The following is a 54,727-nucleotide window of genomic DNA, read 5'->3' as shown; positions in this document are numbered from 1 at the left end:
ACACCCGAACACGGGAACACCCAACACGAGGAGGGTCCGTCATGACACCGAAGCTCTTCGGCCTGGCCGAGAAAACCGAGACCGGCGACCCCGACCCGACCCGCGTCCACATCTGGGGCATGCAACTCCCAGACCGCGCGATCATGTACTGGCGAGAAGACCACCGAAACCAGTTCGCAGTCTTCGACACCGCAGCCAACGCAGAATCCCGCTTCGGCACCCTCTTCAACCTCACCCTCCTCTGGGTGTGAGAACCGAGGTGAAGGGCACCTTTGACCGGCTTACTCGGTCGAAGGTGCCCTTCACCCACCATCCGAACGGGGTAAGAGTGAGGGGCACCCGTGCCCCAGTTACTTGGTCACGGGTGCCCCTCACCGCGACGAACCACCTGCGCGAAGAAGTCCCGGACGTCGGTTGTGAAGAGGTCGGGTTCCTCCATCGCCGCGAAGGTGCCGCCTCGGTCGTGTTCGGTCCAGTGCACGATGTTGTTGATGCGTTCGGCGAATGGGCGCACCGGGGCGAGGATGTCCTTGGGGAACACCGCGACGCCGTGCGGCGCGGTGCCGTTGACCAAGGCGTCGATCACCCCTTCCGCCACGGCTTTCTCGGAGTTGTCCGGAGTCTCCACAAAGGACCGTGCGGCCGAGCCTGCCGTGTTTGTAAGCCAGTACAGCATCACCGTGGTGAGGATCCGGTCGCGGTCGATCGCGTCCTCCGGCGTGTCGCCGCAGTCGGTCCACTCCTTGAGCGCACCGACGATCCACCCCAACAACCCGACCGGCGAGTCCGCCAGCGAATACGCCAACGCCTGCGGCTTGGTGGACTGGATCAACTTGTAGCCGTACAGCTCGTCGGTGTAGCGCTGCCAGGCGCCCATCCGCGCGTAGTCGGCCTCGGTGAGCCCGGCCGTCTCGTCGGCATCGCCGGAGGGGAAGGTGATCATCCCGTTGGTGTGCAGGCCGATCACGTTGTCCGGCGCGAGGATCGCCAACTCGCGGGAGATCCAGGTGCCCCAGTCGCCGCCCTGCGCGCCGTAGCGCTCGTACCCGAGCCGACTCATCAGCTCCGCCCAGGCCCGCGCGATGCGGGCAGCACTCCAACCGACGGTGCGCGTCGGCCCCGACAGGCCGTAACCCGGCAACGACGGGATCACCAGGTGGAACGCTTGGTCCGCACCGTCCGGTTCGGTCAACGGCCCGATGACGTCCAGGTATTCGACGACCGAGCTGGGCCAACCGTGCGTGAGGATCAGCGGCAGCGCGTCCGGCCGCGACGAGCGGACGTGCAGGAAGTGGACGTTCGCCCCGTCGATTTCGGTGGTGCACTGCGGGAATTCGTTCAGCCGAGACTCCTGCGCCCGCCAGTCGTAGTCGTTGCGCCAGTACTCCGCCAACTCCCGCAGGTAGCCCAGCGGCGGACCGTAGCGCCAGCCGAGCCCCGGCACCTCGTCGGCCCAGCGGGTCCGGGCCAGCCGCTGCTTGAGGTCGTCGAGATCCTGCGACGGGATGTCGAGGTGGAACGGAGTGATGTCGCGAGAGGCCATGCACGCTCCTTGGTACGTTGTACGGTACTTAATACGCGCAAGTCCGGCGATGTTCCCGATCCGCGGAAAAAATTCGAGGGATACCCCCGAAAAGAGGTACCCCTCGAACAAATGATCAGGTCAGCGGCCCATTTCCTCCAGAGAACGCCCCTTGGTCTCCTTCAGGTACCGCAACACGAAAACCAACGAGAGCAACGCGAACGCGGCATACATGAAGTAGGTCACCGGCAGGTTCCAGTCCCGCAGACTCGGGAAGCTCACCGTCACCAGCCAGTTCGCGATCCAGTTCGTCGCGGTCCCGACCGCCAGCGCGGCGGCCCGGATGCGCGCCGGGAACATCTCACCCAGCAACACCCACATCACCACGCCCCACGAGAGCGCGAAGAACAACACGAACGCGCTCGCCGACACCAGCGCCACCGCACCCCACTGGAACGGCAGATGCGCCTCCTCGCCGACGACCTCCGCGAAGCTGAACGCCCAGCCGGTGACGGCCAGCGAAACGGCCATCCCGATCGAACCGATCACCAGCAGCGGCTTGCGACCGAGCTTGTCGACCAACGCGATCGCCACGAAGGTGCCAACGATGTTCACGATCGAGGTGAACAGGCTCAACAGCAGCGAACTGCTCTCGTCGATGCCCACCGACTGCCACAGCGACGATGAGTAGTAGAAGATCACGTTGATCCCGACGAACTGCTGCAACGCCGCGATGGCCATCCCGACCCACACGATCGGCAACATCCCGAACCGGCCCCGCAGATCGCTCAACCGCGGCTTGCGCTCACCACCGAGCGCCTGCTGGATCTCGGCGATCTTCGCATCCGGATCACCGGGCTCTACCTGCGCCAAGATCGCGCGCGCCCGATCGAGCTTGCCCACCGCAACCAGATAACGCGGCGACTCCGGAATCGCCGAGGCCACCACCAGGTAGATCACCGCCGGAATGGCGGCCACCCCGAGCATCCACTGCCAGGCTTGCAACGGCCCGAGCATCCCCGAAGCACTACCACCGGCGACCTCCGCCAGGGCGTAGTTGACCAACTGCGACACCGCGATCCCGAGCACGATCGCCAACTGCTGCAACGATCCCAGCCGCCCGCGATACGCCGCCGGTGCGACCTCCGCGATGTAGGCGGGCGCGATCACCGACGCGATCCCGATGGCAACACCGCCGACCACCCGCCAGATCGCGAGGTCCCAGATCGCGAACGGCACGGCCGAGGCGACGGCGCTGATGATGAACAGCACGGCGGCCAGCTGCATCACCCGGATCCGACCGATCCGGTCGGCCAGCCCACCGGCGATCCCGGCACCCACCGCGGACCCCAGCAGGGCCGAGGAGACCGTCAGCCCGGTCAGCGCGGGGCCCACGTGGAAGTGCCGCTGGATGGCGTCCACGCCACCGTTGATCACCGACGTGTCGTAGCCGAAGAGGAATCCGCCGAGTGCCGCAGCCCCGGCGATCATCACCACGTGCCCGAGGTGCTCAGTGGCAGCTCCCGAGGCACGCGACTGCATTGCGGACATCGAGTAGTACTCCTGCTGCCCGCTCGCCGATCCGCCCCGCTGCGGGATCGTTCCAGAACGCCGGGCCTGGGGATCGTAAGTTCTTAACCCCCAACTTGCTTACTCGATTCAGGGTGAAGTAGCTCACCGTGACGAATTGCCCCAGTAAAATCAAAAGTCCGGCGCCCTGCCTGCGATTTTGAGCACCCGATCAGCCACTCAGCGTTATCTACGGGTTTCAGTGCGCTTGAAGTTCAGGTAGGCGCGCGACGGCGTCGGCCCGCGCTGCCCCTGGTACCGCGACCCCGCTTCCTTCGAGCCGTACGGGAAGTCGGCCGGACTGGACAACCGGAACAGGCACAGCTGCCCGATCTTCATCCCCGGCCACAACGTGATCGGCAAATTGGCCACATTGGACAGTTCCAGGGTGATGTGACCGCAGAACCCGGGATCGATGAACCCGGCCGTGGAATGCGTCAACAACCCGAGCCGCCCCAGCGACGACTTCCCCTCCAACCGACCGGCCAGGTCATCCGGCAACCGCACCGACTCGAAGGTCGACCCGAGCACGAACTCACCGGGATGCAGCACGAACGGATCGTCGTCGGGCGTCTCCACCAGCGAAGTCAGCTCGTCCTGCTGCTTGGACGGATCGATGTGCGTGTACCGCGTGTTGTCGAAAACCCGGAAGAACCGGTCCAACCGAACATCGATGCTCGACGGCTGGATCATGGCAGCATCGAACGGATCCAGTTCGAAACGGCCATCATCGAGCTCTTTGCGCAGGTCCCGGTCACTCAGCAGCACACGACCAGCCTATCGGCAACCCGCCGCCGATCTTCGAGCCCCACCGTGCTAGTCTGACCCCGCCTGAACAGGCAGCGCGGATGTAGTTCAATGGTAGAACATCAGCTTCCCAAGCTGAATACGCGGGTTCGATTCCCGTCATCCGCTCTCAACACGAAGGCCCAGGTCAGGAGCGTGATCCGCGCCGCCTGGGTCTTCGTCATTCCTAGATCATCTTGGACGCTCAACAACATGCCGCGATCAACCCGCCCGTCCCGCCGGGCCGTCGTCATCGTCGGCCGCTGACCGCGGGCCGTTGCGGTGCTCGTCGACGAGTGCGGACAGCCGTTCCGCGATCCGCTCGTCCGCGTCGCTCGTCGCCCGCTGGTAGATGAGGGCGGCACGCATGTCGTCGTGCCCCATCCGCGCCATGAGGTCCTTGGTCGACATGCCTGCCTTCGAAGCCAAGATGTTCCCGGCGTGCCGAAGATCGTGGAAGTGCAGGCTCTTCAGGCCCATCTTGGTCACGGTCTTGGCCCAGTTGCTCCGCTGGTTGAAGTTCGGCCGACGCAACGCATTGCCCGGCGTGGTCAGCTCGCGCGCGGTGGGCGAGCCTCCGACCGGTCTAAAGAACACGTTCACCCGCAGGCTGGCCTCGTCTCGCCCTGTACGCCAGTGGCGGTTTGCGAAGGCCCAAAAGTTCTGGCCTCATCTCCGCCACCACGGCTCAGGCTCTCGACCTGAATCCCAGCTGGCGACGAGTTCTTGCGGCTCGGCAGCTACCCAGATGCTGGCCCTCATGGGCTCTCCACTCCGGTTGCCGACGAATCTCACTTGCTCGCGGTAAGACCCACCAGGAGCGATGACCATACTGCGCCAGCGATCGTATTCAGACCCAACGGGTTCAGAGGGCTGGTTACCGCGACCGGCGCTGGAGATCTCCAGCTCGGACACGGCCATGGGTCGATCGGTGGTGTTAACTACGGTGATCTCAGCCGCCCATGTGCATCCGGGAACAACCGGGACCCCGGTTTTGGGGCCGAATTCGAGGCCAGGTACGTCCGGAGCCGAATGCGGGGCGGCCATCGTGATCTCGTATCCGCCTTCCAGCGTGATGGTCTCTCCGAATGCCACGGCCTTCCCCCGGTCGTCCTTAAACACTCCCAAGGGGCCAGCAACGAAGAACCCGACCACGACTAACGCGAGGGCAAGCCGGGAAAGCCAGCGTATGCGAGAAGACGACGAGCGAGTCATAGTTCGAAGGCTATGACAGTTGATCGCGTTCGATGGCGAGCTCAACAAAACCTGCCATGCAACTTTCCTGGTAGATCCGCGAGCCCTCCCGCGAACCGCAGGCACAAGATTCGTACGCCTCGACAGCGAAACCGCAGCGCACCTCTCCGTCACAGAGCACTCAACGTCGCGCTCTCGCCAAACGTCCTTCTATGCGACGGTCTACCCCATGGGAATGCGAAACCGACCGCTGAACCGGCAACGTGTCGGCGGCAGGGGAGCGCGCCAACAACATCCCAACAACATGGGGCGGTCAACAGGGGTCAAAACCGGGCACCACGGGCACCCCCGCGCCGCAGGTCAGGGCCGGTTTCCCGGCCGCTTCCCAAGCTGAGAACGCGGGTTCGATTCCCGTCATCCGCTCCGACTGAGTTTTAGCAGGTCAGAAGGGCTCCTCTCCGATCTTGGAGGGGAGCTTTTCTGATCTTCAGCGCTGTCTGCGCACCATCTCGGTGATCCAGATGGGTGCGAACGGAGACGTGCAGCCCGGGGAAGTCGGGTAGTCCTTGAGCACCTCCAGGCGCTCACCGATGTCGATCGCACGGGTGCGGTGCTCGGCGTGCTCGATCCCGATCTGAGCCAGGCAGTGGTTCATCGCCCACTGCAGGCGATCCGGGGCGTCTTTCATCTCCGCCTCGATGACGTCGAGCAGTCCTGCGAGGTCGAGGCCCTCGGGCTTCTTCGCCACGCGTTCGGTGGTCAGCGCCCAGCCTGCACTCGCGACCACTGGATCCGGATCGGCGGACCAGGCCAGGCGCAGCTCTTCGGAGTGCGGGTTCTTCTTCACCACGTAGTTCACGAGCCAGTCGTGCACCTTGGGGGTGCGCGCCTCGCGCAACATGACGTCCAACTCGGCACGCTCGAATGCCTTCGGGCGGCAGATCAGGATCGCCAGCAGTCTCGCCGCGGTGTCATCCGTCTCCCAGAGCTGGCGCGCGAGTTCCTGCTGCGTCTTCAGCCGCTTCGCGAGCGCGCGCAGCTTGCTGAGGTTCACACCGTGATCGTCACCGTGTTTCTCGTTCACCTCGCGTGTCTTCGGGTCTTCGAGCTCGGCCAGCTCGGCCATCACCTCGGACACCGTCGTCTCGGTCAGCGTCGTCTCGGCCACCTCAGCCTCCTGTCCATCACGCGCGAGATTCAGCCTACGACGGAAGTCGGCCTCCTGTCGTACACGCCGGTTCGGTGGCAGCCACCGACACGAAATCCCGCGTCTTTCCCAAATTTGCCGCGGTTCTCGGCACTGACCCTCGCCTTGAGCCCTACGGGATCAAGGCACCGCCTGCGACGGCGCGGCGTGCGCGCGGATCTGCGAAAGCGGGACATCAGCGGGATCTTCGTGGGTAGGGTCGCTGGCGTGATGCGGCGATGAGTGCTGAGGAATCGCCCGTGGGGTGCGTCGGTGTCCTGGTGATCGGTACTCGCGGCGGCGGTGGCCCCGGCGAGGTGCTGGTCAAGATTCGTGGTGGCTCGGAGGCCTTTCTCGCGTTCTCCGATGAACCGCTTCCCAAAGGCGCAACGGTGCTCGTCGTCGAATCCCGAGGGGAGCGTGCGGTTGACGTCACGCCCTGGACGAATCTGTTGGGAGACTCGTGATGTTCTTCTACCGCGTGCCACAGCCCGATGAGGCGATGCTCATTTCCGGCGGACGCGTCAAAGGAAACGCGCCGTTTCGGGTGGTCACCGGGCGCGGCGCGTTCGTGATGCCGTTCTTCCGCAAGGTCCGGTTCCTGTCGTTGCGCATGGCGGAGGCCGGGGTCACCGAAACGTGCGTGACCAAGCAGGCGATCACGTTGCGGGTGCGCGCGGTCATCGCGTTCAAGGTCGGCAACGACACGGAGAGCATCGTCAACGCCGGGCAGCGTTTCCTGTCCGATCAGAAGCAGATGGGGGAGCTGACCGGACGCATTTTCTCCGGGCATCTGCGGTCGATCGTTGGCTCCATGACCGTCGAGGAGATCATCACCGAGCGGCAGAAGCTGGCGGAGCAGGTGCTCGACGGGTCAGCGGTCGAGATGGCGCGGATCGGGCTCACGATCGATTCGCTGCAGATTCAGTCCATCGATGACATGGACCTGGGCTACATCTCCGCGCTGTCCGCCCCGCACAACGCCGCCGTGCATCGCGAGGCGAAGATCGCGCAGGCCAGGGCCGACCAGGCCGCCGCGGAGGTCGCGCAGGAATCGGCGCGCAGGCAGGCCGAATACGCCCGCCAGACCTCGATCGTGCAGGCCCAGTACAAGGCCGAGGTGGACAGGGCACAGGCCGAGGCCGCCCAGGCCGGTCCGCTGACGCAGGCGACCGCGAGCCAGCAAGTGATCAACGCGCAGACCGAGCTGGCCCAGCGCGAGGCCAAGCTGCGTGAGCAGCAGTTGGTGGCCGAGGTCGTGAAACCCGCTGAGGCCGAGGCGGAACGGGTCCGCATCCTCGCCAAGGCGGAGGCCGAGTCGACCGAGATCCAGGCCGCGGCCGCATCGTCGTATGACCGGGTCGCGCTGGACAGATTGATCATCGAGCAGTTGCCGCAGATCGTGAAGGAGGCGGCCAGCGGCCTGCGCGGTGCGAACGTCAACGTCCTCAGCGGCGCGGACGGCCTCGGCGAGATGGCGGCCGGTCTGGTGGGGCAAGGCCTGTCGATTCTGGATTCGGTGAAAAACGGCCTCACCGGGCAACACTCCCCCAAGCAGGCGGACCTGCCCGCGGTCGGCTCCGTCGGAACAGACGACTGAGAGGCCGCGCGAATTGGTCGGGGGTCGGTTTGAGCTGAAACCGACCCCCGCGTTCCCGGACTCAGCGTGCAGTTTCAGTTGAAACTGACGGTCCCTTGGGGATATCTGGGGGCAGTTTCAATTGAAACTGGCCGCCAGGAGTCAGGTTTCCCGCCTGCGGTGACTCCAAAACACACCCTAAGCCAGGGCGCGGCCGGACTCTGCCGGAGCCCTGTCCCCATCAACTTGCGATCACGTCACGAAGTATGGCCAGCCACCCCGACACCGGCGGCGGTCGCTCGTGGTCCTCCCTGCTCGGGAGTCAGAGGTTGAAGACCACGCCCGTCTTGGCGGTTAGGACGCAGCGGTTGGGGAATTCCTGCTCGAAGCGGACTTCCAGGCCGTGCCAGCGACCCACTGCGGTTGCCTTGATCGGGTTGTACTCCATGGTGCAGGCCCTCGTCGGGTCCGCATCCACCAGGTTGAGGTTTCCGTTGGCCTCATCGAGCAGCGTGCACGCCTGCGCCGCGTGCTTGTGCGTCCCGCCAACCGGGTGGCACTGCAACACGGTAGTGCTCGGCGCCGCCGTCCTCGTGGTGATGGACAGCCGGAGCACGCTCGGGCCGCCCTCCGCCGACGCAACCGCCGCGGTGGAGGGCACGAGGGCGGTCCCGACGATCAGGGCGGAGGCGAGCAGAACGCGGCGAGCCAGTTTGGTTAACACTGTTTCCTCCAGACAGCAAGGATTTCGGGGGCTCACAACACCGGCATCGTGTTGTGAAAGCGCCGCAAATCCGTTTCTCATCGTGCGGTTCACGACTCGCGGCAGCGAGAATCCCCATCGCGGGCCGGAAAAGCCTTTCGCATAGGACCGCACTCGGTGAACGGGTCTTGCGGCGCTCGAAGATTGCGGCGGTCGGCAACATTCGTATGCCGTCCCGCCGTAACGGGCAAGAAGGACGCTACTGCACTACTTTGAGTAGCAGCTATTAGCCCATTAGAGTGATCAATAGGCGCTGAACGGCCGGTATAGCTCACTAGTCGCTGCCCTAAGCGGTCGCCACGAGCGCGTATCACGTTTCAGAAAAAGAACCTCACGATCCCGTCGCCGAATTTCCGAAAATTGTTCTGATTTCATCAGGACCGCCATCCCTAACTGTCCTCAGTGGACGACGCAACCCACGGCATGGACCGATCGCACAACGCCGCCAGCCTCGTCGGCCGGAGCCGCGAAGGCTGGTGGGAATCGGGCCTCGCCGCAGCGCACAGGCGGACGTGGTGGGGGCTCGTGAGCGGTTGTTCCGATGAGAACCGGGATTTTCACTCACTGAAACCGCAGCGCCCGGCCCCCGCGCGTGGCGGCCGACAGCTGACTTGTGGCGATCTCGTAAATGATCTCCAGGCCGTCTTCGTCGTCCCACTGCTCGCCTACCTCGACGAAGCCGTACTGCGCTGCCAGCCGGTAGGAGGCCGTGTTGTCGGGAGCGATGGTCACCCGAACCGTGCGGACCTGCGGTTCGTGGGCGGCACGCCGCAGCAGGGCTTCCAGGGCTGCGCGGGCATAGCCGCGTCGCCGGTACGCCGGGTCGACGGCGTAGCCGATCTCCACCATCCCCGCTGCGTCGGGAGGCCCGTGGTAGCCCGCGCGGCCCACCGCCATGTGCTGCTGTTCGTCCCAGATGACGCCGGTGACCCAGGCGGCGCTGGCCGGATAGTCCTCGACCTGCCTGCTCCGCATCTGCCAGACGCCTCGCCAGTCCGGGCCGACGAAGTAGGCGGACACGGGCACCGGGCTGACCGCGTTCGCCGCTGCCAGGTCTCCGTCGACCAGAGCCTGGAACGTCGGGCCGTTCAGGTGCACGATGCGCACGTCCGGTTGCCCGGACGTGGCGGTCTGATGGTGATCGGTCACCGGCCAAGGCTCCCACTTCGCCGCCTTGGGCCGCTGCCGCTCCCCGGTTCTGAACTGCTGGGAGAGATCTCGGGAAAACCCGACGAGCACGCGATCACCCCAGATCACGCGCCGACCCATGGGCCGCCGACCTGGGCTGGCCGCTCGCTCGCCCAGCCCAGCGAACGTCGCACCGTGCCGCTACCGAGCTTCACCGGCTTCGCGTCTCGTCTTCGCATCGAGCTTTCGCCTCGCCCACGCCCCGGTAGGGCAGGGTCTGGCTGTAGACGATGTTGGTCGTGGTGGTGCCGAACGCCGTCAGCTCGTTGACCACCTGCTCCAGGTGCCGCATCGACGTGGCGGCGATCTTGAGCGTGTAGCAGTCCTCGCCGGTGGTGCGCAGGCACTCCAGGATCTCGGCGCGTTCCGCCAGCAGCCGGTGCAGCGGCTGGTGCTGGTTGCCCGGGTACTTCAGGCGTACCACGGCCAGCACGCCGTAGCCCACCTTGTCCAGGTCGACGGTGGCGCGGTAGCCGGTGATGATCCCGTCGTTCTCCAGGCGCTTGACTCGTTCGGTGGTGGCCGAGGCGCTGAGTTTGACCCGGCGGCCCAGCTCGGTGAGCGGGACGCGACCGTCCTGTTGCAGCTCGGCGAGGATCGCCCAGTCGATCGGGTCCAGGATCTCGGTCATTCCGAGAATCTACCGTGAAATCCACGGCGCGGACCGCCTAACGCCGTGGACAATCCCTTCCGAGTCGGGATTCGCCGACATAGCCTTTATCACGTGCTGATCGGTGTGAACGTCCCGAACTTCGGGCCCGGCACCAGCCCCGCTGTGCTGCGCGACTGGGCGCGGACGGTGGAAGGGCTGGGTTTCGACCTGCTCATGGTGTCCGATCACGTGGCGGTGATGCCCGACGTGGCCGAGCAGTACCCGGCGCCGTTCTACGAGCCGTTCACCACGCTGTCGTGGCTCGCCGGGGTCACCGAGCGGATCGCGTTGGGCACGACCGTGCTGATCGCGCCGTACCGGCACCCGTTGCTGGTCGCGCGGATGGCGGCGAACCTGAGCGAGCTCAGCGGCGACCGCCTCGTGCTCGGCGTGGGGGTCGGCTGGGCGCGCCAGGAGTTCGCCGCGCTCGGGGTCCCGTTCCACCGCCGCGGGAAGCTGACCGACGAACTGATCGCGGTGCTGCGCGAGGCGTGGCGGGACGCGGGTTACCGCGCGGGGCACATCCCGATCTGGGTGGGCGGGCACAGCGACGGCGCGCTGCGGCGCGCGGTCCGGCTCGGCGACGCCTGGCACCCCCTGCGGCAGAAGCCCGAGGAGTGGCGGGAGTCCTTGGTACGGCTGGGAAAGGTCGCCGCCGAGGAGAAGCGCCCGGTGCCCGCGTTGACACCGCGCATCCTGCTGCGGCTGACCGACGAGCCGCTCGCCGACCGGCGGTTGGGCGAGGGCACGGTCGAGCAGGTCGTCGGCGACCTGGAACGGCTGCGCGCGGACGGGGCGCGTGCCGTCGTGCTGGACCCGTTCGTCGGCGATCCGGAGGAGACGCGGCACCCGGAGATCGCCTGGCACGCGTTGGCCGCGGTGCGGAAGGAGTTCCGGTGAACGAAGACCACCTGCGGCGGGCGATCGCACTGGCCGCCGAGGCGCGGGCGGGTGGGAACCCGCCGTTCGGGTCGCTGCTGGTCGGGCCGGACGGGTCCGTGCTGGCGGAGGAGCGCAACTCCAGCCTCAGCGACGACGACATCACCGCGCACCCGGAGCTGAAGCTGGCCCGCTGGGCGGCCCGGTCGCTGGACGCGGCCACAGCATCGGGGACCACGATGTACACCAGTTGCGAGCCGTGCGGGATGTGCGCGGGCGCGTTGGCGCGGTCGGGGATCGGGCGCGTGGTGTTCGCGCTGTCGACCGACCAGCTGGGCGGGTTGAAGACATCCGGCGGGTTCCCCGAGGTACCGACCGATGGACCGCACCTGTACGACGAGGCGAAGGGCCCGGTCGAGGGCTACTACCCCTAGGACCACGCCCGCGCCGCGACGATTGCCCCTCGCCAGGACGCCGCGATCGTGCACGGGCTGACTTCTGGCGGTAGGTGCGGAGCGTCGCGGGAGTTCCACCACCGAACCGGGTTTCGCGCCTACGACCACAGTGGACGGTCCTCGGCGATCCGGTCTCCGGCGGCGACGCGCTCGCGGTCCTCGTTCCGTCCGCGACGACCAGCACCGTCGCTGCGCCGCCAGCTCCACGCAGCGGCGCAGCTGCCACACCTGGGCGAGGGCAGGCGAGCGTCCCGAACGGTTCACCGCATCCTCGTCGGCTCCGCCAGGACCGACGACAGGCGAGTCTCGGCGGGCGCGGTGGCGAGCTTGCGGTCCACGTACCGCAGCCCGGCCGCCATCAACCCGAACGCACCAAGATCCATGAGCGACCACAGGGACCACAACGAGTGGGGGTGGTCGTGCGACCACATGAGGGTCGTCGCTACCAGACCGCCCAGCACCGACAACAAGGAAAGCGCGCCCAGGACACTCACAACACCCTCCAAGGACACCACGGTTCCAACGCCACCCACCACGTTCAGTGACGATCATGAACTCATCGTGATGATTCGATGAAAGGATCTTCATCAACCGACGGCGCACTGTTTCGTGATCCGCACACCGTTCGGGCCGGATACGACGCCGTCGAGTACACCGTGCAGCGACATCACCTGGTGATTCCGCGCCACAACGGGATTCTCGTGTCGGTGTTGATCTCGCAGTCCGGCGAATCGGAGCGCTCGGCGAGCACCGGCGCGATCACCTGCACCACTGCGCCCGGAGGTCCACCAGAACCAGGCGAGTTCATGGAGCCGTGCGTCAAGGCAAATCCGCTCATCGCAGGCGCTTCGCGCGCAGCACGGTGTCGCGGGTGTGGCCGCCGGGGGAAGGCGCGGTGCGCGGGCGGGTTTCGTCGACCAGAACCGTCCAGCCGTCGTCGAGGAGCCCGGCGATCTCGTGCGGCTCGTAGTAGTCGGCCGGGTCGAAGCCGTGCTCGTTCGGCTGCAGGTCGGCGAGGTCGTGTCCGACTACGAGCAGCGTGCCGCCCGGGGCGACCGAAGCGAGCAGGCCGCGCACCGCGGTGTGGTCGGGCTGGTGCCGGAGCGGGAAGTAATGGGCCGACACCAGATCGAACGCGCCGACCGGTGGCGCTGTGGCGGCCAGATCGGCCCGCGTCCAGGACACGCCGTGGCCGCCCGCAGTCCGGGCAGCGCGCTCCAGCGCGACGTGGGAGACGTCGACCGCCGTGACCTGCCATCCGCGCTCGGCCAACCAGCGGGCGTCGGCGCCCTCACCGCATCCCACGTCGAGGGCCTGCCCCGGCGGCAGATCGGCCACCTCGGCGACGAGCACCCCGTTCGGCGCGCCGCTGAAGAGCTGCTCGCGGCTGAGGTACATCTCGTCCCAGGTCTGTTCCGTCCCCGGCCGAAGGCCGTGCCGCCGGTCGCCCGCAACGCGTTCGCAGACGCGGGCCTCCGACTCGTTGGAAAAGGGATCGAGCCCCGCTGCGCTCTCGTCGCGGGAATCACTGCCGGGCAACTGCTGGGTCATCGCGACCACCTCCGACGACAACCTGCACCCGAGGCTGGAAGGCTGGCAAAGCCATTTGCGGAAACAGCAAAACAGAGCCGGTTCCGCACGGGGTCGTGAGCCTTTCGGCAACCGTAGCAACCCAGGAAGACTGGTGACCACGATCGCGTTCCGGGCCCTGGCTTGCGGCCGTCGTCCAGGGTCACTCCGCAGCAGCCGCTCAGCGGACGTGGAGGTCCAGCCCGGACGCCCCCGGCGCCTCCGCTCCCGGCAGCAGCCGCATGTCGTGGTCGTAGTCGCCGATGAGCGACCGGAACGCGACCGGCTCATCCGTGAAGAGCCCGTCCAGCCGTCGCCCGTACGCCCGCTTCGCCACCGCGAACCGCTGCTCCGGCAGGCCGACCGCGCCGTACAACGCGAACGGCTCCAGCGGCGCCATGCCGGTGAACCAGAACAGGCCGTGCTGCACCGGGTGCAGGACGTCCGCCAGCCGCCCGTGGACACCCCGCTCGGAGAACGCCGACTCCCGTGCGCCGATCGTCACCGATACCAACGCCCGCCGACCCCCCAACGCGCCTTCGCTGTAGGGCGGCGGAACCGCCGGGCCGTACGCGAACCCGTTGCTGAACACCCGGTCGATCCAGCCCTTGAGGATCGCGGGCATGGCGAACCACCACATCGGGAACTGCAGGATCACCGCATCCGACCAACGCACCTTCTCCTGCTCGGCCGCGACGTCGGACGACAGCCGACCCGCCAGCGTGGCCCGCTCTTGGGTGGCCAGCACATCCAGCCGCTCGTCCGCGACGTGGTCGGGGAAGTCGTCGGCGTCCACCGCCGCCTTCCACTTCATCGCGTAGAGATCGGACACCCGCACCTCGTGCCCTGCCGCGCGCAGGCGCTCGACCGCGAAGGTGGTCAGTGCGGCGTTGAGCGAACGAGGTTCCGGGTGGGCGCTGACGAGGAGGATCTTCTTCCGCTGCCGCGGCATGGCTTCGGTCATGCCGCAACGTTCTCCCGGACCGACCCGGGTAACCAGCACCCTGTTCGACCGGCGGAACGCCGATCCTGGTACTCGGAGGGCCACGCATACTTGAGCGCATGGACCACATCGAGAGCGGCGATACCAGGCGGGCGCTCGGCAGCTTCCTGCGCGCCCGCCGAGGGCGGGTCGCGCCGGAGCACGTCGGGATCGCCGGTGGCCGTCGCCGCCGGGTGCGCGGGCTGCGCCGCGAGGAGTTGGCCCAGCTCGCCGGGATCAGCGTGGACTACTACGTGCGCCTCGAACAGGGCCGCGCAACCCAGCCGTCCCCTGAAGTGCTCGACGCGCTCGCCGGTGCGCTCCGCCTCGACGTGGCAGAGCGCAGGCACCTCGCCACCCTTGCCGCCGCCAGGCGCGACCCCGCGCCCCGGGCCCGAGTCAGCCCCCTGCTGCAACGGATGCTGCACTCCATGGCCGACTTCCCGGCCTTCGTGACGAACCACCGCCTCGACGCGGTGGCCTGGAACAGCCTGGGCGCCGAGCTGATCGGCGGCCTCGCCGACCAGGGCGGCCGCGACCGCAACAACGCCAGGTACATCTTCCTCGACCTCGCCTCCCGGGTCGTCTACCCCGAATGGGAGGACCGGGCGGCGGAGGCAGTGGGCCAACTGCGGGTATCCGCGGGGCGCTTCCCCGACGACGCGGAACTGGCCGCGCTCATCGCCGAACTGTCGGAGCGCAGCGCCGAGTTCCGGCGGATCTGGGACAGCGGCGAGGTCGTGATGTGCGCGGCGGGGCGCAAGCGGCTGCGGCATCCGGTGGCCGGACTGCTGACCCTGGACTACGAGACGCTGCAAGTACCGGCCGCACCCGGCGAGACGGGCCTTTCACTGCACGTGTTCAGCGCCGGGGAGGGCAGCCGGGAAGCCACCGCCCTCGCCCGCTTGGCCGAGACGGCGACGCAGGTGCCGGACCTCGTCGAAACAGGCTCCTGAGACAGGATCGAGCGAACCTGCGGCCGTGCGGGGACCCACCACCGACGACGTGTCGATCTGGTTGTCCCAGCCGAGATCAATCTCGCGGCATTTCACCGGTCGGTGCCGATGCTCCCGTCGACCTGTCCTGCGGATTCGGCGGCAGCGATGAGCGGGGACCGGTCCCGGACGATCGGGTATACCGTGCGACGAACTGGCGGCAGGACGCGCCGCAAGGGGCCGATCTCGTCCGAATGAGCCCCGGTGGAACGGTTTTCGACGAGACAAAGGGGCCGCAGCGTGGACCCGACCAGCCAGGGCGCCCGGCACGGGGTCCACCGGCACGGGGTCCGTCCGTTCTGCGGGTCGTGCACGGACGAGACCATCGCGTGGGCCGCCCCGGACACGACGACCTTCAACGGGTTCGGTACCCGCTTCTACGGCGCGGCTGACCCCTGCCCGCGGTGCGGCTCCGTCGTCAAGGGGCTGTACCTGTGTCTACTGTGGATACCGGTCTGGCCGATGGGCCGTTTCCGCATCATCACCCTCAGCCGGTCGCTGACCGGCTCACGCGCCCGCTACGTCGGCCGCAGGTTCCCCGTCCGCACCGACAACCCGTACGGCTTCGACAAGAAGAGCGCCGCACTCCTGGCGCAGGCGGAGGCCGAAATCGAGGAGGCTGAGAAGTCCCGGCCCGAACCGCCGCCGTCGCAGCTGGCCGACCACCCCGAGCTGCGCGGCCACCGCTACCAAGAGGCCGAGGCCTACTGGGAGTCCGGCTGCACCGACGAAGCTCTCCCGATCTACGAGGAGGTGCTCGCCGCGCACGAGGCGGTACTGCCCGCTGACGACACCGCGACGCTCCAGCTGCGCCAGCGCGTGGCGGAGGCGTACCTGGCGGTCGGGCTGCCGGTCAAGGCGCTGGCACTGCTCAAGCAGACCACCGCCCATCTCGTCCGAGTGCTGGGTCCGTACCACCCGGACACCCGCCGGGCGCTCGACGACCTGACCAACGCGAGCAGCCAGTTGGGCTTGTCCGACGAGCAATCCGAGGCGCTCGCGAAAGAGCTGACCGCGTTGGACCGCACCGTGGGACCGGACCACCCGACTGCCCTGCGCACGGCGTGCGCCCTGGGCGAGACCCAGACGAGCGCGATATGGGCGCTCGACTTGCTGCAGGAAGCACTGGACCGGTCCGAACGGGTGCTCGGTACCGATCACCCGGACACCCGTCACGTACGGCGGCGGCTGATCGAGGCCTGCGAAACCGCGGAGTTCCGCGGCGAGCCGGACGAGGTGCGGGCGGCGGTGCTGACGCGCGAACACGTGCACGGTCCGGACGCTCCGGAAACGCTGAAGGCGATGCGCCGTCTGGCCCAGCTCTACGCGTCGTCGCGCAGGCGCAGGGGTGAGGCGGTGGATCTGCTCCAGGACGCGCTGGAGCGGTGCGAACGCGCCCTGAGCCCGGACGACCCGCTGACGGCCGACGTTCGGCGGCAGCTGGACGAGCTGAGCTGACGCCGAGTTGCAGCGGCCTCGGGGCCAGAGATTTCGTGGTGGCAATCAGGCGGCTGCCAGGCTTCCGCCATTTGTGGACGGTCCACATCGGACGATCTCATCCCTCGGAATGACGCTGGCTAGCCCCATCGATCTATGCGTCTTCATGTTCCAGGACGATGCACCCGGATTGATCTCTTCCTAGTGTCTGGTGCGTAGCTCGCACAGAGGAGAGAGTCGCATGAAGGTCAGGATCGTGTTAGGTGTCACCGCCCTCCTCGGGGCGCTCGTGAGCACTTCGGCGTGTTCGAACCCCACCGGTAAGTCCTGGGCCATCACCTACGAGGTGAGCGACCAGGGCGGCGGCACGCTGTCCGAGGTCAGCTACGCGGATTCGCCCGACCGCTACGTGGACGAGGTCACCCAGCACGCGGTGCCCGGCCCGGTCGGCGCGCCTTGGAAGCAGGAAGTGGTGGTCAGTGCCGGTCAGAAGGCCGAGGTGACCGCCAAACCGACCGGGGACCTCACCCTGACCTGCCGGATCCTGCTGGACGGCGAGAAGGAGCTCGCCAGTGCCACCGCACCGGCCCCGGGGGAGCCGGTGACCTGCGAGAAGCTGACGGACTCGTGAGCGCTGACTGCCACGCCGATCCGCGGTGGCGTCAGTCGAAGATCAGTTCCCGGTTACCGGGCCGTCGGAGGTGGATCTGGCTGATCACTTGCAGGATGACCAGCAGGATGAGCCACTGTGCGGCGCTCAGAGCGGGTACGACGTCGATGGGCAGGGTGTAGGCGAGCACTACCCGCAGCAGGGCGTCGGTGAGCAAGCCGACTCCCCAGAGGACGGTCAACACGCGCCAGATGCGCCGGAACTGTGCGGACTCGTCCCACCGCCGATCCCAGCCGTCGGCGTCGTGCCCGGCGCGGGAGATCGTCATCCGGCCGATCGAGAACATCGCTGGCCGAACGGAGGCGGTGGTCGCCAGCACGACCAGACCGAGTGCAGCTGTGATACCGCCGTCCTTGGCCAGCAGGAAACGCGGGCTGCCGGACAGCAGCGAGGTCGCCGAGCTCGCCACGATCAGCACCAAGACCAGCACGGCGAACCACTCCACTCGCCGACGGCGCACCAGCGAGATCACGGCACGGGTAGCCGGTACGGCGGCACCGAGCAGCAGCGCCAGCCACGGGGCGACGCCGAGGGCACGCAACCCGTAATAGAGCGCGACCGGCGCCGCCAGATCCGCCAGCAGCACTGCGCCCATTTCGCGATACCGGTTGTCGCGTGCGGGGTCCGTCCGGGTCATCCGGTGACCCCGGCACGCATGCGGTCGACCCGGTCGGCGAAGGCCAGCAGGCGGGTATTGGTGGCCTCGGCTTGCTCGCCGGGCAGGGCGTGCGATGCCTCCGGCCACACCTCAGCGCGCACGTCGGACAGGAAGGTCTCCGCCCGCCGCCGGGCGCGCTGCGCATCCAGCATCGTGCTCCGGCCCCCGAGTATCGCCAGCACCGGGACCCGCACCGCGCGCAGGGTGTCCGGGCTCGGATACGTCGGTGGCGGCAACGCCGCCGAGTACTCCCGCATGGCGACGTCGATCAAATCGGCAACCGGATCATCGTGATCGACAGTTGTCCCCCCGGCCACGGAATTGAGGAAACGCTTGCGCAACCACGCAGGCGCGAAGGGGGCGGCGCCAATCGACCGCACGACGGTGCCCAGCGGGATGCGGTCGAGCGTGTGCGCTGGGTCGAGCAGCGACAGCGAGGCCAGGCCCGCAGGCGTCTGCGCGGCGAGGGTGAGCGCGAGCCAGCCTCCGATCGAGGTACCGATCACATGCAGCGGGCCGGTGTCCAGCGCGTCCAGCGTCGCGCGTAGCCACCTGACCTGATCCGCGGTGCTGCGAATCGGCACGACCTGCACGCTGCGCCCGGGCTCGCCCAGCAGGTCCAGTGCATAGACGGTTCGGCGCGCGGACAGGGCCGCGAGGTTGGGTGCCCACATCGCGGCTGGCGCGGTCTTCCCCGGCAGCAGCACGAGCGGCGCTCCTCCGGCGGTGCCGAACCGCAACACGCGCACGGTCCCGAACGGCGTGTCCACATCACGCACCTCGGCCGGGGTGGGCACCACCTCCATCGCCCGGTCATAGGCACTCAGGAACCGGGCACGCCCCGCAGGGCTGGTGAAATGGCCGACTCGCACAACATCCCCCTTTTACAATCCGATCGGATTGTAAAAGGCTCGGTAGATTGATGGCAAGCCGAACGGATTGCAAAGGAGACGGAGCACGTGCCCAAGCTGGTCGATGCCGCCCTGCGGCGCCGTGAGATTGCTGAGGCGTTGTGGCGCATCGCCTCCCAGGAGGGCCTCGAAGCAGTCAGCCTCAGCCGGGTCGCGCAGGAAGCCAGGGTCTCCAAAGGGCTGGTGCAGCACTACTTCTCCAGCCGAGCGGAAATGCTCACGTTCACCCAGGAGCACCTGCGGGACTACCTGGACACCCGGCTGCGTGACCGGCTTACGGCCATCCAGCCGACCGGCCCGTTCGAGAGTGTGCGCGAACTGGCCGCCGCGCTCCTGCCGGTGGACCAGGACGGCCGCACCGCGGCCCTGGTTGGCAGCGCGTTCTTCGTCCGATCCCTGTCCCAACCGGACACCGCGGAGAAGTTCCGGCAGGGACAGGCGGAGGTACTCCGGTTGCTGTCCGACCTGCTCGCCCAAGCTCAGGATGCCGGTGAACTCCGCGCCGACCTCGACGCGGAACGCGAGGCGGAAATCCTGCTCGCCGTGATCGGCGGAATCGGCGACTCCCTGCTCCTCGGGCAACACACCTCGGAGACCGCGCAAGCGGTCCTCGATTACCACTTCGACCGCCTCGCGCCTCCTCCAGCCGAAGACGGGTGACCGACGGGCCTCGTGCTCAATATCGCCGTTGTCGTCGCAGTCGAGTAGGCGCCACAGCGTGTTGTGCTCAAATCAGTGCGGAAACCACAACCGGCAAATCCGCGAAATCTTGCGTGTTCGACGCCTTGATCGGCGAATTCGTGGTGGCGCCCCAGTGCTGGGCTATCGGTCCGTCTGCTGGACGTAGTGAAAGTGGTCGTGGGCCAGGCGGCGCAGGTCTCGCAGCATGGGGCGGACGATCCCCGAGCTCGGCTGCTGCGAGTTGATCGGCGCCGAGGTGGTTTCCTGGGCGCGCAGGAGCCGGTAGCCGAGCGAGCTGGCGTGCCGGTACTCGGCGGTTCCCAGCAACACAGTGGTGATCAGCCCGAAGATGTTCAGCACGAGCCACAACGGGATCGGGACGTTGTTGTTGCTGATGGTGGCGATCTCCTCGATGCTGATCGACACCGCGAACACGGTGGCCGCGACCGGCGCGAGCAGCGGATTGACCTCGCTCATCCACAAACAGCTGCGGATGGCCCAGTAGAACGTGCACACCAGGAACGGCACGCACCACAGCAACGCGACGACGCCCAGCGGAACCAGCGGCAGCGCCAGCAGTCCGACCGGCCCGGCGGCGACCGAAGCGATCACCGCGAACACGATGCCGCCGATGATCCCGAGCGGCAGTGGAATGGCCACGAACAACCCGAGCGCGCCACGCTTGACCATCCGCATGAACCCGTCCCACAGCTGCAGGCCGTACCCGTTCTGCCGCGCATCGAGTGCCATCAGGATCGCCAAAGGTGCTATCAACAGCGCGAGCCCGATGGTGGACAACCCCTTCTGCGCCAGGTTCCAGGCCAGCCCCCACTCGCCCTGGAATCGGATGGTGGTGAGCACGACCACGGCCAGCCCGGCCACGGTGCGCCAAAAACCGAGGCGGTCCAGCAACCAGTCCCGCTGAGACGCACCGACCTCGGGCTTGAACAGGAATCGGGCGGTCAACCACGGGAAAACCACGATCGCGAGCACTCCCGCGGCTGTCGGCCCCGGTCCCGCAGAATCCCGGCGTGCACTCCGCTTCCGCTGCACGGACCGGACGATTGGGCGGACCGGCTTCGCGATCCAGCGCCCCGCGGCCGCGAAAAACGCCGCAACAGGCCTGAAGACCGTCGCCACCGTGTTGCCGACGGCTGCCGCGATCCCGCGCACCCGACCCCAACGTCGCAGCGGAACGTCAACCGCGGCAACGGTTTTCGGGAACGCCTCGGCCCGGATCCAGAATGGCCGCCGCCGGGCGGGATCCCGGAGCCCGCGCGGCAACGCCGGAGCCTCGGACAACACAACACCGCTGTCCGCCACGGCCACTCCCGGCACCGGTTGCGGCCCGCCGCGGAACCGGAAGCCAACCACCCGCGCCCGCCGGAATTCGAAAACCGCGAGCACCAGCGTCCCGACAACTCCGCAGCCGATCAGCACGAACCACCAGGGCAACGGCAGGCCCTTCGAGTCGAGCTCGACCATCTCCTGGCCGGTGATCAGCAGCATCAGCAATGTCGAACCGATCGGCCCGAGCAACGAGTGGATCTCGCCCAGCCACAGCCCGGACCGCGCACCCCAGTACACGGCGCAGCAGCCGAACAGCGGAAACCAGCCGTACACGACCAGCACCCCGAGGCTGTAGGTGAGCGCGTTGTCATCACCGGTCGGCTCGACTCCGGCGCCGATGGGCCAAAGCACCAGCAACGACAACGCGATGCAGAACACACCGAGCAGCAGCCGCCACAGCCGCAGCGCACCCGGCAGCAACTTGGTTCGATGGCCGGAGCGGGTCACCGCGAGCAGCACGACGAACAGCACCGGAGCCAGCAGTGCGGCAGGCAACCAGATGTGCGTCAAGGTGTCCCACGAGCCGGGGAGGGTTTCCCACGGCTGCCGGAAGTTGACGGTCGCCAGCGCCACCGCCAGCACGGCGAGCACCGCGCGCCAGGACGCGAGCAGCGTCAGCTTCCGGTCCCGGAGCCGTTCACCGGTCTTCGGCTTGAGCAGGAACCGCGCCGCCATCCACGGCACGACCACGGTCAGGAAAACCCGCTTGGCCTGGTCCCTCCAGGCCTTCCGTTGGAAGAAGTACGGATGCGGCAGCGGATACGGCCCTGCTGGATATGCGCTGGGCTGCGGTGAGTAAGGCCGCGCTGGCTGTTGCGGATGTGCCTGCAACCGCGCTGGATAAGGCTGCGGCGGATATGCCTGAGCCGAGTGCGGCTGAATCTGCGACCGCGCCGTCTGCATCGGGCGCGGCTGCTGCCCGCCCGGCTGGTACTGCTGCGCTGACATGTGCCCCCATGCATCGCCGGACCGGAAACGCCGATCTTGGCAGACTCGACATTACTCGTGAACAGCCGAAGATCGCGTTCACCAAACCAAACGACCAGCGACATGTTGATCTTGTTTGACCTGTGGGTTTGTTGTTGTCCCACTGGCTGGCCACCGTGGTTCCGGCTCACTTCGGTGGCATTTCTTCATGAGCAGGACGAGCGGCCTGTTGCGATTCCGCACCGGGTAGCCGCCCGGCCGAGGGCGTCAGTACATGCCCGGTGCCGACAGGTCGCGCAGCGGGCGGCGCGTCAACGCGCGGTATGCGGCATGAGGGCGTGTGGTCAGTACGGTGTGCTGGTGAGCGAACCGCGGGGGCACCTCGAAAGGCGCGAGCTGCTTGCTGTTGCGCGGACGGCGTTTGCCGGGCGTGAGCTGATCTCGGTCCAACGGTTGCGCGGCGGCACCAAGAAAGGCGTCTACCGGCTGCTCTTGGACGACCACACGACAAGCATCGCCTACGTCTGGAACGCCGACGAGGACTACTGGCCAACCAAACCTGATCAGGACCCAGGCGGACCGTTTGGCCACGCGAGCGGTCTTGGCCTGTTCACCGCCGCCCACACCGTGCTGTCCGAGATCGGGATCAGGGTCCCTCGGCTGATCATGCTCGACGCGAGTGGAGACCTGGTCTCGGGCGAGGTCGCCGTGCTTGAGGACGTCCGCGGCGGCACGGTTGAAGATCTCTGGGAACGCGACCCGCAACGCGCCGAACCGGTGCTGGCACGTCTCGGAGCGGCTGTCCAGGCGATGCACCACCACCGCAACGACTGGTACGGCCGCCCAGGCGCCAACGGCGCAACGGACATCGCCCCAGTCGAGCACATCGTGTTGCACCGCGCACTGGACCACCTGAGCGCATCCGCAGCCCGTCTCGACCGGATTGCGGCCGTCGAGCAGCGCGTCGCCGACACGTTAACGGAGCGGTACGCCGCTGTGGCACCACGCAGGGAGTACGGCCTCATCCACGGCGAACTGGGGCCCGACCACGTCCTCGTCGATGATCAGCACGAGCCGGTGCTCATCGACATCGAGGGGGTCATGTTCTTCGATGTCGAGTGGGAACATGCCTTTCTGGAGCTTCGTTTCGGCGACAGCTACCGCCATCTCAGTGCCGACGACCTGGACGGCGATCGGCTGCGCTTCTACCGACTCGCCATGTACTTGTCGCTTGTTGCGGGACCGTTGGACCTGCTCGACGGCGACTTCCCGCATCGAGCGGCAATGCAAGACATCGTGGAACAGAACGTCGGCCGCACGCTGGCCGAGCTTTCCTGATCTCGTCGGTCGCGTCCCGCCACCCCGTTCGATCTTTGGTGGCCGGTTCTGGCGCCGAATGCAGGGTCTCGAACTCCGCGACATCTTGATCTTGTTTGAGGGACCCGGCCTGGCCGGGGCTGGCGGCGGAGGCGATCACGGAGCTGGCGGAGACGTCGCCAGGGCGGCCGCGAGCCGATGCCCGCCAGCCAACGCTGGGCGCGTCGGCGATCAGCTCGGCTTCGGCAAACGGGTCAGGTGAGGTCATCGCGTGCCTGCTTTCTCGGATCGGAGGTTCGCGCTATCGAGAGGTAGTCGCCTGTCGGCCGCCCAGACAGCCAGCGCGCAGGCCGCGAATCCGGCTCCGAGGAGACTGGCGCCCGCCCAGCCGTGGGCGGTGAAGATGGCGGTGGTTGCGACTGCGCCGAGGGCGGAGCCGAGCGAGTAGAAGACCATGTAGCTGCCGATGACGCTGCTGGTGCGATCCGGATGCGCGGCGGTGAGCAGGTGCTGGTTGCTCACATGCACGGCCTGGACCGCGAAGTCGAGAACCACGATTCCGACGATGAGGGGCCACAGTGACCACGGCAGCTGCGCGATCGCTGCCCACGAGAGGATGAGCAGGGTGAGCGCGAGACCGGTGACCGGGGCCGCCCGTCCTGCATCCGCCCACCGTCCCGCGCGTGCCGCGCCGAGTGCGCCGGCGAGTCCGGCGATGCCGAACAGTCCGATCTGGCTCTCGCTCAGCTGCCACGGCGTGTCCGCCAGCGGCAGGGACAGTCCGCTCCACAGGGTTCCGAACGATGCGAACAAGAAGAACGCGATTAGCCCGCGCGTCAGGAAGATGCGCTGCCCGAACAGTCCGCCGAGTGAGACGACGGCCCGCCTGTACCCCGCAGGTCGGTTGGGGCGCTCCTCTGACGGCAGTACGACGAGGACGAGGGCCGCGAGCCCGAGTGACAGCACCGCGAGCACGGCATAGACGCTCCGCCAGCCCCACACCTCGGCGAGCGTGCCGGTGACGACCCGCGCGCCCAGGATGCCGACCACAACGCCCGAGGTCACGACACCGATGTTCCGCCCGCGTTCGGCAGGCAGCGAGACCGACGCGGCGTAAGCCACCGTGGTCTGCACCACGACCGCGAACACCCCAGCCGCCGCGAGCCCCACGAACGCCACCCATGCGGCTGACGCCGAGGCCGTCAGGATCATGCCCACTGCGGTGAGCGCCAGATGCACGGCGATGAGTCGGCGCCTGTCGACCACATCGCCAAGCGGCACCAGCAGCACCAGCCCTGCCAGATAGCCGACCTGGCCGGTCGCGACGATCCACCCGGTGAGTTCTGCCGACACACCGAGATCGCGTCCCATCGGCTCCAGAACCGGCTGCGCGGCATAGATGCTCGCCACAGCGACACCACACACCACCGCGAGCAGCAACCGCCGCCACATGTCCATCGAATCCCAATCAGTAGCAGATTGCAACCGATTTGACCGTACGGCATAATGGTTTCAATCCGCAACTCATCGGGAGGTGTCATGTCGCGCACCACCACGCGCGCCCCGAACCCCGACTGGACCGACCCTGCCTGCCCCGTCGCCCGCACGCTCGACCTCGTCGGCGACAGGTGGAGCCTTCTCGTCATCCGCGACGCGATGGACGGGGCACGATCGTTCACCGAGTTCCACCGACGCACCGGCATCGCCCGCAACATCCTCACCGACCGCATCCGCAAGCTCACCGCTCACGGGCTCCTCGCCCAGCGCACCGCGCCATCGGGCCGCCGCCAGGAATACGTGCTCACCGACGCCGGCCGCGACCTCTTCCCAGTCATCCTCACCCTGCGACAGTGGGGAGAACGCCACGCCTTCGCCCCCGGCGAGACCCACTCCACCCTTGTCGACCAGCACGGCACCCCGGTGCCGGAAATCGCAGCGACCAGCGCCGACGGCACCCTCCTCGACGCCGACACCACCCACGTGCGGAAGACCCGATAGAAAGCAGACCCTCGGCTGCCGAGATTGAGACCCTAAGAAGCAACCTGGCGCACCTGGCTGTACTACGACTGGCACGAGCAGCCGATGGCGGCCTAGTCAGGTCACTTCACCACGCGGTACTTCAGGTGCGTCACGCCCGGTGCCTCGACCACCCGCACCTGCTCCAGGTTGAACTGCGGCGACAGGTTGTCCAGCAGGCGCGCGCCGCCGCCGAGGATGACCGGCACCACGTGCAGCTCCAGCTCATCGAGCAACCCCTCGGCCAGGTACTGGTTGATCGTGTGGGCGCCGCCGTGGATCATGACGTCCTTGTCCCCGGCGGCCTCGCACGCCTGGTCGTAGGCCGACTTGATCCCGTCGGTGACGAAGACGAACGTGGTGTCCGACAGGGTCACCGGCTTACGCGGGTGGTGGGTGAGCACGAACGTCGGGACGTGGAACGGCGGATCCTCGCCCCACCAACCGGTCCACGACTGCTCCCACGGCCCGGTGCCGCCGCCGAACATGTTGCGGCCCATGATCCCGGCGCCGACGTTGGCCTGCCGTTCGTCCATGACCTGGGTACTGGCGTTGACCTCGCCGCCCTCCATGCCGTGCGCCCCGCGCCAGGCCGCAAGCCCGACCGCCCAGTCGTGCAGGCCCTCCCCACCCTCGCCGAGCGGGCTCTCCAAACTCTGGTTGGGCCCGGCCACGTACCCATCGACGGAAACCGAGATGTCGGCGCGAACCTTGCTCATCATTCCTCCGGTGTCAGCTGTGCTGGCTGTCGCGAGGTAGACAGGCGCGCCTCGGAAAACTCATCGGTTCGATCGAAACCTCACGCCCACCAGAAGATCCAGAGCGTACCGCCGGTGAGCACGGCCGAGTCTCATCTCCGCTTCACAACTGAAGCGGAGCTGAAGTGGGTTGGCAGGCGGAGGCAGCTGTCACGACGCCGCCTCAAGCCGCGGGCCATTGCGCCATGCGGCGGCCAGGTCTTGTATCGGCAGGTCGAGTACCTCGCTGAGGCAGGCGATCGTGCCGAACGCGGGGGTCGGGAGCCGACCGGTCTCGATCTTGCGCAACGTCTCCGGCGACATGCCGGCCGCGTGCGCCACGTCACCGAGATCGCGGTCTGCTCGCGCTTCACGCAGCAGCCTGCCGAGACGCCTGCCGGCCTCGATCTGTTCGGGCGTGAGCGGATTGCGAACCACAGCGCCAGCGTACGACTGGTATTTTAATACCCGCAAGTGGTACGTTGGTATTATTATACCAACGTACGACGTATGAAGGTGCCCATGATCGAGTTGAAGTCGCTCGCAGAGATCGAACGGATGCACACCACCGGGCAGTTCGTCGCCCAGATCCTGTCCGAGCTCAGCGAACTAGCCGACGTGGGCGTCAACCTCCTCGACCTGGAACACCACGTCCGCAGCAGGATCCGCCAACGCGGGGCGCGATCCTGCTATTGGGACTACGCCCCGTCCTTCGGCAACGGCCCGTTCCGCAACGTCATCTGCCTGTCGGTCAACGACGCGGTGCTCCACGGACTGCCCCACGACTACGCACTGCGCGACGGGGACATCCTCAGCATGGACCTCGCGGTCGGGATCGACGGCTGGATCGCGGACGCCGCCCGCACCGTCATCGTGGGCACGCCAGCCGACGATGACCTGCGACTCCTCCGCGCGACCGAAGAAGCGCTCGCCGTCGGCATCGAGGCCGCGAGGCCAGGCAACCGGCTGGGCGATATCTCAGCGGCGATCGAGGCGGTCGCCACCGACTACGGCTACCCGATCAATACGGAATTCGGCGGCCACGGGCTCGGACGGACGATGCACGAGGATCCCCATGTCCCCAACAAGGGCCGCGCCGGCCGTGGCCTCAAGCTCCGAGCGGGCATGACCCTGGCACTCGAACCCTGGTTCGCTCGCACCACCGACCGGATCGTCTTTGACCCCGATGGCTGGACCATCCGCTCGGCCGACGGCTCGCGCACCGCCCACTCCGAGCACACGATCGCGATCACCGAAGACGGCCCCCTGGTGCTCACCCAACGCCTGCCACACCACGCGGACTCGGCCTCGGCGTGAGCTCGGCCGAGGGGGCCGGTCCGCGACACAGCGAGACTCTGCGAGATCCACCGAGAACGGACACCGGCCCTGGGTCGTTGTCTCAATCGCACTTCATAACTGAAATTGAGATGAAGTCGGCCGTGAGAAAATGCAGCCAATTTTGAGACCCTACAGAAATGTAGGGTCTCACCGCTGATGACATATTGATCTTGTTTGACCTGCGGATTCTCAGTCGTCTCAGAGCCTGTTCTTAAACTCGGGTGAGGCGTTTGCTGGTGGTGTGGATCATGGCCCAGCGGACCATGGCTTCGTGGTGTTCGGGGAGTCGTTCGTAGTCGCGGACGCAACGACGGTGCCTGTTGATCCAGGCCAAGGTTCGTTCGACGACCCACCTGCGGTGCAGGACGACGAAGCCGGTTTGACCTGCGGGTTTGGTCACGATCTCGATCGTGATGCCGAACAGGGCTTTGGCCCAGTCGATCAGGGTGCCGGTGTAGCCGGAACCGGCCCACAGGTGCCGGATACTCGGGCAGATGTACTTCACGCGGGCCAGCGGGTTACGGGCGGCGACGCGGTCCTGGACGCCCGCACTGGTGACCAGCACACAGATCAGCAGACCGAGAGTGTCGACGGCGATGTGGCGTTTACGTCCGTTGATCTTCTTGCCCGCGTCGAAACCACGACTGGCCGCGGGTACGGTTTCGGCGGCTTTGACTGAGGCGGAGTCGATACTCCCGGCACTGGGTGCGGCGTTGCGGCCCTCGGCCAGACGGACACGGTCACGCAGCCCGTCGAGCAGGTCCTGTGAAATGCCGTGTTGAGGGCACTTTCGCAGGCTTGCAGCCGGGATCGCTCCCACGTGGCTCCAGTCGCTGGGAGCGCTCAAAGCTTTGAAGCACGCGCCAGGTCGGATTCGATGAGGAAATCGTTCACCCAAGGGCCTACTCGGGTTCCATCCGCGAGTGCGTGCGCTAGGTGTCCGATGGGATCGCTGGCGTTGCCGATCGCCCAGACTCCCGGCCGGCTGGTGTGCCCGTTGGCGTCGACGGTGGCGAACCCGTCGGCATCCACCTCGCACAGCCGCGACGGTAGGTCTGACGCCGCGCGCAGAGGGGTCGACGCGTACACCGCGTCGCAAGGGATTCGTCGACCCTGCGCTGTCACGACGCCAGTGAGGCGACCGGCGTCGAGGTCGAGAGCTGCCACGTCATCGGAGACGATCTCGACGCCGAGGTGCTGCAGCCGTTCGCGCGTACGTGAGTCGAAGTCGAAGGTGGTGACAGCGGTGACCGATCGCGACCAGGCGGTGAGGAACTTGGCGGACTGAGCGAGCCGCTCGCCGATGCCGAACGCGACGAGTCGCTTGTCGCGGTCCTCGTAGCCGCCGAAGCACGGACAGACCTGGGCATCTTCGCCCCAGATTTCCTGCAGACCGGGCACGGAGGGAACGACGTCGATGAGTCCGGTGGCGAAGATGATCGCCCTGGCATCGACGACTCCTTGTTCGGACCGCACGTGGAAGTGGCCGCCGTCGCTGGGTTCGACATCGAGGACTCGCTCTCGGCGGATCTGCCCGCCGTGTCGTTGGATTTCGTGCTGGCCGCGCTCCAGGAACTCGGCCGGGGTCATGCCGTCGTGGCCGAGGAGCTCGTGGATGTGACGTACCGCGTCGATGCGCTTTGGCCCTCCGTCGAAGACGACGACGCGGCGGCGGGCGCGGGCGAGGAAGATCGCTGCGCTCAGCCCTGCCGCGCCGGCGCCCACGACGACGACATCCACCCACTCGCGGCTGGACTCCTCCAGTGACTGACCTGACATGGCTTCTGAGCTCCAAGCTGTGCTGGCGGTCGGGCTGGCGAGTGGCTGATCGCCTATTCGTCCACCTCGACCGGACTTGCGTTGCAGCCGATCATGCGACTTCATGTCGACATGAGGTCAAGCGATGGATCCCTTTCGATCGGCGAGGTCGCTGCTCGTTTCGGAATCGGCACGCACGTGCTGCGCCATTGGGAGGACATAGGGCTGTTGGAACCCCGCCGGGATAGCGCCGGGCGGCGACAGTTCGACGACGCCGACGTGATCCGGGTCGCGGTCATCGTCCGCAGCAAGAACGCCGGAATGAGCCTCCCGCAAGTGCGGGCACTAGTCGATGGTGAGGTTGCCGACCGGCGCGAGGTACTCGTCGCCCATCTCCAGCAGCTGGACATGCGGATGGCCGAGATGGCACGCCACCGGGAGATGACGGTGCACGCGCTGGAGTGTCGCGCCCACGACATCATGGCGTGTCCGCGCTTCGCTGCCAGCGTGAGCGACCTGTTGACCTATTGATCTTGTTTGACCTGCGGATTCTCAGTCATCTCACGGGGATGTCATCCGCGGCCAGTCTCAGTTCCGTGGCATTTCTTCAGTTTGGTGAGGTTGCGTCGTCTCAACGCGTCAGCGCCGAGCTGGTACCACGGGCGGCGCTCGTTCGGTCCCTCGGCCGCGCGTCAGCTTGAGATGCGGGCTTCGATGCCGTCGAGGAGGAAGTCGAGGCCGGTCCGGAAGGTTTGGTCGGCGTCCAGGTGGGGGCCATCGCGTACGACCGTGGCCAGCGCGGGGAATCGGCCAGTTGCGAAGGTCCGCTGCAGATAAGGCCCGAAGGTGGACTGCCACTGCTTCTTGTCCATCCCGCTGGCCCGCTCGGCGCGCCGCTCGGTGATCTCGCGGCGCACCGCGCCGATCACGTACGCATTGACCGCGGCGACCGCCGGCACGACAGTGTCCAGGTCGACGCCGCCCATCGCGGCCAGCACGGCCTCTCCGCTGGCCAGCGTGTTCGGCCCGAGCTGGGGCCGCCCGCCGAGCAGGTCGGCGAGCCATTCGTGCTGGTGGGCGGCCTGTCGGGTGGTTTCGGCAAGGGAGCGCAGCACCTCTCGCCAACCGTCTCCGGCTGGCCGGATCTCGGCGTGGACTGCATCGACCATCAGGTCGAGCAACTCCTCCTTGGTGGCGATGTAGCCGTACAGCCGCATCGGGCCGACGTCCAGCGCGGCGGCGACCTTGCGCAGCGACACCGCGTCCAGGCCGTCCGCATCGGCGAGTTGGATCGCCGCTTGGACGATCCGCTCCCGGCTCAGCGGGGCCGGCACCGGTCGATCCGGCGGCTCCGGCCGCTCCCACACCAACATGCCGACGACAATACAGCGCTGGGTGTGATACAGTGTATTGACTGATACGGTGAATCGAGGTGACTATGACCATTGCCATTGTCGGAGCCGGTTTGGGTGGCTTGGCCCTTGCCCGAGTGCTGCACGTGAACGACATCGACGCCGTGGTGTACGAACGTGAATCGTCGCGTGGTGCGCGCGGTCAGGGCGGCATGCTCGACATCCACTCCGGGCAGCGGGCGCTGCGCGAGGCCGGTCTGATTGACCAGTTCTACGCGATTGCCCGTGGTGAGGGCCAGGACATGCGACTTCTGGAGCCGGACGGCACCCTGCTGCTGCAGGAGGACACACCCGAGGGCGCCCCGCTTGAGCGACCCGAGGTGGACCGTGCCGATCTGCGCAACCTGCTGCTGGACTCTCTTCCTGAACACGCGGTGCGTTGGGGGCACGCGTTTGAGTCCGCTGACAACGGCGTGCTGCGCTTCGCCGACGGCAGCAGTGCGACGTATGACCTGCTGGTCGGCGCCGACGGCGCGCAGTCCCGGGTCCGCGCGCTGCTCACCGACGCCCGTCCGGCGCATATCGGCCAGAACGTCGTCGAGGTCGGCATTCCCGACATCGACCGCACCCACCCCGACCTCGCGGCGATGGTGGGGCGCGGCAACTACTGGGTGCTCGGCAACGGAAAATCGTTGGCGGCGCAGCGCAACGGCGACGGCCGCGTTCGCATCGGCCTCAGCTTCTACAACACCGCCGAGGACTGGTTCGCCACCAGCGGGATCCCGTTCGACGACCCAGCCGCCGCCCGGGCGCGGCTGATCGACCTGTTCACCGGCTGGGACTCACGGTTCACCGCACTGATCGCAGCCTGCGACGACACGGTCCTGCCCCGGTCGATCACCACTCTCCCGGTCGGCCTGACCTGGCCGTCGACGCCAGGCGTCACGCTGCTCGGCGATGCCGCGCACCTGATGCCGCCGGTGGGGGAGGGTGCCAACATGGCGCTGCTCGACGGCGCCCTGCTCGGCCTCGCGCTGGCCGCGCACCCGGACGACTTTCCCGCCGCCGTCAAAGAATACGAACGCGAGATGTTCGAACGCACCAGCGCCGCCGCCCGGATGTCCGCGGACATGCAGGAATTGCTGATGTCGCCGGACGCCAGCCGAAAAATGCTCGCATTCTTCCAACCGGGCTGAGATGTCACCGAATACGGCGCGGGCAACGAGCTTCCCTTCCGCCAGCCGGTGAGCAGCAGAGCGACCAGAGATACACCACGCACGCATCAAGATCAGTCTCAGGTTCATGACATTTCGTCGGGTCGGCCCCGGCCTGACTTCGTCCTGATTACCGTGTGGCGCCGGCCAGGACCGTGGTCACGACTTTCCGCACGGCCGCGGGCTCTGGTGGGGTGTCCTTCTGCTCGGTGAACAGCAGGTGCGCGGCACCGATCAATGTGGGCGCGAGCGTGTCGATGTCGGCGTCGGGTGCGATCCGGCCAAGGTCGCGCTCGGCCGTCAGGTACCCGGCGATCATGGCTGTGCCCTCGCCGACGAGCGGGAATCGGGCGGTGCCGGCCGCGCGCAGCCGCCCGCGCAGCTCGTCCCGGGCGATGATGAGCACCACGATCGCCACCATGACCGGATCGAAGCTGGCCATCAGAGCGCCGGTCAGATTATCCGCGACGACACCAGTCCCGGCCGCGTCCCGGAGGGCGGTGGCGTGGGCCTTGACCTGCGCGATGCGGTCCAGCACCAGCTCGGTGAGGAAGGCGTCAAAGTCGGCGAAGTGCCGATGTAGGACCCCTTTGGCGACGCCCGCCTCGGTGGTGACCGCTCGGCTGTTCAGACCGGTCACCCCATCCCGGACGAGGACTCGCTCGGCAGCGTCGAAGAGCTGCTGGCGCGGGTCACGCAGCGCCACGCCAGTCGGCACCGCACATCCCTTCCTTTCACCAAAAGCGAACGCCGTCACCCTAGTGGGCGCATGCCCATTAGAGTGGGCACATGACCACTATACCGCCGCCAGCCACGCCGGAACCGCACCAGCACCGTCGCATGGCAGAGTCGTTCGGGGTCGACCCCAAAAGGTACGACCGGACCCGGGCCGCGTATCCCGAGGCCATGATCGAGCGGATCGTGGCCGCCAGTCCTGGTCCCGACTTCCTCAACGTCGGCTGCGGGACCGGCATCGAGGCCCGTCAGTTCCGGGCCGCCGGCCGCACGGTGCTCGGTGTCGAGCCCGATCCGCGGATGGCCGACTTCGCGCGGGGTACCGGAGTTGAGGTCGAGGTCGCGACCTTCGAGGCGTGGGAGCCGGCCGGGCGCACCTTCGACGCGGTCGTTTCCGGTACGGCCTGGCACTGGGTCGACCCGGTCGCGGGCGCGACCAAGGCAGCGCGAGTCCTGCGGCCGGGAGGCGTGCTGGCCCCGTTCGGGCACGTGTACCAGCTGCCGCCCACCGTGGCGGAGGCCCAAGCCGAGGCGTACCGGCGGGTGGCTCCCGACTCGCCGTTGGGCTTCAACGGCCGGTCCGGTGCGTCGATCCTGGACGCCTACCAGGGGCTGTACGCCAGGGCCGCGGACGGAATCCGCGAGACGGGCGCGTTCGACGAGCCCGTGCTGTGGCGCTACGACTGGGAGTGCACGTACAGCCGCGACGAGCTGCTGGACCTGGTACCGACCTCAGGCGGCCTCACCAGCCTGCCACCAGATCAAGTGGCGGAGGTGTTGGCTGCCCTGGGTACGGCGGTCGACGAGTTGGGCGGCATCGTCACGCTGCCGTACGCCACCTGGGGCCTCACCGCGACCCGCACCGACGTCCCACCCCCGCACACCAAAGAATGATGCAGCCGGATTTGAGGCCCTACAGAAATGTGGGTTCTCGTCGTTCTTGGCATCTGGATGCCTGCTCACGTGCGGTTTCGTTTGTGTTTCTCATCGTGATGACGTCAGCTTCTTCTCACTGATGTGGCATCTTCCCACGATCTTGATGCTGACGAGGATATGCGGCCCGCCGGTAGTAAACGGCAAAAACAACCCAAGGCCGGGCCCCACCTCTGTCGGTGCCAAGGGCACGACGGTGCGGCTGGACTCGGCGAAGACGAACGGCCTGTTGGCCGTGAAGCTCTGGGGTTCCGGGAGTTCGCGGTCAGCAGTGTCTCCTAGCGGGTGGCGACCGGGGAGTCGTCCTTGATCTGGGTGAGGAAGAAGTCCCGGACGTCCTCGGCGAGCAGCTCCGGCACCTCCATCGCGGCGAAGTGGCCGCCGCGGTCGAACTCCGACCAGTGCCGGATGTCGTACAGCCGTTCGGCCAGTGGTCGCACCGACTGCGTGATGTCGTGCGCGAACACCGCCACGCCCATCGGGACCGGGCACGGTTCGGTCCGCCGCGGGGCCTCGCGGTGCAGCCGCGCCGAGGAAGCCGCGGTGGCGGTCAGCCAGTACAGCGAGATGTTGGTGAGCATCCGCTCGTCGCTGATCTGCGAACGGGGGTCGGTCCACTGCGCGAAGCGCTCGGCGATCCAGGCCAGCTGGCCGACCGGCGAGTCGGTCAGCGCGTAGCCGAGGGTCTGCGGGGTGGTGGCTTGCAGAGCCTGGTACGGCGGGCGATTCGCCATCAGCTGCCTGACCTTGTCCAGCCGAGCAACGTCGGTTTCGGACAGTTCGATGTCGGCGTCCGGGTCCGGCCGGGTCGGCAGGTAGTTGACGTGCACCCCGATGACGTTCTCGGGTGCGACCGCGCCGAGCGCCGTTGAGATGCCCGAGCCGAAGTCGCCACCCTGCACGCCGTAGCGCTCGTACCCGAGGCGGCGCATGAGTTCGGCCCAGGCCCGCGCGACCCGGACGTAATCCCAGCCGCGCTCGTGGGTCGGCCCGGAGAACCCGTAACCCGGGATGGACGGGATCACCAGGTGGAAGTCGCGCGAGAGCGGCTCGATCACGTCGAGGAACTCCAGGAACGAACCGGGCCAGCCGTGGGTGAGGACCAGCGCGAGCGCGTCCGGTTTGGCAGACCGGACGTGGACGAAGTGGATGTTCTGGCCCTCGATCTCGGTGGTGAAGTGCGGGAGCTCGTTGAGCTTGGCCTCGTGCTCGCGCCAGTCGTAGCCGGTGCGCCAGTACTCGGCCAGTTCCTTGAGCCGCGCCAGCGGAAAGCCGTAGTCCCACCCGGCGTCGGCGACCTCGTTGGGCCACCGGGCGCGGGAGAGCCGGTCGGCCAGGTCGTCGAGGTCGGCCTGGGGGATGTCGATGCGGAACGGCTTGATCATGCTCTCAACTCCAGGGGGATTCATTCGGCGCCCAACTGTTCGGGCGCCGGTGTCGGGGTCGATGAGGCGGTGCGGACGGCGCCGGTGCAACGGGTGCCGGTTTCGAACATGGCCGTGAGGCGGTGGCGGCCTTCGGTGATCCAGGTGCCGTCCTCGTCGTCACGTTCGCTGACGATGGCGTGGTTGACGTCCACCGGGCTTTCGACGGCCTCGGCCACCTACCCGTTGATCCAGTCGCTGCCCTTGATGGATTGCGTGGCCCAGTCGCCAAGATCGAATCCTGCGACTCCATGCTTCTGGCCACGAAGGATGAGTTCACTCCCGTGGAGTCCACAGCTTCCCGCCAGAGAGATCAATTCTCGCGTGTCCAGGCGGGCATGATCCGCACCTCGCTCAATCGCCAGCCCGCCGACGTCGTCGAGCAGGCGCGCGAAGCGGGTGAACAGGTCGGCGATCTCGATACGGTCGGCGATCAGAGCATCCGTGGACACGGCATCCCTTTTCGTTGGCGAATCCAACATTGGCGCCGCCAACTATACACAGATTCATTGGCTACGCCAACGATGTATGGTGACGTCGTGGAGGAGACGCCCGCACGCCTGACCGCGAAGCCGAGTTGGCTGCTCACCCAGTTGGCGGTGCACGCGCACCGGTTGGCGTCCGACGGCTTCGGCGAGGTGGGTGCGCGTGGATACCACTACCGGATCCTGGCCACGCTGAATGAGTTCGGGGTGGCCAGTCAGGCCGAGCTTGGTCGCCGGTCCAACATGGACCGCAGCGACGTCGTGGCAGCGATCAACGAACTGGCCGAGCAGGGTTTCGTCGAGCGGACGCCGGACCCGGATGACCGAAGGCGCAACATGGTGACCCTCACCAAGGCGGGTGATCGGCAACTGCGACGCATGGACCGAGCGCTCGACAAGGTGCAGGACGATCTACTCGGACCGCTTCCGGCCGAGGACAGGCAGACCTTGACCCGCCTGCTCACTCAACTGCTCACGCAACACCAACGGGGGTGAGGTGGGCCGCCCCGAGCCTCAAGGATGCCCCTCCTTGCTGAGGACGCTGAGAACCCGCAAACGCAGCCTGAAGGGTCTCGTCGTTCTTGGATCTTGATGCCGATGAGGACATTCGTGTCGCGCAGCGGGGAGATCATATGACTGATGCGCGGTTGGTCTCAGCGATGATGGCGGCCAGGCAGGCTCTCGCTGCTAGGGGCACCATTCTGACTGGGTTTGGTGCGACGAGGTCTGTGATGCTGTCCCAGACGTCGATTCGGTTCTCCCCGGTTATCTCGGGTTCGATGGACCGCATCAGTTCGGCGAGGACATGGCGACCGGTTGGAGTGATGGTGTAGCCCCCGCCGTCAGCTTTGAGTAGTGGTTCTTTGAGGTGTTCTTGCACCATTCGGAGGTGGCGTAGTCCGTATGATTCCCGGCCTGTGTGGTGAAGGCTCATCCAGTTCATTGCGTTTCCTGACCAGAAGAAGGCCGTTTCATCATCGAAGGAGCGTAGGTAGGTCGCGGTCTGGTTCAGGCTGAAGGCGCGGTTGATGATGATCTGCTGCCAGCCATAGATCGTGTGGTCTCGGGCTGCGAGGCGCAGCGTGGTCCGGCGGCTTGGGCTGACCCAGCCGGGCAGGCGTCGTGTGAGGTCGGGTTTTGGTGAACCCCACGGGCCTCGCGGGCCGGTTGATTCTGGTTGCCACGTCACTTGTTCGTCGATGCGATGACGTAGGAGTTGGCGTTCGGCTTCTTCAGCGAGGTAGTCGGTGAGCTGGCGGGCTTCGTTGGCCAGGAAGTCGGCATAGGCGGTGCGGCCTTGAGGGTCGCGTGGAGCGAGGTCCCCAGGATGGAGTCGCACGTCCCCTCCGGTGAGGATTTCCCAGATGCGCATGGTGGCGAAGCGGCGTCCAGAAATGTAGGGTCTCACACCTCGTGACATGTTGATCTTGTTTGACATGCGGTTTCGCAGTTGTCTCACTGGCCGGCCACTCCGGTTGCGTCTCATTCCGGTGGCATTTTTTGCGCCGGGGCGCGTGGCTGGTTGTTCTCGGCCAAGGCATGACGGGTTGCGAGCAGCCGTTGGCTTATGACTTGACGGGAGCCTCTTGGGCACTGATCCGACCTGTCAGATCAGTGCCGTCGTTGGCTCATTGGTCGGCGGCGAGCCGAAATTCGAGAAGGCAGCGTTGATCGGTCAGGTCGGTCACCGTGTCCAGGACCAGGCCGTGTGACGAGGCGAGCGCGCGGAACTCGTCGATTCGGCGCTCGCGGCCGCCAAACATCACGAGCATGGCCAGGTTGAATTCGCTCTGGGACCGAAGTCCCCCGACCGGTTCGATGACCAGCACGCGCCCGACTGGGTGGGCGGCCTCGACGCAACGGCTCAGGATGCGGTGGGCGTGCTCGTCATCCCAGTCGTGGAGGATGTCAACCAACAAATAGGCCTCCGCTCCTGCCGGGAGCGGGTCGAAGAAGCTTCGCGCCGTCACCTGCGTCCGCTCATCGAGATCGTGAGCGCTGAAGGTGCGGCGGGCCTCGGCGGCAGTGGGTTTGAGGTCGACCAGGTGGCCGTGCACCCGAGGGTGGACCGTCAGAATCGCGGCGAGCAGGGTGCCTTGGCCACCGCCGACGTCGACGATGGTGGAAAACCGGGACCAATCGAAACCAGCGACGATCTGCGGAATCTGCTCCCGGAACCGGTGCGTCATCTGCTCGTCGAACGACTCCCGAAGGTGAGGATATTCGGCCAGGTCGGCCCAGAAGTCCTGCTCGTAGCGGCGTGGGTAGGCGGCTTGGCCGGTGGTGATGCTGTGGGCGAGTTCGACAAACGCCAGCTCGGCGCGGCCGCCGGCGGTGTTCAGATGAAGGAGGTTGGTAAGGCCGTTGCCGGCATCGGCGCAGAGGTTCGCTCCGTACTTGGTCGTCCGGTAGCCGGTGGAGGTCCGTTCGACGATTCCGAGGGTCGCGAGGTGGTCGAGCAGGAGATCGAGCGCGACCGGAGCTGCGTTGAGCTCGACCGCGAGTTCATCGATGGAAGCGTCGCAGCCGAGTAGCCGATCCGGCAGACCCAGGGTCACCGCGACCCGCAGCGCCATCGGTGTCGCCAACCCGGCCATGCGACGTATCGAGTCAGTATCGTCGTTGTGTCCCACGAAGATCCACTGTGCACTGCCTGTCAACCGAAAATCGATCCTGACTTGGACCATGTTTCGCTTGCACAGCGTCTCACTGTGGCACCGCTTGAGAAATCCGTCGGCGCCACTGACACCAGAGTGAGGACTCTGCGCGCTCCGCTGAGAGCGGACAACCGGTATCGGCAATGTCCGTTCTCATCCATCGTGTCAGGGAACCAACGCGCTCATCCGGGGACCGACATTCCCGACGAGACAGAACGCCTGGCCGCCGGGCGCAGCGGCAGTTGGCCGGAACGCCCACGCGACCGTCGTCTCAATGATCACGGCATCGCGCGGGGCTCTGAGCAGGGAGCTGACAACTGCGCTGAGACAGGTCACGTCTCGATGACGCACGGGACCAAGGCTTCCTGCAAGCTTGGCTGGGAATCTGCCACGGCAGTGAGACAAACGGCCAAGCCGGTGAGAACCTGCCAACTCCAGTGAGAACGGACAGGCAATCTCAGTCCAATGTCGTAAACGACATCCATACGACATTGGACTTGAGATTATGACATCAGATTTGAGACCCTACAGAAATTCCCTATTCCTGGGCCATGTCGACGAAGCGGCTGTAGTGGAGTTGGTGGGCGACGGTGACCGTCGCGGTGGGGCCCGCGCGGTGCTTGGCCACGATCAGGTCGGCCTCACCCATCCGCGGATCATCCCGCTCGAACGCATCCGGCCGATGAATCAAGATCACCATGTCGGCATCTTGTTCGAGTGAACCACTTTCACGTAGGTCCGAGAGCTGGGGTTTTTTGTCCGTTCGTTGTTCTGGGCCTCGGTTGAGCTGGGAGATCGCTACCAGGGGGACTTCGAGTTCCTTGGCGAGCAGCTTGAGGTTTCGGGAGAACTCCGAGACTTCCTGCTGGCGGGATTCGACCCGCTTGCCGGAGGTCATCAGCTGCATGTAGTCCACGACGATCAGCTGGATGTCGTGGCGCTGCTTGAGGCGCCGCGCCTTCGCGCGGATCTCCATCATGGTCAGGTTCGGCGAGTCGTCGATGTACAGCGGTGCTTCGCTGATCTCGCTCATCCGCCGCGCCAACCGCGTCCAGTCGTCGTCGGTCATCCGACCACCGCGCATGTCACCGAGCCGGATGCGGGCCTCGGCGGAGAGCATGCGCATGACGATCTCGGTGCGGCCCATCTCCAGCGAGAAGATGACGCTGGCCAGCCCGTGCTTCACCGACGCCGACCTGGCGAAGTCCAGTCCGAGGGTGGAGTTGTGGGTCGGAATCATGGCTCGGCTCGCGAGGTACAGGTGATCCGGCGCATCGACCTCGACGCACCGAACCGGCACGCTCGCCACCGGCCGCACTTCGGTGATAAAGCGGGCACCGATAATCCGCGGGTTTCGCGCGCTGCGCTCCTTATGGACCAACCGCTTGCGACTCAGGCGAAAGACATCGTCCTGCGTTGTGAACGCAAGCGTGAACGCAGTCGACGACGCTTCTGTTCGACCGGAGACTCGTTTGGTGGTCATGCTGCAGCGGTAGCCGAGACTGACGACAAGTTCGTACGCATCACGCGCGAGACGGCCATTGGTCACGGAGAACTGAACCGAACCGCTGGGTGCAACGGTGCCGTCCGTGTCGAGCAACCCGGCCAGCAGCGCACGACGTTGCGGCTCCGAGCTGCGGAGGTACTCCCCGGGGATGTGCTTGTTTCCCAGGACGCCCGCAGTCCGCAACAGCGCCTGGACATCAACGAACGGCTCGACCGACGAGAACCGGATTTCGTAGTAGCGTTCGCGCACTTGCGGAGCGTGGTAACCCTCGGCTTCCACGTGCATTGCGATCTCGGGATCGGCACTCGTGAACGCGGCCGTCATCGACGTACCGTCGCCCAGCCAAACGCCCAGCACATAGGGCGCAATCGGGAGATCGCGTTCCGCCAGGACGAGTGCGAGCCCGGCGTTCACCGAGTGGTTGAGCCGCCGATCAGCAGTGTTGCAGCGCAGGGTCGCCGCGATCTCCTCGGTTGTCCGCACTTTCGCGAAGGTTCGCCGGTTCCGGCTGCGGTTGTACCCAGCCGCCGCTGCTTGAGCTGACTTCCGCGATGCGCGGGTCTCGGTCAACCACTGGTGCTCAGCGTCGGCGGTGATGACCGTGCCGTCGGAGAATTCGACTTCGTAGCAGGGGCGGTTGTGCATGACCTCGGTTGCCGCGACGACCTTCGTCGGCTTGCCGTCGGATCCGATCAGGTAGTCACCAACTGCGACCTCGCCCATCGTGGTCCAGCCGTCCGGGGTCGGCAGGGGTGTGTCCAATGCCAACGCCTTGCCGACGCCTGGGCGGGCCGCCAGGATGATCATCTGGCCGGGGTGCAGGCCGTTGGTCAAACCGTCGAGGTCGACGAAGCCGGTTGGGATGCCTTGGGATTCCCCACCCCGGGAGGCGATGGCGTCGATCTCGTCCATCGTCGGCTGGAGGAGTTCTTCGAGCGCGTGGTAGTCCTCGCTGGTTCGGCGCTCGGTCACGTCGTAGATCGCGGCCTGGGCTCGGTCGACGACCTCTTCGATCGCCGCTCCCTCCGAGCCGTGGTAGCCGAGCTGCACGATCCGGGTGCCCGCCTCCACCAACCGGCGCAGGACCGCCTTCTCCGAGACGATTTCGGCGTAGTAACCAGCGTTCGCGGCGGTGGGCACCGTGGCGATCAGGGTGTGCAGGTAGGGCGCGCCGCCGACCTTGAGCAGTTCTTGGCGGCGTTCCAGTTCGGCCGACACGGTGATCGCATCCGCTGGCTCACCTCGGCCGTAGAGGTCGAGGACGCAGTCGTAGATGGCCTGGTGCGCGGGTCGGTAGAAGTCGTTGGGGCTGAGCGCCTCGACGACGTCGGCGATCGCGTCCTTGCTCAGCATCATGCCGCCGAGCACCGACTGCTCCGCGGCCAAGTCCTGCGGAGGCTGCCGTTCGAAGGTGCCGTTGCCGGCGCCTCCGTCGCTGGTGAAGTACGGGTCTTCCTGCTCCTCGGGCACCGCCACCGGACCCCGTCACCTCCTCCGGCGCCAAAACGATCACGCATGGTGGGCAGCAAAGCCCGCGCGCGAAGCTAGATCGCCCGCTTGGAGCAGGCAAGTCAAGCTGTGGACAAACCTTGGGACAACCTGTGGATAGATCGAATTGAGCTGGGGATAACTTGCGTCAGCCTTCCGCGCAGCTGGGGACAACCTGGGGACAAGTCGCCATGATCGACAAGAAAGTCCAGTTCAACGACTGCGTGCAGGTTGTGGAAAAAATCAGTGGAAAAGTTCCGGCGTGTCGCTGCCTTCGGCGTGTCGGATTCGACCGCGCTGCGTCACGGTCGTGACCGCCGGTGCGCACGCCGGACGCAGCATCGTCCACCCATCACACGAATGCCGGAGTGGACGATGCTGCCTGTGGAAACCGGTACTACCGGGTCACTGCTCGCCAGCGACCTGGACGTTGACGGCTGCCGTCACGTCCGGGTGCAGCTGCACGTCGACGACGTGCTTGCCCAGCGACTTGATGTGGCCGCGCAACGAAACCGAGCGCTTGTCGAGGTTCGGGCCACCCGCCTTGCGCACCGCGGCGACCACGTCGCCGCTGGTGATCGAACCGAACAGCTTGCCCTGCGAGGACACCTTGGCGGTCAGCGTGACCGCGCCGAGGTCCTGCAGCTGCTGCTTGAGTTCGCGAGCGTGCTCCAGGTTGCGCACCCGGCGGTTCTCCTGCACGCGGCGGATCGTCTCGATCTGCTTCTGCGCACCCTTGGTGGCCACGATGGCCAGGCTGCGGGGCAGCAGGTAGTTGCGCGCGTAGCCGTCCTTGACCTCGACGATGTCGCCGGACTCGCCGAGACCGGACACGTCAGCGGTGAGGATGATCTTCACGACGTGTGTCTCCTTTCCGGGTCAGCGTGCGGTCGAGGTGTAGGGCAGCAGCGCCATCTCGCGGGCGTTCTTCACCGCGATGGCGACATCGCGCTGGTGCTGGCTGCAGTTGCCAGTCACCCGACGGGCACGGATCTTGCCGCGGTCGGAAATGTACTTCCGCAGCAGCGTCGTGTCCTTGTAGTCGATCTGCGACGCCTTGTCCTTGCAGAACACGCAGACCTTCTTCTTCGGCTTGCGCACGGGCGCCTTGGCCATCGGTCTTCCTCCTGAACGAAAACTTCGTAAGCGTTGCTGCGCCGTTTAGAACGGCGGCTCGTCGCTGAACCCGCTGGAACCGGCGGGCGGCGCGGAACCCCACGGGTCGTCGGCCGGGCTGCTCGCCTGGCCTCCGCCACCGCTGAAACCGCTGCCGCCGCGGCTGACCTTGTTCACCTTGGCGGTGGCGTAGCGCAGCGACGGCCCGATCTCGTCGACCTCAAGCTCGACGACGGTGCGCTTCTCGCCTTCCTTCGTCTCGAAGGAACGCTGCCGCAGCCTGCCCTGCACGACCACCCGCATGCCGCGGGTCAACGACTCGGCCACGTTCTCCGCGGCCTGCCGCCAGATGTTGCAGCGCAGGAAGAGGGCTTCGCCGTCCTTCCACTCGCCGCTCTGGCGGTCGAAGGTCCGGGGCGTGGAGGCGACCGTGAAGTTCGCGACCGCCGCACCGGACGGGGTGAAGCGCAGCTCCGGGTCGGCGGTCAGGTTGCCGACCACCGTGATTACCGTTTCACCAGCCATGACCTGGGGACTCCAGTCTGGTCGTTAGCGGGTTCGGGGCCGGATCAGGCGGATGCCTGGGCGCGGGCCTTGGCGGCGCGAGCCTTGGCGGCGCGGGCCGCCTTGCGGGGCTCGACGATCTTGCGCAGGACCTTGGTCCGCAAGATCGACTCGTTGAGGTTCAGCTGCCGGTCGAGTTCCTTGATGGTGGCCGGCTCGCCGTTGAGGTCCAGGACGACGTAGATGCCCTCGGCGTGCTTGTCGATTTCGTACGACAGCCGCCGACGACCCCAGACGTCGACCTTCTCGACGGTGCCGCCATCGTTGCGGACAACGTTGAGGAAGTTCTCCATGGACGGAGCGACGGTGCGCTCGTCCAGGCTCGGGTCCAGGATGACCATGAGCTCGTAATGACGCATGAAGACCATTCACCTCCTGTGGACTCACGGCCACGGGCTTTCCGTGGCAGGAGGGTCGTCGCGTCGACGAACTGGACAAGGCTAGCAAGGCACCCCGACAACACCCGCATCGCCCCGCCGCTTCGCGCCGCTACCGGGAGCGCAACCGGTCGGAGAAGTGTTATCGCTGGTCAGACGCCATGGCGCGAATGTTCAGTAGCGGCGGAGGACCCAGCTGCGGACCAGGGCGGCGGTGGCCATCGCCAGTGAGATGGCGGCGAGCAGCACCGGGACGGCGACCCGGTCGGTCACCTCGGTGGGCACCGCCTCGGCCTTGCCCGCCGCGCGGATCTCGTCCTGCTGGGCACGCTCTTCCTGCTGCACCTGGGCCTGGGCGGCGAGGTCGCCGACGTTCGGGGTCAGACCCGGGACCTGGCCGTAGCGGCCCTGCGTCCACGGCAGCGCCGCGCCCGACGGGTAGCGCAGGTCGGGCGGCAGCACGCTGATCGCGGCCGGAGCCCCGCCGAGCGGTGTCGGTGGGGCGATCACGGGTGCCGACGGGGGCGGGGCCTCGCTGGCGCTCGGTGGCGCTGGACTGGTCTGCGGCGGTGTCGTCGGCTCCGGCTGTTCGGGGGAGGGCTGCGACGACGGCGGCTGTTCCGCCGGTTTTTCGGCGTTGACGGTGACGGCGTTGCCGAGGCTCACCAGGTTGGTGAAATGCCAGGTCACGGCGTCGACCCTGTCGACGGGCAGGCCGAGTTCGACGAGCCGGGGCGAGGCTGCCGCGGCGATGTCCTTGCCGGAGTAGAAGGTGCGGCCTTCGGCTGCGCTGCCGATCAGGATCGGGGTCTGTTCGGCGAACCGGTCGGCGGCGTCGTCGGCCGGGCCCAGGGCCAGCGGCATGGCGAGCAGCACGGCTTCGCGGACCTTGAAGTCCATGGTGGATGGCGCGACGGCGATCTGCTGGCCCGGTAACGCCTCGACGGTCGCCAGTGCCTGGTCGACGACCAGGGTGTCGGCCGCGTTGGCGGTTCCGGCGCCGAGGAAGGTGCTGGCGGTGATCACGAGTCCGATCAGCCCGGCGGACGCGGTCCGGCCGAGCGCGTTCGGTTTGATCAGCGGATTGGGCCGCCGCCGTGCACCCATGCTCTCGCCTCCCCGTGGCAGTGCGGATCCTGATCACTCTCTCAAACGCACCCGACGTCTGAACACCGCCATTTGTGACGAGAGGTCGATGAGTCCCGTTCAGCGGGAATCCGCTGCGCCACGCCCCTGCGGCCGGTGGCGGCGCTGGTGCGGAATCGGTGTGCGTTCGGCCTGGCCGGACGGCTGAACGGGCCGGTCGAGGCGGCTCTAGACTTCGGGTATGCGTATCGGCGCCCACGTCCGCGATGATGATCCGTTGACCGCCGCTGCCGAGCGCGGCGCGGAGGTCGTGCAGTTCTTCCTGTCCGACCCGCAGGGGTGGAAGGCCCCGAAGCCGCATCCGCAGACCGAGCAGCTGCGGGACAGCGAACTGGCGGTGTTCATCCACGCGCCGTACGTGATCAACGTCGCGTCGCTGAACAACCGGATCCGGATTCCCTCGCGCAAGGCGGTGGCGCAGCAGGCGAAGGCCGCCGCCGGGGTGGGGGCGCAGGGCCTGATCGTGCACGGCGGTCATGTGACCAAGGACGACGCACCGGCCGAGGGCGTGGCGAACTGGCGGAAGCTGTTCGAGCGGCAGGCCGCCGACGGCGGCTTCGAGGTACCGATCCTGATCGAGAACACCGCTGGTGGGGCCAATGCGATGGCCCGGCGCTTCGACGCGTTGGCGCGGTTGTGGGATGCGGTTGGGGAATTCGGTGCGGGGTTCTGCCTGGACACCTGCCACGCGCATGCCGCTGGTGAGGAGTTGCTGGACATCGTGGATCGGGTGAAGGCGATCACCGGCCGGATCGATCTGGTGCACCTCAACGATTCGCGGGACGAGTTCGGTTCGTCGCGGGATCGGCACGCCAACATCGGGGCGGGCAACATCGATCCGGATCTGCTGGTCGCGGTGTGCGCGAACGCGGGGGCGCCGGTGGTGGTGGAGACGCCGGACGAGGGCCAGGCCGACGACATCTCGTTCCTGCGCGGCAAGGTGTCGTGAGCGCGGTTGGCCGTGTTGGCGGCCGTGACTCGTCGGCGGTGACCCGTGGGTTGACGATCTCCGGGTTGGTGGCGTTGTGCCTGCTGACCGCTGTGACGTTGGCGCTGGGGTATGCGAACAAGGCGCGCTGCACCGGTCCGGATTTCGACGAGTCGGGGCGTTCGCAACCGGCCTACCAGGAGCGGGCTTACGGCGACGTGTGCTACTCCGACATCCAGAACCTGTGGATCGGTCGGGACATCGATCGGCACGTCTTCCCCTACGTGCACGGCGGAATCTCCTCCGACGGGACGTTGTACGGCGGGGTGGTCGAGTACCCGGTGCTGACCGGGGTGCTGATCTGGGTTGGGGCGCTGTTCGCCCACACCGATGCGGGTTTTCTCGCCGCGTCGGCGTTGTTGATGGCCCCGTTCGGGCTGGCCGTCGCTTGGTGGTTGGGCAGGTTGAGCGGGTGGCGGGCGTTGTTGTGGGCGCTTGGCCCCCCGTTGGTGCTGTATGCGTTCCACAACTGGGATCTGCCCGTTGTGGCGTGTTCGGTGGCTGCGGTGTTCGTGGTGCACCGGTGGACGTCGGTGTCGCTCCGGCGCCGGGCGACGGTAGCCGCGGTGCTGTTGGGCGCGGGCTTCGCGCTGAAGTTGTACCCGGCGCTTTTCGTGCTGCCGTTGGCGTTGTACGTGCTGACCAGCGGCCGTGGGCGGCTGGATGTGCGTGGCGCGTTGCAGGTCGTGGGGGCCGCCGTCGGCACGGCGGTGGTGGCCAACGTGCCGTTCGTGTTGGCCGGGTTCAGCGGTTGGTTGGCGTCGTTCGAGTTCCAGTCGCGGCGGCAGGTGGACATCAGCACGAACTCGATCTGGTACTGGGGTTTCCGGCACTGGACCGACTCCGAGGGGTTCCAGTCGGCGGTGGGTGTGGTGTCGCCGATGCTGATGCTGTTGTCGTTCGCGGTGGCCTGCGGCGTGGGTTGGCTGCGCTACGAGCGCACCGGGAGCTATCCGTGGGTGCAGGTTTCGGCGGCGATGCTGTGCGGTTTCCTGCTGCTGCACAAGGTGCATTCGCCGCAGTACACGTTGTGGTTGTTGCCGTTCTTCGTACTGGTGTCGGTGCGCTGGGGTTGGATCGTGGCGTATCTGGTGGCGGACGCGGCGATGGGCATCGGCATCTTCCGCTGGCTCTACCTGAACATGGCCGGTGACCCCAGCGGTATCCACGATGGTTTCACCGCGCAGGCGTTGATGGTCGGGGTGTGGGGCCGGGCCGCGCTGCTGGTCGGCCTGTTCGTCGCGTTCCTCGCGGCCCGCTCCACTGTGGACGATGTCAGTTCCGGGGACGATGTCAGTTCCGGTAGACCAAGCGGCGCAGCAGGTGCTCTGCCGGGCCTCGTCGACCGCGGCGGTCGAGCCAGTACGCTGCGGCGACCGTGATCAGCCAGAGCCCGATGGCGAAGCAGGCCGTGGTCGCGTTGGTCAGGTGTGCGCCGAGGCCGAGTCCCCAGGCCGCCAGCACCGGGGCCATGATCAGCGAGTGGGTCAGGTAGCAGGACAGCGATCGCTTGCCCACCGCGCTGATCGCCGTGATCGCCCGGGATGGCTTGGCGCGCCGGGAGATCCGGTTGGCGAGCAGGCCGAACAGCGCGACGTAGCCGAGCCCGCCCGCGAGTCCGGTCGGCCATTGCAGCGCCCACAGGGCGGCTTCGTTCACCTCGGGCACGGCGCCGATTTGGACCAGTGCGGCGGGCAGGCTGCCCAGCCAGCAGATGGTGATGCCGATGATCGCGGTGCGGCGCAGCAGCGGTAGGTGCCGGTGCGGTTCTTCGAGGATTCGTCGGCGGGCGGCCCAGATTCCGAGCAGCATCGCGACCGGGGCGGTGAGGCCGAAGGTGGTCAGGCAGGTGAGCACCAGCCAGGTGGTGATTCGCGAGATCCCGGCGATGAGGTAGTTCTCGTCGCCCGCGCCGCTGGCCGTGGCCGGTGTCGGCCCCATCGCGGCCGGGTCGGCTGGGGCGGAGGCGAAGGCGATTCCGCTGATCAGCAGCAGGGTTAGGAGCGCGGCGCCGATCGCACTCCAGGTGATCAGGGCGCGGTCGCTGCGGCGGAGCAGGAACGCGCCGATGACGAGGCTGATCACGCCGTAGGCGGCGAGCACGTCAGTGGCGAGCAGCAGCGCGGCGTGCCCGAGGCCGAAGGCGAGCAGCCAGCGGCCGAACCTGCTGGCCTGGTACGACTCGACGCTTCGGGTGCTCGCCGATACCGGGCTGTCGGAACCGGAGAAGCTCGCGGTCATCGAGACGTTGGACGGTTTCGTCCGGGGAGCGGCGTGGACCAGCGTGGATCGGGACGCGGGCGACGCCGGCTGGGCGGCCAAGCGGGACGCGGCGTTGGCCGAGCTGGTGAACTTCGACGACTACCCGGCCCTGGCCCGCGCCCTGCTGGCGGGCGCCGTGCCGTCCGCACCGGACACCTTCGAGCTGAGCCTGCAACGCGTTCTCGACGGCATCGCAGCACTGATCGACGCCCGAGCACCGTGACCGCACCGGGCGCCAGGAACGGGGTGAGGGGCACCCGTGACCCAGTTACTTGGTTCACGGGTGCCCCTCACCCTTCACCTGAACGGGGTCGTAGCGGGCTGCTAGGGCGGTGGCGGTTTCGGCGATGGCGGAGCGGAGTTCGGGCGGCGCGAGGACCTCGGCTTCCGCGCCGAGTCGCAGCAGGTCGCCGACGGCGACGGCGGGTCGTTCGACCGGCAGGTCGACCCGCACCCAGCCGTTTTCGTCCGGCGGTCCGGCCGCGGCGAGGGCCCGCTCGCCCTTCGTGCCGAACTGCGCGGGCAGCAGTCGCTGCGCACGCGGTGAGATCCGCAGTCGAGCGGTCCCGTGCAGCATCGAGGCCTCCATCCGGCGGGCCGCGTCGGCCCAGCTGGTGGCGAGGTCGAAACCGGTTGGCCGGGTGAAGGATTCCGGGGTGACCTCGATGGTGATGAACCGGGAGATCCGGTAGGTGCGGACGGTTTCTTCGGCCTGCGCCACCAGGTACCAGATCCCGCCTTTCAGGACGATGCCCAGCGGGTGGAGTTCCCGGTGCACTTCGCCCCGCCAGCGGCGGTAGTGCGCGCGCAGCACGCGTTGTTCCCACACCGCACGCGCGATTTCGGCCAGGTGCGGCACCGGATCGGCGTCCCGGAACCAGCCCGGCGCGTCGAGGTGGAACCGGTCCTGGATGCGTCTCGCTCGTTCGGCCAGGTCGGTGGGCAGCGCGGCTTGGACCTTCAGCTGCGCGGTGGCGAGCACCGCGCCCAGCCCCAGGTCTTCGGCCGGGCCAGGGGCTCCGGCGAGGAACAGCGATCCGGCTTCGGCATCGGTGAGTCCGGTCAACCGGGTGCGGTAGCCGTCCATCAGGTGGTAGCCGCCGTCGGGCCCCCGGTCGGCGCAGACCGGAACGCCTGCGGCGCCCAGGGCCTCGATGTCCCGGTAGACCGTGCGGACCGACACCTCCAGTGCCGCGGCGAGTTCGGTGGCGGTCATCCGGCCGCGGTTCTGCAGCAGCAGGAGTGCGGTGAGCAGGCGGTCGGCGCGCATGGCGCGGATTTTGCCGCCGGTACCTGACAGGAGGTGTCAGCTACTGCGTCGAGGCTGCTGGCAAGACCGATCGAAAGGACGTCCATGACCACGCAGACCACCGGGAGCTTCGTCGTCGCCCACTGGGACGAGAACATCGTCGGCGATGCCGAGCGGTATCCGAGGCTCGCGCACGCCGCGATCACCAACAACTTCTCCGGCGGCATCGAAGCTGCCGAGGTCGCCTGCGAGTACACCCTGGTCTACAGCACCGAACTGACCGGGGCGTTCACCGGCATGCAGCTGCTGCGCGGCACCGTCGACGGCCGCAAGGGGAGTTTCGCCGTCGAGGAGCGCGGCTGGTTCGGCGATGACGGCCTGATCCACGGCACCTTCGAGGTGGTACCGGACTCGGCGACCGACGACTTGTCCGGCCTCCGAGGCACCGGCCGCTACACCGTCAGGCAAGGCGAATCAGCGGTCGCCTACACCTTCGACTACGACCCAACCTGACGCACCGTCCACACAGGACACAACCGCGCCGCGCTCCCCATTCGGGTTAAGAGTGAAGGGCACCTTTGACCGGCTTACTCGGTCAAAGGTGCCCTTCACCCGTCGCCATCGGAGTGTCAGAAGACGGATTCGTCCAGGTCCATCAGGGAGTTGTCCGCCGCTTCGATGATCTTGCGGCGGCCGGTGAGTTCCGGCAGCACGTTCTTGGCGAAGAACCGGGCCACCGCCACCTTGCCCTGGTAGAACGGCTGGTCCTTGGCGGAGGCGCCCGCGTCCAGCGCGGCGAGGGCGATCTCGGCCTGCCGCAGCAGCAGCCAGCCGATCAGCAGATCGCCCATGCTCAGCAGCAACGAGACCGCGTGCTGGCCGACCTTGTAGAGGTTCTTGACGTCCTGCTGCGAAGAGGTCAGGAACTCGATCATCGTGCCGAGCATGCCCTGCGCGTCCTGCAACGCGCGGGCGACCAGGGCGCGCTCCTCCTTGAGCCGCTCGTCGGCGCCTTCGGCTTCCAGCGACGCCTGGATCTCCGCCGCGATGTGGCCGAGGGCGGCGCCGTTGTTGCGGACGATCTTGCGGAAGAAGAAGTCCTGGGCCTGGATCGCGGTGGTGCCCTCGTACAGGCTGTCGATCTTGGCGTCCCGGATGTACTGCTCGATCGGGTAGTCCCGCAGGTAGCCGGAGCCGCCCAGGGTCTGCAGCGACAGGGTCAGCATCTCGTAGGCCCGCTCCGAGCCGACGCCCTTGACGATCGGCAGCAGCAGGTCGTTGACCTGCTCGGCGAGGCTGACGTCGGTGCCCGCGTGCTGCCCCTGCACCACCTGGTCCTGGAAGCTGGAGGTGTAGAGGTAGACCGCGCGCAGCCCTTCGGCGTAGGCCTTCTGCAGCATCAGGATGCGCCGCACATCGGGGTGGTGGGTGGTGGTGACCCGCGGCGCGCTCTTGTCGGTGGCCTTGGTCAGGTCCGCGCCCTGCACCCGCTGCTTGGCGTAGTCCAATGCGTTGAGGTAGCCGGTGGACAGGGTGCCGATCGCCTTGGTACCGACCATCATCCGGGCGTACTCGATGACCTGGAACATCTGCGCGATGCCGTCGTGCACCTCGCCGAGCAGCCAGCCCTCGGCCGGGGTGCCGTGCTGGCCGAAGGTCAGCTCGCAGGTGGCGGAGGCGTTCAGGCCCATCTTGTGCTCGACGTTGGTGACGAAGGCGCCGTTGCGCTCGCCGGGCTCACCGGTGGTGGCGTCGAAGTGGAACTTCGGCACCAGGAACAAGCTCAGCCCCTTGGTGCCGGGCTTGGACTCCATGCCGGGTCCCTCGGGACGGGCCAGCACCAGGTGCATGATGTTCTCGGTCATGTCCTGGTCGGCGGAGGTGATGAACCGCTTGACGCCCTCCAGGTGCCACGAACCGTCGGCCTGCTTGATGGCCTTGGTGCGACCGGCGCCGACGTCCGAACCGGCGTCCGGCTCGGTGAGCACCATGGTGGCGCCCCAGCCGCGTTCGATCATCAGCTCGGCCCAGTGGCGCTGCTCCTCGGTGCCGTTGCGCCACAGGATCGTCGCGAAGTTCGGGCCCGCCATGTACAGGTAGACGGCCGGGTTGGCGCCGAGCATGAGTTCGGCGGCCGACCAGATGACGCTGGGCGGGGTGCCGTAGCCGCCGAGTTCGTCCGGCAGGCTCAGCCGCCACCACTCGCCGTCCACGACCTGCCGGTAGGACTTCTTGACGGCCTCGGGCAGGGTCACCGAGTGGGTGGCCGGGTCGAACTTGGCACCGGTGCGGTCGCCTTCGACGAAGGAGTCGGCGAGCGGACCGGTGGCCACCTCGTTGAGTTCGGTGAGCACGCCCCGCACGGTGTCCTCGTCGGACTGCTCGAACGCGCCCTGCCCGAGCCGGTCCTGCACCTTGAAGACCTCGAAGAGGTTGAATTCGAGGTCTCGGACGTTGCTCTTGTAGTGGCCCATCGGAGGCTCCCTCTTGCGCGCTGCTGCGGGTGGGCCCGGCTCGGCTCAACCCTTACTCGTCGGTAACAAGAGAGTATTACCTGACAGTAACCTCTGCCAAGACGACACCCGTGCGAACTCTTGCCGAAACCGGCCGCGACCAGGGAAATCGGCACCGAAAATTCCGCGCGTGACCTCGACCTCCCCGCCTGCGGCACCGGCGACCCGCGCAGTTGCGCTGCGAAAATCGGCAGCGGCATGTCAGACCCCCCACCTACAGTTGCGCTGACATTTCCGGCAAAACCCCTGCGGAGACCCAGATGACTGCTGTGCGTGCGGAAGCGTTGGTGAAGACCTTCGGCTCGAACCGCGCGTTGGACGGCGTAGACCTGGAGATCCCGTCCGGGCAGGTGCTCGGCCTGCTCGGACCCAACGGCGCGGGCAAGACCACGACCGTGCGGATCCTGACCACGCTGCTCAAACCCGACTCCGGGCGCGCCTTCGTCGCCGGTCACGACGTGCTCGACCAGCCGCAGGCGGTGCGCCGCTCGATCGGCCTGTCCGGGCAGTACGCGGCGGTCGACGAGAACCTCACCGGCTACGAGAACCTCTACATGGTCGGGCGGCTCTACGGCATGTCCCGCTCGGACGCGACCGCGCGAGCACGCCAACTGCTCGACCGGTTCCGGCTCCAGGAAGCCGCCGACCGACCGTCGAAGGGCTACTCCGGCGGCATGCGCCGACGGCTGGACCTGGCCGGTGCGCTGGTCGCCGCTCCAGCCGTCGTGGTGCTCGACGAGCCGACCACCGGACTGGACCCGCGCGGCCGGATGGAAACCTGGAGCGTCATCGGCGAACTCGTCGCCGACGGCACCACCGTGCTGCTGACCACGCAATACCTGGAGGAAGCCGACCAGCTGGCGGACCGCATCGCGGTGATCGACCGCGGCCGGGTGATCGCCAGCGGCACCGCCGACCAGCTCAAGACCCAAGTCGGCGGCGAACGCCTGGAACTGGTCGTGCAGGACGCGGTGGACCTGCCGGTGGTGGCGCGGGTGCTCGGCGAGGTCGGGTCCGGGCCACCGGAGGTCGAGGAACAGCTGCGCAAGGCGCTCGTCGCGGTGGAAACCGGGCCCAAGGCGCTCATCGAGGCGCTGCGCAGGCTGGACCTCGAAGGAGTCGCGGTACACGACGTCGCACTGCACCGACCCACCCTGGACGACGTGTTCCTGGGCCTGACCGGTCGGCGCACCGAAGATCAGGAGGAGCAGCCGTGACCGTGCTGTCCGTCAGCATGCGCGACAGCAGCGTCGTCGCGTGGCGGAACCTGATGAACATCAAGCGCAACCCGGACATGCTGCTGTCCAGCACCGCACAACCGATCATGTTCGTGCTGCTGTTCGCCTACGTCTTCGGCGGCAGCCTCGGCGGCGAGGCCTACCGGGAGTTCCTGATCGCCGGGATCTTCGTGCAGACCGTCGCGTTCAACAGCGCGTTCACCGTGATCGGGCTGGCCAACGACCTGAACAAGGGGATCGTGGACCGGTTCCGGTCGCTGCCGATGTCGCGGGTCGCGGTGCTGCTGGGCCGGACCTCGTCGGATCTGGTGATCAGCGTGCTGACCGTGGTGATCATGTCGCTGTGCGGGCTGCTGGTTGGCTGGCGGATCCGCGGCAGCCTGCTCGAAGCGCTGCTGGCCTTCGCCATCCTGCTGCTGTTCTCGTTCGCGATGTCCTGGGTCGGCGCGTTCATCGGGCTGCTTTCGCGCAGCGTCGAGGTGGCGCAGAGCGCCGGACTGCTCTGGCTGTTCCCGGTCACCTTCATCTCCTCGGCGTTCGTCCCGGCCGAGTCGATGCCGGGACCGCTGCGCGCCTTCGCCGAGTGGAACCCGATCACCGTCACCGCCGACGCGCTGCGGCAGCTCTACGGCAACCCGCTGCGGGTCACCGGCCCGGTGCCCGACAGCTGGCCCGCCCAGCACGCGGTGCTGTACTCGATCGCATCAGCCCTGCTCATCCTCGCGATCTTCATGCCCCTCGCAGTAGCCCGCTACCGCCGCGTAGCCAGCCGGTGAGCCGGGCCGTGTTGATTGCCGCTGCTTTCCACGACATTCGGCTTGACTCTCACGTTGCGTGAGGTTGGAGGGTCGGTTTCGTGGAGGTGCGGGGATGGGTTACTCGGTTGGTGCGGCGGCTCGGCTTGCCGGGGTGACGGTGCGGACGTTGCACCACTACGACGAGATCGGTCTGCTGGTGCCAAGCGGTCGGACGGCGGCGGGTTATCGCAGCTATTCCGACGCGGATCTCGACCGGCTGCGCCGGATCCTGTTCTACCGGGAGCTCGACCTCTCCCTCGACGACATCGCGAGCATCCTCGCCGAAGGCGACGCCCGAGCGCACCTGAAGCGACAGCACGAACTGCTGCGGACCCGCATCGAGCGGCTGCAGCGGATGCTCGCGGCAGTGGCACGCGAACTGGAGGCGAGCACCGTGGGGATCGACCTGACGCAGGAAGAGAAGTTCGAGCTGTTCGGCGACTTCGATCCGGACGACTACACCGAGGAAGTCGAGCAGCGCTGGGGCGACACGGACGCCTACCGGCAGTCCCAGCAGAAGATGAGCTCCTACACCAAGGAGGACTGGAAGCGGTTCACGGCCTCGCAGGAGGACATCCACCGGCGCTTGGCCGAGGCGAAGCGGGCCGGGGTGGCGCCGGAGCACGAGCAGGCGATGGACCTGGCCGAGCAGCACCGGCAGCACATCACGCGCTGGTGCTACGACTGCGGCTACGAGATGCACCGCTGTCTCGGCGAGATGTACGTCGCGGACGAGCGGTTCACCGCGTTCTACGAGCAGTTGGAGCCGGGGCTCGCGGAGTACGTCCGGGCGGCGATCATCGCCAACGCCGACCGCGCCGCGGCGTAGCGGCCGCGGGTGCGTTGGGGTGCCGCGTCGTCCCAACGCACCCGCAGCTGAGCACGACCCGAAAACCGGTGCGAGCACAGGGGCTCGGGCGTTCTCCGCACGATCCGGGCCCGACTCGTCGCGCTGCCCCACCGCAGCGCTGGCGGGAGAATCGAGCCGAGACCGGCAAGAGGGGGACCCGATGAGCGACACCACGATCATCAAGGTGGACGGCGCGCACTCGCCGCGCGGTTCCCTGGGGCAGTACTACCTCGCCGAAGGCGTGGGCCTGGCGATGCGGCTGTGGCGCGAGGAACCGCCCGGTGTCGACAAACCGGCGGCGGCCCGGGATTACGAGACCGCCGGGTACGTGATCAGCGGCCGCGCGGAGCTGCACAGCGAAGGGCAGACGGTACTGCTGCAACCCGGCGACTCGTGGGTCATCCCCAGGGGCGCCGAGCACCACTACAAGATCCTGGAGACGTTCACCGCCGTGGAGGCCACGCACCCACCGGCCCAGGTCCACGGCCGCGACGAGACGCCCAGCTGACCTGCGGGCACGTGATGGTCGCGGTCGAAGTCGTCGAGACCTCGTCGCTCGGCGACCGCAGCTACCTGGTCACCGACGGCGCGGTGGCGGCCGTCATCGACCCGCAGCGCGACGTCGACCGGGTGTTCGCCGCCGCCGGTCGCCGCGACGTCCGCATCACGCACGTGGTGGAGACGCACATCCACAACGACTACCTCTCCGGCGG

The 54,727-nt window shown here is 67.3% G+C and carries 60 protein-coding genes and 1 tRNA gene (1 of these 61 running past the window's edge); 26 read left to right on the top strand and 35 right to left on the bottom strand.

Annotated features, from left to right (window positions below):
* Positions 1-41 precede the first annotated feature (41 nt).
* Entirely contained in the window at positions 42-251 is a 210-nt protein-coding gene (locus ACTWQN_RS12620; RefSeq protein WP_443203606.1) for a hypothetical protein, read from the top strand.
* Positions 252-358: 107 nt separating this feature from the next.
* Here ACTWQN_RS12620 and ACTWQN_RS12615 read toward each other — a convergent pair whose 3' ends face one another.
* The 3 genes from ACTWQN_RS12615 to dcd all read right to left on the bottom strand — a co-directional run bounded on the left by ACTWQN_RS12615 (position 359) and on the right by dcd (position 3,859).
* A complete protein-coding gene (locus ACTWQN_RS12615) occupies positions 359-1,543 on the bottom strand; it encodes an epoxide hydrolase family protein (RefSeq protein WP_443203605.1) in 1,185 nt (394 codons plus the stop codon).
* A 120-nt stretch (positions 1,544-1,663) separates the two neighbouring features.
* A complete protein-coding gene (locus ACTWQN_RS12610; RefSeq protein WP_443203604.1) occupies positions 1,664-3,073 on the bottom strand; it encodes a sugar porter family MFS transporter in 1,410 nt (469 codons plus the stop codon).
* A 204-nt stretch (positions 3,074-3,277) separates the two neighbouring features.
* The gene (gene dcd / locus ACTWQN_RS12605) at positions 3,278-3,859 is read right to left on the bottom strand and encodes a dCTP deaminase (protein WP_443203603.1); all 582 of its coding nucleotides are present in this window, start codon (positions 3,857-3,859) and stop codon (positions 3,278-3,280) included.
* 76 nt (positions 3,860-3,935) lie between these two features.
* Between dcd and ACTWQN_RS12600 the strand changes: the two genes are divergently transcribed.
* A tRNA-Gly gene (locus ACTWQN_RS12600) sits at positions 3,936-4,006 on the top strand.
* Positions 4,007-4,099: 93 nt separating this feature from the next.
* Here ACTWQN_RS12600 and ACTWQN_RS12595 read toward each other — a convergent pair.
* Both ACTWQN_RS12595 and ACTWQN_RS12590 read right to left on the bottom strand, forming a co-directional pair.
* Positions 4,100-4,474 (bottom strand): tyrosine-type recombinase/integrase, encoded by a 375-nt coding sequence (locus tag ACTWQN_RS12595; protein WP_443203602.1) that lies wholly within the window; start codon positions 4,472-4,474, stop codon positions 4,100-4,102.
* 1,084 nt (positions 4,475-5,558) lie between these two features.
* The gene (locus ACTWQN_RS12590) at positions 5,559-6,224 is read right to left on the bottom strand and encodes a DNA alkylation repair protein (protein ID WP_443203780.1); all 666 of its coding nucleotides are present in this window, start codon (positions 6,222-6,224) and stop codon (positions 5,559-5,561) included.
* A 272-nt stretch (positions 6,225-6,496) separates the two neighbouring features.
* On the opposite strand from ACTWQN_RS12590, the gene ACTWQN_RS12585 reads away from it, so the two are divergent.
* The gene (locus ACTWQN_RS12585) at positions 6,497-6,724 is read left to right on the top strand and encodes an NfeD C-terminal domain-containing protein (RefSeq protein WP_443203601.1); all 228 of its coding nucleotides are present in this window, start codon (positions 6,497-6,499) and stop codon (positions 6,722-6,724) included.
* Positions 6,724-7,857, top strand: a complete 1,134-nt coding sequence (locus ACTWQN_RS12580) for a flotillin family protein (protein ID WP_443203600.1) — start codon at positions 6,724-6,726, stop codon at positions 7,855-7,857. The genes ACTWQN_RS12585 and ACTWQN_RS12580 overlap by 1 nt, the downstream gene beginning before the upstream one ends.
* 301 nt (positions 7,858-8,158) lie before the next feature.
* Here the strand turns inward: ACTWQN_RS12580 and ACTWQN_RS12575 are convergent, their stop codons facing one another.
* From ACTWQN_RS12575 to ACTWQN_RS12565, 3 genes are all read right to left on the bottom strand, one after another.
* Positions 8,159-8,560 carry an SSI family serine proteinase inhibitor gene (locus tag ACTWQN_RS12575; RefSeq protein WP_443203599.1) on the bottom strand — a complete coding sequence of 134 codons (402 nt, stop codon included), beginning with the start codon at positions 8,558-8,560 and terminating at the stop codon, positions 8,159-8,161.
* 600 nt (positions 8,561-9,160) lie between these two features.
* Positions 9,161-9,748: a GNAT family N-acetyltransferase gene (locus ACTWQN_RS12570; protein WP_443203598.1), complete on the bottom strand. Its 588-nt coding sequence runs from the start codon at positions 9,746-9,748 to the stop codon at positions 9,161-9,163.
* Between the two features lie 190 nt (positions 9,749-9,938).
* Positions 9,939-10,418 (bottom strand): Lrp/AsnC family transcriptional regulator, encoded by a 480-nt coding sequence (locus tag ACTWQN_RS12565; RefSeq protein ID WP_443203597.1) that lies wholly within the window; start codon positions 10,416-10,418, stop codon positions 9,939-9,941.
* Between the two features lie 93 nt (positions 10,419-10,511).
* Here ACTWQN_RS12565 and ACTWQN_RS12560 point away from each other — a divergent pair, with 93 nt between their 5' ends.
* Together ACTWQN_RS12560 and ACTWQN_RS12555 are read left to right on the top strand one after the other, a co-directional pair.
* Positions 10,512-11,339: an LLM class flavin-dependent oxidoreductase gene (locus ACTWQN_RS12560; RefSeq protein WP_443203596.1), complete on the top strand. Its 828-nt coding sequence runs from the start codon at positions 10,512-10,514 to the stop codon at positions 11,337-11,339.
* Positions 11,336-11,752 carry a nucleoside deaminase gene (locus ACTWQN_RS12555; RefSeq protein ID WP_443203595.1) on the top strand — a complete coding sequence of 139 codons (417 nt, stop codon included), beginning with the start codon at positions 11,336-11,338 and terminating at the stop codon, positions 11,750-11,752. The genes ACTWQN_RS12560 and ACTWQN_RS12555 overlap by 4 nt, the downstream gene beginning before the upstream one ends.
* A 281-nt stretch (positions 11,753-12,033) precedes the next feature.
* Here the strand turns inward: ACTWQN_RS12555 and ACTWQN_RS12550 are convergent, their stop codons facing one another.
* The 4 genes from ACTWQN_RS12550 to ACTWQN_RS12535 form a co-directional block, all read right to left on the bottom strand.
* Complete coding sequence (locus ACTWQN_RS12550; RefSeq protein ID WP_443203594.1) at positions 12,034-12,267, bottom strand: hypothetical protein; 234 nt, start codon at positions 12,265-12,267, stop codon at positions 12,034-12,036.
* A 173-nt stretch (positions 12,268-12,440) separates the two neighbouring features.
* On the bottom strand, positions 12,441-12,611 hold the full coding sequence (locus ACTWQN_RS12545; RefSeq protein ID WP_443203593.1) for a hypothetical protein: 171 nt from the start codon (positions 12,609-12,611) through the stop codon (positions 12,441-12,443).
* A complete protein-coding gene (locus ACTWQN_RS12540; protein ID WP_443203592.1) occupies positions 12,608-13,324 on the bottom strand; it encodes a methyltransferase domain-containing protein in 717 nt (238 codons plus the stop codon). Before ACTWQN_RS12540 ends, ACTWQN_RS12545 begins: the two co-directional genes overlap by 4 nt.
* 199 nt (positions 13,325-13,523) lie before the next feature.
* Entirely contained in the window at positions 13,524-14,306 is a 783-nt protein-coding gene (locus tag ACTWQN_RS12535) for an NAD(P)H-dependent oxidoreductase (RefSeq protein WP_443203591.1), read from the bottom strand.
* Between the two features lie 98 nt (positions 14,307-14,404).
* On the opposite strand from ACTWQN_RS12535, the gene ACTWQN_RS12530 reads away from it, so the two are divergent.
* The 3 genes from ACTWQN_RS12530 to ACTWQN_RS12520 all read left to right on the top strand — a co-directional run bounded on the left by ACTWQN_RS12530 (position 14,405) and on the right by ACTWQN_RS12520 (position 17,387).
* Complete coding sequence (locus ACTWQN_RS12530; protein WP_443203590.1) at positions 14,405-15,280, top strand: helix-turn-helix domain-containing protein; 876 nt, start codon at positions 14,405-14,407, stop codon at positions 15,278-15,280.
* A 279-nt stretch (positions 15,281-15,559) separates the two neighbouring features.
* The gene (locus tag ACTWQN_RS12525) at positions 15,560-16,777 is read left to right on the top strand and encodes a tetratricopeptide repeat protein (protein ID WP_443203589.1); all 1,218 of its coding nucleotides are present in this window, start codon (positions 15,560-15,562) and stop codon (positions 16,775-16,777) included.
* 220 nt (positions 16,778-16,997) lie between these two features.
* Positions 16,998-17,387 (top strand): hypothetical protein, encoded by a 390-nt coding sequence (locus ACTWQN_RS12520; RefSeq protein ID WP_443203588.1) that lies wholly within the window; start codon positions 16,998-17,000, stop codon positions 17,385-17,387.
* A 31-nt stretch (positions 17,388-17,418) separates the two neighbouring features.
* Here ACTWQN_RS12520 and ACTWQN_RS12515 read toward each other — a convergent pair whose 3' ends face one another.
* Both ACTWQN_RS12515 and ACTWQN_RS12510 read right to left on the bottom strand, forming a co-directional pair.
* A complete protein-coding gene (locus ACTWQN_RS12515) occupies positions 17,419-18,063 on the bottom strand; it encodes a VC0807 family protein (protein WP_443203587.1) in 645 nt (214 codons plus the stop codon).
* The gene (locus tag ACTWQN_RS12510) at positions 18,060-18,890 is read right to left on the bottom strand and encodes an alpha/beta fold hydrolase (RefSeq protein ID WP_443203586.1); all 831 of its coding nucleotides are present in this window, start codon (positions 18,888-18,890) and stop codon (positions 18,060-18,062) included. Before ACTWQN_RS12510 ends, ACTWQN_RS12515 begins: the two co-directional genes overlap by 4 nt.
* 153 nt (positions 18,891-19,043) lie before the next feature.
* On the opposite strand from ACTWQN_RS12510, the gene ACTWQN_RS12505 reads away from it, so the two are divergent.
* Positions 19,044-19,655 (top strand): TetR/AcrR family transcriptional regulator, encoded by a 612-nt coding sequence (locus tag ACTWQN_RS12505; RefSeq protein ID WP_443203585.1) that lies wholly within the window; start codon positions 19,044-19,046, stop codon positions 19,653-19,655.
* Positions 19,656-19,817: 162 nt separating this feature from the next.
* Here the strand turns inward: ACTWQN_RS12505 and ACTWQN_RS12500 are convergent, their stop codons facing one another.
* A complete protein-coding gene (locus tag ACTWQN_RS12500) occupies positions 19,818-21,974 on the bottom strand; it encodes a hypothetical protein (protein ID WP_443203584.1) in 2,157 nt (718 codons plus the stop codon).
* A 339-nt stretch (positions 21,975-22,313) separates the two neighbouring features.
* Between ACTWQN_RS12500 and ACTWQN_RS12495 the strand changes: the two genes are divergently transcribed.
* The gene (locus ACTWQN_RS12495; RefSeq protein ID WP_443203583.1) at positions 22,314-23,291 is read left to right on the top strand and encodes a phosphotransferase; all 978 of its coding nucleotides are present in this window, start codon (positions 22,314-22,316) and stop codon (positions 23,289-23,291) included.
* A 243-nt stretch (positions 23,292-23,534) separates the two neighbouring features.
* Here ACTWQN_RS12495 and ACTWQN_RS12490 read toward each other — a convergent pair whose 3' ends face one another.
* Entirely contained in the window at positions 23,535-24,728 is a 1,194-nt protein-coding gene (locus ACTWQN_RS12490; RefSeq protein ID WP_443203582.1) for an MFS transporter, read from the bottom strand.
* Between the two features lie 81 nt (positions 24,729-24,809).
* On the opposite strand from ACTWQN_RS12490, the gene ACTWQN_RS12485 reads away from it, so the two are divergent.
* Positions 24,810-25,268, top strand: coding sequence for a winged helix-turn-helix transcriptional regulator (locus tag ACTWQN_RS12485; protein ID WP_443203581.1), 459 nt, complete (start codon positions 24,810-24,812; stop codon positions 25,266-25,268).
* A gap of 101 nt (positions 25,269-25,369) precedes the next feature.
* Here ACTWQN_RS12485 and ACTWQN_RS12480 read toward each other — a convergent pair whose 3' ends face one another.
* Positions 25,370-26,005 (bottom strand): dihydrofolate reductase family protein, encoded by a 636-nt coding sequence (locus tag ACTWQN_RS12480; RefSeq protein WP_443203580.1) that lies wholly within the window; start codon positions 26,003-26,005, stop codon positions 25,370-25,372.
* 189 nt (positions 26,006-26,194) lie between these two features.
* Positions 26,195-26,461, bottom strand: coding sequence for a helix-turn-helix transcriptional regulator (locus tag ACTWQN_RS12475; protein WP_443203579.1), 267 nt, complete (start codon positions 26,459-26,461; stop codon positions 26,195-26,197).
* A gap of 84 nt (positions 26,462-26,545) precedes the next feature.
* Here ACTWQN_RS12475 and map point away from each other — a divergent pair, with 84 nt between their 5' ends.
* Entirely contained in the window at positions 26,546-27,340 is a 795-nt protein-coding gene (map, locus tag ACTWQN_RS12470) for a type I methionyl aminopeptidase (RefSeq protein ID WP_443203578.1), read from the top strand.
* A gap of 232 nt (positions 27,341-27,572) precedes the next feature.
* Here map and ACTWQN_RS12465 read toward each other — a convergent pair whose 3' ends face one another.
* Together ACTWQN_RS12465 and ACTWQN_RS12460 are read right to left on the bottom strand one after the other, a co-directional pair.
* The gene (locus ACTWQN_RS12465) at positions 27,573-28,181 is read right to left on the bottom strand and encodes a transposase (RefSeq protein WP_443203577.1); all 609 of its coding nucleotides are present in this window, start codon (positions 28,179-28,181) and stop codon (positions 27,573-27,575) included.
* Positions 28,182-28,204: 23 nt separating this feature from the next.
* On the bottom strand, positions 28,205-29,101 hold the full coding sequence (locus ACTWQN_RS12460) for an NAD(P)/FAD-dependent oxidoreductase (RefSeq protein ID WP_443203576.1): 897 nt from the start codon (positions 29,099-29,101) through the stop codon (positions 28,205-28,207).
* Positions 29,102-29,221: 120 nt separating this feature from the next.
* On the opposite strand from ACTWQN_RS12460, the gene ACTWQN_RS12455 reads away from it, so the two are divergent.
* Complete coding sequence (locus ACTWQN_RS12455; RefSeq protein ID WP_443203575.1) at positions 29,222-29,650, top strand: MerR family transcriptional regulator; 429 nt, start codon at positions 29,222-29,224, stop codon at positions 29,648-29,650.
* Between the two features lie 161 nt (positions 29,651-29,811).
* On the opposite strand, the gene ACTWQN_RS12450 is transcribed toward ACTWQN_RS12455, so the two are convergent.
* Positions 29,812-30,492 (bottom strand): TetR/AcrR family transcriptional regulator, encoded by a 681-nt coding sequence (locus tag ACTWQN_RS12450; RefSeq protein WP_443203574.1) that lies wholly within the window; start codon positions 30,490-30,492, stop codon positions 29,812-29,814.
* A gap of 65 nt (positions 30,493-30,557) precedes the next feature.
* On the opposite strand from ACTWQN_RS12450, the gene ACTWQN_RS12445 reads away from it, so the two are divergent.
* The gene (locus tag ACTWQN_RS12445; protein WP_443203573.1) at positions 30,558-31,667 is read left to right on the top strand and encodes an FAD-dependent oxidoreductase; all 1,110 of its coding nucleotides are present in this window, start codon (positions 30,558-30,560) and stop codon (positions 31,665-31,667) included.
* A 148-nt stretch (positions 31,668-31,815) separates the two neighbouring features.
* On the opposite strand, the gene ACTWQN_RS12440 is transcribed toward ACTWQN_RS12445, so the two are convergent.
* Positions 31,816-32,403, bottom strand: coding sequence for a TetR/AcrR family transcriptional regulator (locus tag ACTWQN_RS12440; RefSeq protein WP_443203779.1), 588 nt, complete (start codon positions 32,401-32,403; stop codon positions 31,816-31,818).
* 122 nt (positions 32,404-32,525) lie between these two features.
* Between ACTWQN_RS12440 and ACTWQN_RS12435 the strand changes: the two genes are divergently transcribed.
* Positions 32,526-33,314: a class I SAM-dependent methyltransferase gene (locus ACTWQN_RS12435; RefSeq protein ID WP_443203572.1), complete on the top strand. Its 789-nt coding sequence runs from the start codon at positions 32,526-32,528 to the stop codon at positions 33,312-33,314.
* Between the two features lie 317 nt (positions 33,315-33,631).
* Here ACTWQN_RS12435 and ACTWQN_RS12430 read toward each other — a convergent pair whose 3' ends face one another.
* Both ACTWQN_RS12430 and ACTWQN_RS12425 read right to left on the bottom strand, forming a co-directional pair.
* Positions 33,632-34,738 (bottom strand): epoxide hydrolase family protein, encoded by a 1,107-nt coding sequence (locus tag ACTWQN_RS12430; RefSeq protein WP_443203571.1) that lies wholly within the window; start codon positions 34,736-34,738, stop codon positions 33,632-33,634.
* Between the two features lie 20 nt (positions 34,739-34,758).
* A complete protein-coding gene (locus ACTWQN_RS12425; protein ID WP_443203570.1) occupies positions 34,759-34,956 on the bottom strand; it encodes a hypothetical protein in 198 nt (65 codons plus the stop codon).
* Between the two features lie 72 nt (positions 34,957-35,028).
* Between ACTWQN_RS12425 and ACTWQN_RS12420 the strand changes: the two genes are divergently transcribed.
* A complete protein-coding gene (locus ACTWQN_RS12420; protein WP_443203569.1) occupies positions 35,029-35,757 on the top strand; it encodes a MarR family winged helix-turn-helix transcriptional regulator in 729 nt (242 codons plus the stop codon).
* 133 nt (positions 35,758-35,890) lie between these two features.
* On the opposite strand, the gene ACTWQN_RS12415 is transcribed toward ACTWQN_RS12420, so the two are convergent.
* From ACTWQN_RS12415 to ACTWQN_RS12380, 8 genes are all read right to left on the bottom strand, one after another.
* Complete coding sequence (locus tag ACTWQN_RS12415) at positions 35,891-36,700, bottom strand: hypothetical protein (protein WP_443203568.1); 810 nt, start codon at positions 36,698-36,700, stop codon at positions 35,891-35,893.
* 190 nt (positions 36,701-36,890) lie between these two features.
* Complete coding sequence (locus ACTWQN_RS12410; RefSeq protein ID WP_443203778.1) at positions 36,891-37,859, bottom strand: methyltransferase; 969 nt, start codon at positions 37,857-37,859, stop codon at positions 36,891-36,893.
* 598 nt (positions 37,860-38,457) lie between these two features.
* Positions 38,458-40,902 carry a replicative DNA helicase gene (gene dnaB, locus ACTWQN_RS12405; RefSeq protein ID WP_443203567.1) on the bottom strand — a complete coding sequence of 815 codons (2,445 nt, stop codon included), beginning with the start codon at positions 40,900-40,902 and terminating at the stop codon, positions 38,458-38,460.
* Positions 40,903-41,319: 417 nt separating this feature from the next.
* The gene (rplI, locus tag ACTWQN_RS12400) at positions 41,320-41,772 is read right to left on the bottom strand and encodes a 50S ribosomal protein L9 (protein ID WP_443203566.1); all 453 of its coding nucleotides are present in this window, start codon (positions 41,770-41,772) and stop codon (positions 41,320-41,322) included.
* 21 nt (positions 41,773-41,793) lie between these two features.
* Positions 41,794-42,030 carry a 30S ribosomal protein S18 gene (gene rpsR / locus ACTWQN_RS12395; protein ID WP_443203565.1) on the bottom strand — a complete coding sequence of 79 codons (237 nt, stop codon included), beginning with the start codon at positions 42,028-42,030 and terminating at the stop codon, positions 41,794-41,796.
* 45 nt (positions 42,031-42,075) lie between these two features.
* A complete protein-coding gene (locus ACTWQN_RS12390) occupies positions 42,076-42,555 on the bottom strand; it encodes a single-stranded DNA-binding protein (RefSeq protein WP_443203564.1) in 480 nt (159 codons plus the stop codon).
* Between the two features lie 44 nt (positions 42,556-42,599).
* Positions 42,600-42,962, bottom strand: a complete 363-nt coding sequence (gene rpsF, locus ACTWQN_RS12385) for a 30S ribosomal protein S6 (RefSeq protein ID WP_443203563.1) — start codon at positions 42,960-42,962, stop codon at positions 42,600-42,602.
* Between the two features lie 183 nt (positions 42,963-43,145).
* Positions 43,146-44,078, bottom strand: a complete 933-nt coding sequence (locus ACTWQN_RS12380) for a hypothetical protein (protein WP_443203562.1) — start codon at positions 44,076-44,078, stop codon at positions 43,146-43,148.
* A gap of 220 nt (positions 44,079-44,298) precedes the next feature.
* Between ACTWQN_RS12380 and ACTWQN_RS12375 the strand changes: the two genes are divergently transcribed.
* The gene (locus ACTWQN_RS12375; RefSeq protein WP_443203561.1) at positions 44,299-45,066 is read left to right on the top strand and encodes a deoxyribonuclease IV; all 768 of its coding nucleotides are present in this window, start codon (positions 44,299-44,301) and stop codon (positions 45,064-45,066) included.
* Positions 45,063-46,487: a glycosyltransferase family 87 protein gene (locus ACTWQN_RS12370; protein WP_443203560.1), complete on the top strand. Its 1,425-nt coding sequence runs from the start codon at positions 45,063-45,065 to the stop codon at positions 46,485-46,487. The genes ACTWQN_RS12375 and ACTWQN_RS12370 overlap by 4 nt, the downstream gene beginning before the upstream one ends.
* Here ACTWQN_RS12370 and ACTWQN_RS12365 read toward each other — a convergent pair.
* Positions 46,399-47,346, bottom strand: a complete 948-nt coding sequence (locus ACTWQN_RS12365) for a DUF418 domain-containing protein (RefSeq protein WP_443203559.1) — start codon at positions 47,344-47,346, stop codon at positions 46,399-46,401. The genes ACTWQN_RS12370 and ACTWQN_RS12365 overlap by 89 nt on opposite strands.
* On the opposite strand from ACTWQN_RS12365, the gene ACTWQN_RS12360 reads away from it, so the two are divergent.
* Positions 47,300-47,590, top strand: a complete 291-nt coding sequence (locus ACTWQN_RS12360; RefSeq protein ID WP_443203558.1) for a TetR/AcrR family transcriptional regulator C-terminal domain-containing protein — start codon at positions 47,300-47,302, stop codon at positions 47,588-47,590. The genes ACTWQN_RS12365 and ACTWQN_RS12360 overlap by 47 nt on opposite strands.
* A gap of 54 nt (positions 47,591-47,644) precedes the next feature.
* Here ACTWQN_RS12360 and ACTWQN_RS12355 read toward each other — a convergent pair whose 3' ends face one another.
* On the bottom strand, positions 47,645-48,637 hold the full coding sequence (locus ACTWQN_RS12355) for a helix-turn-helix transcriptional regulator (RefSeq protein ID WP_443203557.1): 993 nt from the start codon (positions 48,635-48,637) through the stop codon (positions 47,645-47,647).
* An 84-nt stretch (positions 48,638-48,721) separates the two neighbouring features.
* Here ACTWQN_RS12355 and ACTWQN_RS12350 point away from each other — a divergent pair, with 84 nt between their 5' ends.
* Complete coding sequence (locus ACTWQN_RS12350; protein ID WP_443203556.1) at positions 48,722-49,129, top strand: DUF3224 domain-containing protein; 408 nt, start codon at positions 48,722-48,724, stop codon at positions 49,127-49,129.
* A 116-nt stretch (positions 49,130-49,245) separates the two neighbouring features.
* On the opposite strand, the gene ACTWQN_RS12345 is transcribed toward ACTWQN_RS12350, so the two are convergent.
* Positions 49,246-51,090 (bottom strand): acyl-CoA dehydrogenase, encoded by a 1,845-nt coding sequence (locus tag ACTWQN_RS12345; RefSeq protein ID WP_443203555.1) that lies wholly within the window; start codon positions 51,088-51,090, stop codon positions 49,246-49,248.
* Between the two features lie 299 nt (positions 51,091-51,389).
* Between ACTWQN_RS12345 and ACTWQN_RS12340 the strand changes: the two genes are divergently transcribed.
* From ACTWQN_RS12340 to ACTWQN_RS12320, 5 genes are all read left to right on the top strand, one after another.
* Positions 51,390-52,346 (top strand): ATP-binding cassette domain-containing protein, encoded by a 957-nt coding sequence (locus tag ACTWQN_RS12340; protein WP_443203554.1) that lies wholly within the window; start codon positions 51,390-51,392, stop codon positions 52,344-52,346.
* Positions 52,343-53,143, top strand: a complete 801-nt coding sequence (locus tag ACTWQN_RS12335) for an ABC transporter permease (protein ID WP_443203553.1) — start codon at positions 52,343-52,345, stop codon at positions 53,141-53,143. The genes ACTWQN_RS12340 and ACTWQN_RS12335 overlap by 4 nt, the downstream gene beginning before the upstream one ends.
* Before the next feature lie 94 nt (positions 53,144-53,237).
* A complete protein-coding gene (locus tag ACTWQN_RS12330; protein WP_443203552.1) occupies positions 53,238-53,993 on the top strand; it encodes a MerR family transcriptional regulator in 756 nt (251 codons plus the stop codon).
* A 181-nt stretch (positions 53,994-54,174) separates the two neighbouring features.
* Entirely contained in the window at positions 54,175-54,522 is a 348-nt protein-coding gene (locus ACTWQN_RS12325; protein ID WP_443203551.1) for a cupin domain-containing protein, read from the top strand.
* Between the two features lie 14 nt (positions 54,523-54,536).
* A protein-coding gene (locus ACTWQN_RS12320; RefSeq protein WP_443203777.1) for an MBL fold metallo-hydrolase crosses the window boundary here: on the top strand, positions 54,537-54,727 show its beginning. The gene runs 1,165 nt beyond the window's last position; the window shows 191 of its 1,356 coding nt (coding positions 1-191); it begins with the start codon at positions 54,537-54,539; its stop codon lies off the right edge, out of view.

Source organism: Saccharopolyspora antiqui, from assembly GCF_052246905.1.
Lineage (GTDB): Bacteria > Actinomycetota > Actinomycetes > Mycobacteriales > Pseudonocardiaceae > Saccharopolyspora.
The sequence above is the reverse complement of the archived record's forward strand: the minus strand, read 5'-3'. Positions and strand labels throughout refer to the sequence as shown.

Coding starts and splice junctions, on each gene's coding strand:
- ACTWQN_RS12610 (WP_443203604.1), bottom strand. CDS start 3,073: ATGTCCGCAATGCAGTCGCGTGCCTCGGGAGCTGCCACTGAGCACCTC.
- ACTWQN_RS12390 (WP_443203564.1), bottom strand. CDS start 42,555: ATGGCTGGTGAAACGGTAATCACGGTGGTCGGCAACCTGACCGCCGAC.
- ACTWQN_RS12520 (WP_443203588.1), top strand. CDS start 16,998: ATGAAGGTCAGGATCGTGTTAGGTGTCACCGCCCTCCTCGGGGCGCTC.
- ACTWQN_RS12375 (WP_443203561.1), top strand. CDS start 44,299: ATGCGTATCGGCGCCCACGTCCGCGATGATGATCCGTTGACCGCCGCT.
- ACTWQN_RS12325 (WP_443203551.1), top strand. CDS start 54,175: ATGAGCGACACCACGATCATCAAGGTGGACGGCGCGCACTCGCCGCGC.
- ACTWQN_RS12380 (WP_443203562.1), bottom strand. CDS start 44,078: ATGGGTGCACGGCGGCGGCCCAATCCGCTGATCAAACCGAACGCGCTC.
- ACTWQN_RS12480 (WP_443203580.1), bottom strand. CDS start 26,005: ATGAGCAAGGTTCGCGCCGACATCTCGGTTTCCGTCGATGGGTACGTG.
- ACTWQN_RS12330 (WP_443203552.1), top strand. CDS start 53,238: ATGGGTTACTCGGTTGGTGCGGCGGCTCGGCTTGCCGGGGTGACGGTG.
- ACTWQN_RS12620 (WP_443203606.1), top strand. CDS start 42: ATGACACCGAAGCTCTTCGGCCTGGCCGAGAAAACCGAGACCGGCGAC.
- ACTWQN_RS12500 (WP_443203584.1), bottom strand. CDS start 21,974: ATGTCAGCGCAGCAGTACCAGCCGGGCGGGCAGCAGCCGCGCCCGATG.
- ACTWQN_RS12540 (WP_443203592.1), bottom strand. CDS start 13,324: ATGACCCAGCAGTTGCCCGGCAGTGATTCCCGCGACGAGAGCGCAGCG.
- ACTWQN_RS12345 (WP_443203555.1), bottom strand. CDS start 51,090: ATGGGCCACTACAAGAGCAACGTCCGAGACCTCGAATTCAACCTCTTC.
- ACTWQN_RS12355 (WP_443203557.1), bottom strand. CDS start 48,637: ATGCGCGCCGACCGCCTGCTCACCGCACTCCTGCTGCTGCAGAACCGC.
- ACTWQN_RS12365 (WP_443203559.1), bottom strand. CDS start 47,346: ATGACCGCGAGCTTCTCCGGTTCCGACAGCCCGGTATCGGCGAGCACC.
- map (WP_443203578.1), top strand. CDS start 26,546: ATGATCGAGTTGAAGTCGCTCGCAGAGATCGAACGGATGCACACCACC.
- ACTWQN_RS12580 (WP_443203600.1), top strand. CDS start 6,724: ATGTTCTTCTACCGCGTGCCACAGCCCGATGAGGCGATGCTCATTTCC.
- rpsF (WP_443203563.1), bottom strand. CDS start 42,962: ATGGTCTTCATGCGTCATTACGAGCTCATGGTCATCCTGGACCCGAGC.
- ACTWQN_RS12565 (WP_443203597.1), bottom strand. CDS start 10,418: ATGACCGAGATCCTGGACCCGATCGACTGGGCGATCCTCGCCGAGCTG.
- ACTWQN_RS12585 (WP_443203601.1), top strand. CDS start 6,497: ATGAGTGCTGAGGAATCGCCCGTGGGGTGCGTCGGTGTCCTGGTGATC.
- ACTWQN_RS12530 (WP_443203590.1), top strand. CDS start 14,405: ATGGACCACATCGAGAGCGGCGATACCAGGCGGGCGCTCGGCAGCTTC.
- ACTWQN_RS12515 (WP_443203587.1), bottom strand. CDS start 18,063: ATGACCCGGACGGACCCCGCACGCGACAACCGGTATCGCGAAATGGGC.
- ACTWQN_RS12350 (WP_443203556.1), top strand. CDS start 48,722: ATGACCACGCAGACCACCGGGAGCTTCGTCGTCGCCCACTGGGACGAG.
- ACTWQN_RS12485 (WP_443203581.1), top strand. CDS start 24,810: ATGTCGCGCACCACCACGCGCGCCCCGAACCCCGACTGGACCGACCCT.
- ACTWQN_RS12490 (WP_443203582.1), bottom strand. CDS start 24,728: ATGGACATGTGGCGGCGGTTGCTGCTCGCGGTGGTGTGTGGTGTCGCT.
- ACTWQN_RS12420 (WP_443203569.1), top strand. CDS start 35,029: ATGCTTCTGGCCACGAAGGATGAGTTCACTCCCGTGGAGTCCACAGCT.
- ACTWQN_RS12545 (WP_443203593.1), bottom strand. CDS start 12,611: ATGAGCGGATTTGCCTTGACGCACGGCTCCATGAACTCGCCTGGTTCT.
- ACTWQN_RS12510 (WP_443203586.1), bottom strand. CDS start 18,890: ATGGAGGTGGTGCCCACCCCGGCCGAGGTGCGTGATGTGGACACGCCG.
- ACTWQN_RS12410 (WP_443203778.1), bottom strand. CDS start 37,859: ATGGCCGGGTTGGCGACACCGATGGCGCTGCGGGTCGCGGTGACCCTG.
- rpsR (WP_443203565.1), bottom strand. CDS start 42,030: ATGGCCAAGGCGCCCGTGCGCAAGCCGAAGAAGAAGGTCTGCGTGTTC.
- ACTWQN_RS12445 (WP_443203573.1), top strand. CDS start 30,558: ATGACCATTGCCATTGTCGGAGCCGGTTTGGGTGGCTTGGCCCTTGCC.
- ACTWQN_RS12535 (WP_443203591.1), bottom strand. CDS start 14,306: ATGACCGAAGCCATGCCGCGGCAGCGGAAGAAGATCCTCCTCGTCAGC.
- ACTWQN_RS12430 (WP_443203571.1), bottom strand. CDS start 34,738: ATGATCAAGCCGTTCCGCATCGACATCCCCCAGGCCGACCTCGACGAC.
- ACTWQN_RS12435 (WP_443203572.1), top strand. CDS start 32,526: ATGGCAGAGTCGTTCGGGGTCGACCCCAAAAGGTACGACCGGACCCGG.
- ACTWQN_RS12415 (WP_443203568.1), bottom strand. CDS start 36,700: ATGTCAAACAAGATCAACATGTCACGAGGTGTGAGACCCTACATTTCT.
- ACTWQN_RS12340 (WP_443203554.1), top strand. CDS start 51,390: ATGACTGCTGTGCGTGCGGAAGCGTTGGTGAAGACCTTCGGCTCGAAC.
- ACTWQN_RS12450 (WP_443203574.1), bottom strand. CDS start 30,492: ATGTTGGTGTGGGAGCGGCCGGAGCCGCCGGATCGACCGGTGCCGGCC.
- ACTWQN_RS12615 (WP_443203605.1), bottom strand. CDS start 1,543: ATGGCCTCTCGCGACATCACTCCGTTCCACCTCGACATCCCGTCGCAG.